The organism is Enterococcus sp. DIV2449a (genome assembly GCF_051711225.1).
Lineage (GTDB): Bacteria > Bacillota > Bacilli > Lactobacillales > Enterococcaceae > Enterococcus_D > Enterococcus_D casseliflavus.
In genome coordinates this window covers 115,344-173,014 of record NZ_JBIOME010000001.1, presented here as the reverse complement: position 1 = coordinate 173,014, position 57,671 = coordinate 115,344, and the positions used below count along the sequence as shown (strand labels likewise).

General features: G+C 45.9%; 59 protein-coding genes and 1 pseudogene (2 of these 60 cut by a window edge). 5 read left to right on the top strand and 55 right to left on the bottom strand.

Annotated features, from left to right (window positions below):
• The 7 genes in view from araD to ulaG are tightly spaced (at most 56 nt apart) and all read right to left on the bottom strand, a layout consistent with a single transcriptional unit that may run on beyond the window.
• Positions 1–469 carry the 5' portion of an L-ribulose-5-phosphate 4-epimerase AraD gene (gene araD, locus IGI76_RS00820; RefSeq protein ID WP_016609058.1) on the bottom strand. It extends 218 nt beyond the left edge of the window, so 469 of the gene's 687 nt are visible here — the first part of the coding sequence; it begins with the start codon at positions 467–469; the stop codon falls past the left edge of the window.
• Entirely contained in the window at positions 441–1,340 is a 900-nt protein-coding gene (locus tag IGI76_RS00815) for an L-ribulose-5-phosphate 3-epimerase (protein WP_010748565.1), read from the bottom strand. The genes araD and IGI76_RS00815 overlap by 29 nt, the downstream gene beginning before the upstream one ends.
• Before the next feature lie 6 nt (positions 1,341–1,346).
• Positions 1,347–1,985: a 3-keto-L-gulonate-6-phosphate decarboxylase UlaD gene (locus IGI76_RS00810; protein WP_010748564.1), complete on the bottom strand. Its 639-nt coding sequence runs from the start codon at positions 1,983–1,985 to the stop codon at positions 1,347–1,349.
• 56 nt (positions 1,986–2,041) lie between these two features.
• On the bottom strand, positions 2,042–2,335 hold the full coding sequence (locus IGI76_RS00805; RefSeq protein WP_008376531.1) for a PTS sugar transporter subunit IIB: 294 nt from the start codon (positions 2,333–2,335) through the stop codon (positions 2,042–2,044).
• 23 nt (positions 2,336–2,358) lie between these two features.
• Entirely contained in the window at positions 2,359–3,825 is a 1,467-nt protein-coding gene (locus IGI76_RS00800) for a PTS ascorbate transporter subunit IIC (RefSeq protein WP_081116140.1), read from the bottom strand.
• Positions 3,826–4,299, bottom strand: coding sequence for a PTS sugar transporter subunit IIA (locus tag IGI76_RS00795; protein WP_010748562.1), 474 nt, complete (start codon positions 4,297–4,299; stop codon positions 3,826–3,828).
• Positions 4,300–4,346: 47 nt separating this feature from the next.
• Complete coding sequence (ulaG, locus tag IGI76_RS00790; RefSeq protein ID WP_010748561.1) at positions 4,347–5,411, bottom strand: L-ascorbate 6-phosphate lactonase; 1,065 nt, start codon at positions 5,409–5,411, stop codon at positions 4,347–4,349.
• Between the two features lie 329 nt (positions 5,412–5,740).
• On the opposite strand from ulaG, the gene IGI76_RS00785 reads away from it, so the two are divergent.
• On the top strand, positions 5,741–6,508 hold the full coding sequence (locus IGI76_RS00785) for a DeoR/GlpR family DNA-binding transcription regulator (RefSeq protein ID WP_010748560.1): 768 nt from the start codon (positions 5,741–5,743) through the stop codon (positions 6,506–6,508).
• Positions 6,509–6,673: 165 nt separating this feature from the next.
• Here IGI76_RS00785 and IGI76_RS00780 read toward each other — a convergent pair whose 3' ends face one another.
• Positions 6,674–7,696 carry a YeiH family protein gene (locus IGI76_RS00780; protein ID WP_438780910.1) on the bottom strand — a complete coding sequence of 341 codons (1,023 nt, stop codon included), beginning with the start codon at positions 7,694–7,696 and terminating at the stop codon, positions 6,674–6,676.
• Between the two features lie 65 nt (positions 7,697–7,761).
• Between IGI76_RS00780 and IGI76_RS00775 the strand changes: the two genes are divergently transcribed.
• Both IGI76_RS00775 and uvrC read left to right on the top strand, forming a co-directional pair.
• Positions 7,762–8,613, top strand: a complete 852-nt coding sequence (locus IGI76_RS00775) for a LysR family transcriptional regulator (RefSeq protein WP_081116142.1) — start codon at positions 7,762–7,764, stop codon at positions 8,611–8,613.
• Positions 8,614–8,844: 231 nt separating this feature from the next.
• On the top strand, positions 8,845–10,635 hold the full coding sequence (gene uvrC, locus IGI76_RS00770) for an excinuclease ABC subunit UvrC (protein WP_010748557.1): 1,791 nt from the start codon (positions 8,845–8,847) through the stop codon (positions 10,633–10,635).
• 74 nt (positions 10,636–10,709) lie between these two features.
• On the opposite strand, the gene IGI76_RS00765 is transcribed toward uvrC, so the two are convergent.
• The 3 genes from IGI76_RS00765 to IGI76_RS00755 all read right to left on the bottom strand — a co-directional run bounded on the left by IGI76_RS00765 (position 10,710) and on the right by IGI76_RS00755 (position 14,558).
• Positions 10,710–11,450, bottom strand: coding sequence for a GntR family transcriptional regulator (locus IGI76_RS00765; RefSeq protein WP_008376546.1), 741 nt, complete (start codon positions 11,448–11,450; stop codon positions 10,710–10,712).
• A gap of 191 nt (positions 11,451–11,641) precedes the next feature.
• Positions 11,642–12,922, bottom strand: coding sequence for a PTS sugar transporter subunit IIC (locus IGI76_RS00760; protein WP_005232725.1), 1,281 nt, complete (start codon positions 12,920–12,922; stop codon positions 11,642–11,644).
• Positions 12,923–13,169: 247 nt separating this feature from the next.
• Positions 13,170–14,558 (bottom strand): glycoside hydrolase family 1 protein, encoded by a 1,389-nt coding sequence (locus IGI76_RS00755; RefSeq protein WP_010748556.1) that lies wholly within the window; start codon positions 14,556–14,558, stop codon positions 13,170–13,172.
• Between the two features lie 159 nt (positions 14,559–14,717).
• Between IGI76_RS00755 and celB the strand changes: the two genes are divergently transcribed.
• Together celB and IGI76_RS00745 are read left to right on the top strand one after the other, a co-directional pair.
• On the top strand, positions 14,718–15,989 hold the full coding sequence (gene celB, locus IGI76_RS00750; RefSeq protein WP_005226670.1) for a PTS cellobiose transporter subunit IIC: 1,272 nt from the start codon (positions 14,718–14,720) through the stop codon (positions 15,987–15,989).
• Between the two features lie 108 nt (positions 15,990–16,097).
• Positions 16,098–16,814 (top strand): GntR family transcriptional regulator, encoded by a 717-nt coding sequence (locus IGI76_RS00745; protein WP_005226669.1) that lies wholly within the window; start codon positions 16,098–16,100, stop codon positions 16,812–16,814.
• A gap of 73 nt (positions 16,815–16,887) precedes the next feature.
• Here the strand turns inward: IGI76_RS00745 and IGI76_RS00740 are convergent, their stop codons facing one another.
• From IGI76_RS00740 to fliI, 44 genes and pseudogenes are all read right to left on the bottom strand, one after another.
• Positions 16,888–19,350, bottom strand: coding sequence for a heavy metal translocating P-type ATPase (locus IGI76_RS00740; RefSeq protein WP_438780909.1), 2,463 nt, complete (start codon positions 19,348–19,350; stop codon positions 16,888–16,890).
• Between the two features lie 261 nt (positions 19,351–19,611).
• Positions 19,612–21,048, bottom strand: a complete 1,437-nt coding sequence (locus tag IGI76_RS00735) for a glycoside hydrolase family 1 protein (RefSeq protein WP_333718877.1) — start codon at positions 21,046–21,048, stop codon at positions 19,612–19,614.
• Between the two features lie 167 nt (positions 21,049–21,215).
• A complete protein-coding gene (locus tag IGI76_RS00730; protein ID WP_010748553.1) occupies positions 21,216–22,982 on the bottom strand; it encodes an ABC transporter ATP-binding protein in 1,767 nt (588 codons plus the stop codon).
• A pseudogene (locus IGI76_RS00725) lies at positions 22,948–24,689 on the bottom strand (ABC transporter ATP-binding protein). Before IGI76_RS00725 ends, IGI76_RS00730 begins: the two are co-directional and overlap by 35 nt.
• A complete protein-coding gene (locus IGI76_RS00720) occupies positions 24,686–25,126 on the bottom strand; it encodes a MarR family winged helix-turn-helix transcriptional regulator (protein ID WP_010748552.1) in 441 nt (146 codons plus the stop codon). Before IGI76_RS00720 ends, IGI76_RS00725 begins: the two are co-directional and overlap by 4 nt.
• Before the next feature lie 166 nt (positions 25,127–25,292).
• Positions 25,293–27,044 (bottom strand): hypothetical protein, encoded by a 1,752-nt coding sequence (locus IGI76_RS00715; protein ID WP_010748551.1) that lies wholly within the window; start codon positions 27,042–27,044, stop codon positions 25,293–25,295.
• Between the two features lie 165 nt (positions 27,045–27,209).
• The gene (gene fliS, locus IGI76_RS00710; protein WP_010748550.1) at positions 27,210–27,578 is read right to left on the bottom strand and encodes a flagellar export chaperone FliS; all 369 of its coding nucleotides are present in this window, start codon (positions 27,576–27,578) and stop codon (positions 27,210–27,212) included.
• Positions 27,579–27,591: 13 nt separating this feature from the next.
• Complete coding sequence (locus tag IGI76_RS00705; protein ID WP_005232745.1) at positions 27,592–27,921, bottom strand: hypothetical protein; 330 nt, start codon at positions 27,919–27,921, stop codon at positions 27,592–27,594.
• Between the two features lie 74 nt (positions 27,922–27,995).
• Complete coding sequence (fliD, locus tag IGI76_RS00700; protein WP_010748549.1) at positions 27,996–29,417, bottom strand: flagellar filament capping protein FliD; 1,422 nt, start codon at positions 29,415–29,417, stop codon at positions 27,996–27,998.
• 4 nt (positions 29,418–29,421) lie between these two features.
• The gene (locus tag IGI76_RS00695; protein WP_010748548.1) at positions 29,422–29,835 is read right to left on the bottom strand and encodes a flagellar protein FlaG; all 414 of its coding nucleotides are present in this window, start codon (positions 29,833–29,835) and stop codon (positions 29,422–29,424) included.
• Between the two features lie 102 nt (positions 29,836–29,937).
• A complete protein-coding gene (locus tag IGI76_RS00690) occupies positions 29,938–31,020 on the bottom strand; it encodes a flagellin (protein WP_005226642.1) in 1,083 nt (360 codons plus the stop codon).
• A 136-nt stretch (positions 31,021–31,156) separates the two neighbouring features.
• Entirely contained in the window at positions 31,157–32,077 is a 921-nt protein-coding gene (gene flgL / locus IGI76_RS00685) for a flagellar hook-associated protein FlgL (RefSeq protein ID WP_010748547.1), read from the bottom strand.
• 3 nt (positions 32,078–32,080) lie between these two features.
• On the bottom strand, positions 32,081–33,604 hold the full coding sequence (gene flgK / locus IGI76_RS00680; RefSeq protein WP_005232751.1) for a flagellar hook-associated protein FlgK: 1,524 nt from the start codon (positions 33,602–33,604) through the stop codon (positions 32,081–32,083).
• 11 nt (positions 33,605–33,615) lie between these two features.
• Positions 33,616–33,972, bottom strand: coding sequence for a hypothetical protein (locus tag IGI76_RS00675; protein WP_005232752.1), 357 nt, complete (start codon positions 33,970–33,972; stop codon positions 33,616–33,618).
• On the bottom strand, positions 33,973–34,248 hold the full coding sequence (flgM, locus tag IGI76_RS00670) for a flagellar biosynthesis anti-sigma factor FlgM (protein WP_005232754.1): 276 nt from the start codon (positions 34,246–34,248) through the stop codon (positions 33,973–33,975).
• 95 nt (positions 34,249–34,343) lie between these two features.
• Entirely contained in the window at positions 34,344–35,402 is a 1,059-nt protein-coding gene (fliY, locus tag IGI76_RS00665) for a flagellar motor switch phosphatase FliY (RefSeq protein WP_005226637.1), read from the bottom strand.
• Complete coding sequence (gene fliM / locus IGI76_RS00660) at positions 35,399–36,409, bottom strand: flagellar motor switch protein FliM (protein ID WP_005232756.1); 1,011 nt, start codon at positions 36,407–36,409, stop codon at positions 35,399–35,401. The genes fliY and fliM overlap by 4 nt, the downstream gene beginning before the upstream one ends.
• Positions 36,410–36,426: 17 nt before the next feature.
• Positions 36,427–36,816 (bottom strand): chemotaxis protein CheW, encoded by a 390-nt coding sequence (locus IGI76_RS00655; protein WP_005232757.1) that lies wholly within the window; start codon positions 36,814–36,816, stop codon positions 36,427–36,429.
• Between the two features lie 19 nt (positions 36,817–36,835).
• Positions 36,836–37,198, bottom strand: coding sequence for a response regulator (locus IGI76_RS00650; protein ID WP_003129084.1), 363 nt, complete (start codon positions 37,196–37,198; stop codon positions 36,836–36,838).
• A 14-nt stretch (positions 37,199–37,212) separates the two neighbouring features.
• Positions 37,213–37,800, bottom strand: a complete 588-nt coding sequence (locus IGI76_RS00645) for a chemotaxis protein CheC (RefSeq protein ID WP_005226634.1) — start codon at positions 37,798–37,800, stop codon at positions 37,213–37,215.
• Entirely contained in the window at positions 37,797–39,848 is a 2,052-nt protein-coding gene (locus tag IGI76_RS00640; protein WP_333718875.1) for a chemotaxis protein CheA, read from the bottom strand. The genes IGI76_RS00645 and IGI76_RS00640 overlap by 4 nt, the downstream gene beginning before the upstream one ends.
• Before the next feature lie 21 nt (positions 39,849–39,869).
• A complete protein-coding gene (locus IGI76_RS00635; protein WP_010748545.1) occupies positions 39,870–40,643 on the bottom strand; it encodes a CheR family methyltransferase in 774 nt (257 codons plus the stop codon).
• 5 nt (positions 40,644–40,648) lie between these two features.
• Positions 40,649–41,659: a protein-glutamate methylesterase/protein-glutamine glutaminase gene (locus tag IGI76_RS00630; RefSeq protein WP_016609024.1), complete on the bottom strand. Its 1,011-nt coding sequence runs from the start codon at positions 41,657–41,659 to the stop codon at positions 40,649–40,651.
• Positions 41,660–41,674: 15 nt separating this feature from the next.
• Entirely contained in the window at positions 41,675–42,184 is a 510-nt protein-coding gene (locus IGI76_RS00625; protein WP_005226629.1) for a chemotaxis protein CheD, read from the bottom strand.
• Complete coding sequence (locus IGI76_RS00620) at positions 42,156–42,659, bottom strand: chemotaxis protein CheW (protein ID WP_081117656.1); 504 nt, start codon at positions 42,657–42,659, stop codon at positions 42,156–42,158. Before IGI76_RS00620 ends, IGI76_RS00625 begins: the two co-directional genes overlap by 29 nt.
• A gap of 18 nt (positions 42,660–42,677) precedes the next feature.
• Positions 42,678–43,973 (bottom strand): methyl-accepting chemotaxis protein, encoded by a 1,296-nt coding sequence (locus IGI76_RS00615; protein ID WP_005226627.1) that lies wholly within the window; start codon positions 43,971–43,973, stop codon positions 42,678–42,680.
• Between the two features lie 154 nt (positions 43,974–44,127).
• Entirely contained in the window at positions 44,128–44,838 is a 711-nt protein-coding gene (locus tag IGI76_RS00610) for a cell division ATP-binding protein FtsE (protein WP_005226626.1), read from the bottom strand.
• Between the two features lie 12 nt (positions 44,839–44,850).
• Positions 44,851–45,633, bottom strand: coding sequence for a flagellar hook-basal body protein (locus tag IGI76_RS00605; RefSeq protein WP_015508738.1), 783 nt, complete (start codon positions 45,631–45,633; stop codon positions 44,851–44,853).
• A 10-nt stretch (positions 45,634–45,643) separates the two neighbouring features.
• A complete protein-coding gene (locus tag IGI76_RS00600; protein WP_061053556.1) occupies positions 45,644–46,345 on the bottom strand; it encodes a flagellar hook-basal body protein in 702 nt (233 codons plus the stop codon).
• A complete protein-coding gene (locus tag IGI76_RS00595; RefSeq protein ID WP_015508736.1) occupies positions 46,342–47,049 on the bottom strand; it encodes a sigma-70 family RNA polymerase sigma factor in 708 nt (235 codons plus the stop codon). Before IGI76_RS00595 ends, IGI76_RS00600 begins: the two co-directional genes overlap by 4 nt.
• A 30-nt stretch (positions 47,050–47,079) precedes the next feature.
• Complete coding sequence (flhA, locus tag IGI76_RS00590) at positions 47,080–49,155, bottom strand: flagellar biosynthesis protein FlhA (protein ID WP_333718874.1); 2,076 nt, start codon at positions 49,153–49,155, stop codon at positions 47,080–47,082.
• Positions 49,156–49,174: 19 nt separating this feature from the next.
• Positions 49,175–50,242: an EscU/YscU/HrcU family type III secretion system export apparatus switch protein gene (locus tag IGI76_RS00585; protein ID WP_016609019.1), complete on the bottom strand. Its 1,068-nt coding sequence runs from the start codon at positions 50,240–50,242 to the stop codon at positions 49,175–49,177.
• Between the two features lie 30 nt (positions 50,243–50,272).
• A complete protein-coding gene (fliR, locus tag IGI76_RS00580; RefSeq protein WP_005232781.1) occupies positions 50,273–51,022 on the bottom strand; it encodes a flagellar biosynthetic protein FliR in 750 nt (249 codons plus the stop codon).
• Positions 51,023–51,034: 12 nt separating this feature from the next.
• The gene (fliQ, locus tag IGI76_RS00575) at positions 51,035–51,298 is read right to left on the bottom strand and encodes a flagellar biosynthesis protein FliQ (protein WP_005226613.1); all 264 of its coding nucleotides are present in this window, start codon (positions 51,296–51,298) and stop codon (positions 51,035–51,037) included.
• Positions 51,299–51,323: 25 nt separating this feature from the next.
• A complete protein-coding gene (gene fliP, locus IGI76_RS00570; RefSeq protein WP_333718873.1) occupies positions 51,324–52,088 on the bottom strand; it encodes a flagellar type III secretion system pore protein FliP in 765 nt (254 codons plus the stop codon).
• Positions 52,085–52,450 (bottom strand): flagellar biosynthetic protein FliO, encoded by a 366-nt coding sequence (locus tag IGI76_RS00565; RefSeq protein ID WP_008376622.1) that lies wholly within the window; start codon positions 52,448–52,450, stop codon positions 52,085–52,087. Before IGI76_RS00565 ends, fliP begins: the two co-directional genes overlap by 4 nt.
• A 14-nt stretch (positions 52,451–52,464) precedes the next feature.
• Entirely contained in the window at positions 52,465–52,968 is a 504-nt protein-coding gene (locus IGI76_RS00560; RefSeq protein WP_008376623.1) for a flagellar basal body-associated FliL family protein, read from the bottom strand.
• Between the two features lie 11 nt (positions 52,969–52,979).
• Entirely contained in the window at positions 52,980–53,177 is a 198-nt protein-coding gene (locus IGI76_RS00555; protein ID WP_005226609.1) for a flagellar FlbD family protein, read from the bottom strand.
• A 35-nt stretch (positions 53,178–53,212) separates the two neighbouring features.
• Entirely contained in the window at positions 53,213–54,109 is an 897-nt protein-coding gene (locus IGI76_RS00550) for a flagellar hook-basal body complex protein (RefSeq protein ID WP_005232786.1), read from the bottom strand.
• Between the two features lie 78 nt (positions 54,110–54,187).
• On the bottom strand, positions 54,188–54,550 hold the full coding sequence (locus IGI76_RS00545; RefSeq protein WP_015508733.1) for a flagellar protein: 363 nt from the start codon (positions 54,548–54,550) through the stop codon (positions 54,188–54,190).
• Positions 54,547–54,975, bottom strand: a complete 429-nt coding sequence (locus tag IGI76_RS00540) for a flagellar hook capping FlgD N-terminal domain-containing protein (protein ID WP_333718872.1) — start codon at positions 54,973–54,975, stop codon at positions 54,547–54,549. The genes IGI76_RS00545 and IGI76_RS00540 overlap by 4 nt, the downstream gene beginning before the upstream one ends.
• A gap of 12 nt (positions 54,976–54,987) precedes the next feature.
• Positions 54,988–56,361, bottom strand: a complete 1,374-nt coding sequence (locus IGI76_RS00535; protein ID WP_333718871.1) for a flagellar hook-length control protein FliK — start codon at positions 56,359–56,361, stop codon at positions 54,988–54,990.
• A gap of 65 nt (positions 56,362–56,426) precedes the next feature.
• Positions 56,427–56,846, bottom strand: coding sequence for a flagellar export protein FliJ (gene fliJ, locus IGI76_RS00530; protein ID WP_333718870.1), 420 nt, complete (start codon positions 56,844–56,846; stop codon positions 56,427–56,429).
• A gap of 22 nt (positions 56,847–56,868) precedes the next feature.
• Positions 56,869–57,671 carry the 3' portion of a flagellar protein export ATPase FliI gene (gene fliI / locus IGI76_RS00525; RefSeq protein ID WP_005226590.1) on the bottom strand. The gene runs 550 nt beyond the window's last position, so 803 of the gene's 1,353 nt are visible here — the last part of the coding sequence; the start codon falls outside the window, past its right edge — the gene reads right to left on this strand; it ends in the stop codon at positions 56,869–56,871.

Genomic DNA, 57,671 nt, shown 5'->3' with positions numbered 1-57,671 from the left:
GTGGATCTAATCCCCGCTTTTCAAACGTCTCGACAATGACTTTGCCAGTTTCTTTTTCATAGTCTGCCGTTACCTCAGAGGCCCGTAAAGGTCGTGTGCAAGGGACACTACCATAAAAAGTATCCGCATGCGTCGTTCCATATGCAGGAATGTCTCGCTGTGCTTGCGCCCATTTTACCGCATTTGTCGAATGCGTATGGACGATCGCCTTGACGCCTTCGAAGTGCTTATACAATAGCGCATGGGTTTTGATATCCGAGGAAGGCTTCAACGCCTTCGCCTCTTTCGGCGTTCCCGCTAAGTCGCAAACTACCATTGAATCAACCGTCATCGTCTGATAATCAACACCACTGGGTTTAATGACGATGATCCCTAAATCTCGATCGATCTCACTGACATTTCCCCAAGTTAGCTTTACTAGTCCTTCCTCAGGCAGTCTCTTATTGGCTTGATAGACTCGCTCTTTCATCAATTGAAGCTGATTGATCAAGGTAACCGACCTCCTTTAGTTTTGGTAATAAAAATGCTTTGGCTTGTTCGATTTCCGCAATCGGGTCAGCGCTCGTCTCACTCCACATCTCGATGACAAAAGAACCGTTATAATTCAACCGCTTCAGCGTGCGTAAGCAGCCATCAAAATCAACACACCCAGTGCCAAACGGTACTTCTTTAAACTTTCCTCGAAACTTATCTGAAACCGCCAATGTATCTTTCAAATGAATCTGGGTTATCTCGCAAATGCCTTTTTCTAATTCATAACCGACATCATTTTCTGGCCAGGCCGATAGGTTCCCGACATCTGGATAGACTTGTAGATAGGGCGAAGGGATCTGCTCCTTGATCCGTAAATACTTTGAGATAGAATTTAGAAACGGATCATCCATGATCTCTAGTGACAAAACGACACCCTTTTCAGACGCCCTAGCGACCGCTTCTTTTAGATTGGCAATGAACCATTCTCGGCTACAAAGACTTTTTTCCTCATAGTACACATCGTATCCGGCTAATTGGATGCAGCGAATACCCAAATCTGAAGCCAGGTCAATGGCTTTTTCCATCAGATGCATCGCGTGCTTGCGCTTTTTTTCATCGATCGAACCAAAGGGAAACCGCCGATGTCCACTGAGACATAAAGACAAGATTTTGATCCCCGAGGCATAGATTGCCTCGACGATCTCTTTGCGTTGCTCTTGGTCCCACTCTAAGCGTGCCAAGCGTTCATCGGTTTCATCAATGGACATTTCAATGAAATCGAAGCCTCGGTCTTTGACAAACTGCAATCGTTCCGACCAAGAGAGGGTTTTGGGTGTTGCTTTTTCATATAGACCGATCAAACTCATGGAAAACTACCCCCAAATCCGTAAAATCTCTTGCTTGAAATCAACTGCTGCTTGTTGCGGATCGTCAGCTGCAGTGATGCCTCGTCCTGTGATAAAGGTATACACATCAATGCCAGCAAACAGAGCCAACGTCTCGACGCTCAATCCTCCCGTGACTGACACTCGAAACCCCATATCGATCAATTTACGGACTTTCGTTAAATCTTTTTCTCCCCATGTTTCACCAGCTAACAGTGCGTCACGACTTTGATGATAGATAGCTTGTGAGATGCCGGCATCTAGCCACTGCTGTGCTTGCTGGTAGGTCCAGTCACCATATAATTCTACTTGGATCTCAGCAATTTCTTTTGCCGCTGCCTTCATTGTTGGGATCGTTGCTGCACAAATCACGGTCATATAATCCGCGCCAGCTTGCTGGCAGTTTTTGGCGACCGTCCCACCGGCATCGGCACATTTTGTGTCTGCTACGATCAACTTTTCCGGATACATCGCTCGGAAGCAGCGTAGGACCTGTGCTCCTTCTTGCAACAGTAAAATAGTTCCTGCTTCAATGATATCCACCACATCGCCAACTTTTTTGATATCAGCCAGTGCACCAGCTAAATCGGAGTGATCGCAAGCGATCTGCAGTTTTGGTATACTCATGAAATTCCCCTCTCTTTTGTTCGATCATCTTTTTGTTCTTGTCACGTCCTGATGCACTACTCCTTCGAAAGACCCGCTTCTCTGACCCGCTCAATAATTTCTTTAGGGGACATCACATTTCTTACCCCGATCACTGTTACGCCCTTTTCTTTGGCTTTATCGAACATATTGACAAAGTTCATTGGCGTAAAGACCACATCGTAATTCTTGGCGGTGCTTTTGCCTTCAGAAATCGCGCAATGATGAATAGAGGTGATCGTGATCCCTTCTGACTTCAAAGCTTTTTCGACACTCCGCATCATCATCAAACTTGTTCCTGATCCATTTGCACAAGATACCAATACTCTCATCTTCTTTTCCTCCTAAGAATTCATTATTTTTGTTTTTCTACATACGCATCATAATCATCTACGATCAAGAAATACCCTTCTGGATCTCTGCGGTACTGCAACTGTGGAATCACTAATAAGATCACCACTACAAGAACCACACCAATGATGCCTAAGAATTTCATCAATACTGTAAAGAATGGCCAGACGGTCGCCCAGTCGAACATTCCAAGATAGCCGCCATATTGAGACAATCCTACCCAAGTAGCGATCAATGCCGAACCACCGATCTGAATAATGCCGGATAAGAATGGGAAGAGACAAGCCGCTTTGATGCCTCCGCGGTTGTTGGCAAAAACGGCGATCGCTGCGTTATCAAAGAACAGTGGGATAAACCCAGCAATGACGATCGTTGGTGAACGGAACAAAATCAGTAAAGCAATCATTAAGAATTGTCCTAATGCACCGAATAAAAAGCCCACCGTCACGGCATTTGGCGACCCAAAGGCAAAGGTTGCGGCGATATCGATCCCTGGAACAGCACCTGGTAAAATCGTATTCGAGATTCCTTGGAATGACTCGGTCAATTCAGAAACGAAGGTGCGGACACCTAATTGAAGAATTGCTAAATAGACGGCAAACATTAGTGATGTTTGTAAAATATAAAATAAGAAACTTTGTCCTTCTGCCATAAATCCTGCTGTTATTAAATAATCTTGTCCAAGCGTTACCAAAATGATACCGAAGAAAAAGAGCATCAAAATCGAAGTCGATACCATATTTTCATTGAAGACTGATAAAAAACCGGGTAGTTCGACATCTTCTAATTTGCGGTTGGATTTGTTCTTTTTGAAGCGTTCCGCAAGTCGTGCAAAGAAGTAAACACCAAACATCTGTTGATGGGCAATCGCAAAACCAGCACCTTCCGTCAAATCTTGACAGATGCCAACGGTCAAATTGGACCCCACCGCCCAATAGCAGCCTAAGATCAAGCCCATGACAAGTAAGACTTCGATTCGACCCAGGTCTGGGAAACAGAATAGCAGCAGCCAAAAGGCCGTTGCGGCTTGCTGTACTTGCACATTTCCAGTAGTGAAGACGGCCCGCAGCTTCGTATATTTTTTGAAGCGAACGAGTAAGATATTAAAAACAAAGGCAATCAATAATAAGAGCATCGTGTCACCAAAGGTGCGTCCAAATCGTTCTTCAATGCCGGCGGTGATCGCATTTTGACCAAAATACGGGTCAGTGACCATCGCATCTAATTCAAAACGCTCCTTAAGCCCCACCAGGATCGGACGGAAATTATTGACCAATCCACCAGAGCCAATCGTCAAAATCAAGTAACCAACGGTGGCCTTGAAGAAACCTGCAACACATTCAACAAACGGCCGTTTCAATAGTAAGTAACCAATCAGTACAATAAAACCGATCAAAAAAGCTGGCTGCATCAAAATATTCTGAGCAAAGTAATCCCAGCATCTCAATAAGAAATCTCCTACCATTTCCATCTAATCCCTGCTTTCTTTTTGGTCATATTTCTCCATCACCGCTTCAAAATCTGCCATTGTTTTTACACCTAGTAAATCTTCCACCAGCCCTTCTTCCATCAGCATTTCGGATAAACTAGCGATATTGTTCATATGTGCTTCAGCGTTTTTGGCAGCGAGCATAAAGAACAACTGCGCCTCTTTGTCGGGGTCATCATCTTGAAATGAAACGGGGGCTGGAAAAATCGTCAATCCGATCCCCGTTCCTAAGACACCTTTGCTTTCTGCTGAAGAATGGGGCATGGCTACTTTGGGAATGATCACAATATAAGGACCGTATTGATGAACATCCCGAATGACATCTTCAATATACTGATCCGTGATCAACGCCTTTTGCTTTAATCCTTCGCCACTCGCCCAGATAGCGGCTTCCCAATCTTCGGGCTGTTCATGATTGATCGCAACCAACTCATTTTCATAAAAATAACGCAGCATTACCTTTGCTCCTTTCAAATTTGGCTTTTGCAGCATCCCCCCTTCTTTTATAAAAAAGAAGGGAATGGCGTATCATTATCGACCGAAAACACATCTTTGAAGCCGCGATAGAAATTAAATTCAAGATCGTCTTTATTCGTTGGGTAGGTAAATTTGCCGCCAACTTGCCAAATATACGGTTTAAACTCATAGTGCAAACGATCTTTTTTAAACTTCCAAATCTCAGTGATCTCCTTTGGATCAGCCATAAAATTGGACCAGATATCATAGTGTACAGGTATCACTACTTTGGCATTGAGGGATTCTGCCATCCGCAACATATCGACTGAAGTAACCTTGTCGGTGATGCCCCGCGGGTTTTCGCCATATGCACCTAAGCAAACATCGATCTTGTACTGATTCCCATGTTTAGCAAATACATTCGAATAATGAGAATCTCCAGCGTGATAAATCGCCCCACCGGAAGTCTCAAACAAGTAATTGACTGCGATACGATCCATGTCCTGTGGCATTTTTCCTTTCAAGCTGGTATCCGGATCTTCACAAGTAATTAGAGCGGTTCGATCGAATGCTTCTAAAGCGACGATTTTCACCTGCCCAATGGTCACTTCATCCCCTGGTTTGACCACGATGGTTTTTTCTTCTGGTATTCCCCATTTCAACCAAGTTGCAACGACTTCATGGGGACCGACGAATTTTGCTTCTGGACAATTTTGATGGACTGCAGCTGCGGTATTGATGTCTAAATGATCGGAATGAATATGGGTCACCACTAACGCATCCACTCCTTTGATTTCAAATGGATCGATCACAAAGGGCTGCGTCCGTAAGTTAGGCTGCATTTCCTGTACACCACTCATCCGCATCATTTGATGGCCTTTTTTCATTTGCCCATTCCCATGACTGCGTTTGCCAGTGCCGCACCAAAGGTCGCATAAAATGTTGGTTCCTTCCGCACTCTTTAACCAAATACCCGTACAGCCTAGCCACCACATGGAAACTGTGCCTTCTTTCACAAGTTCACTTTCGATCTCCTCGTTTAAATAGGTTCCCCATTCTGGAAACGTATTTAACAGCCAACTCTCTTTCGAAACATCATTTACGTGTACCATCTTTGTTCCTCCCTTGCTTATTTACACCTTGATTCTAACATATAGAAAAACGCTTTCAATCAAATTTTATGTTAATTTATCTTATTTTATGTTAATTTACCGAGAAATAAATGTGATTATTTAATATATATGGTAATGTTTCTGTGATATGTTAAAATGAGTTCGAAAGAAGAAACGATAAAAAAATGGCAGTTTCTAAACGACGGCTGTGCGATTATCCCGCGAATTCGTGAGAAAGAGACACGTGATTTTGCTGCACAGGATAATTGCAAGCTGGACAAATGATAGAAGACAATAATAGAAAAAAGTGCATGTGAGGAGGAAGTATCGTGAAACGTTCCAATGAAGAAGTGAGGCAAAGAAGAAAACAATTGATCGATTTGATAAAAGCATCTGGTCTTTCTGATGTGAGGACCCTCAGTCATCAGTTGGGAGTATCAGAGATGACGATCCGCAGAGACTGTACTGTCCTCAGTGAGATGGGTCAGATCAAACAAACCCACGGAAAAATCGAATACTGTGAAGCTTATGAAGATGAAGCACATCCCACCGACTCGATCGAGTACATCAAAGATCGACTGGCCAAAGAAGCGGCTCGCCAAGTAAAAGATGGCGATACCCTTTTCGTCAATACGAGTACCAGTGCAGCTCAAACGTTGCGCCATCTCACAGACAAACGAATCAGTTTGCTGACGAACAACACGAGTGTGATCCAAATGGAACACCATCCAAAATCAACGATTGTTTTAAGTGGTGGCGAAATACGTTACCCTAAAGCGGCATTGTCAGGAGACATCGCCGTGGAGTCATTTTCTCACGTTCGTTCTGATGTTACGATCATTGGCTGTAGTGGGTTAGATTTACAGACCGGCATTTCCACTTCAGTAATCCACGAAGCCAAAGTCAATGCGAAAATCATCGAAAATTCTGGCAAGTTGATCGTTATCGCGGATTATCGCAAAATCGGTAAGCAATCCAATTTTACGATTGGCGCAATTGCGGATATCGATCTGCTGATCACCGATCATTACTCTGATCCCAAAGTCATCGATTTGATTGAGCAACAAGGTGTTCAAGTCATCCAAGTACCCGTCTAACCTTCTTTACCGCTAAAAAAAGCCCGACAGTTGATCTGAAAAGCCACGCCTTGCTGCCTCTTCCAACAGAAACAGCAAAGCGTGCCCTTCGATCAACCATCGTGGCTTTTTTCGTTAAACAATCGTGCGCTTCAAACGTGCTTTATGGGTCGTGCCTCTTGTGAATTAGAGCCGCAGCAACCAAATCAATGCAACAGCACCCATGGTTTGGACGGCGCCAACGGAAAGACCATAGAATAAAAAGCGCGGGCCTTCTTTTAAAAACTTGCGGAAATCCAAGCGCAAACCGATGGCTGCCAACGCCGTCGTTTCAAACCACGTACTGATAAAATGAGCGCCCTCATTCAACCAGCTAGGCAGCGGCAAGAAGCTGTTCAAGATACAGATGGTCAAGAAGCCCAACACATACCAAGGGATCGGCAGCCGCAGCTTGCCTTTGGCTTTGGTTTTGGTGGGGGTCTTTGTCGTCATTCGTTCAAAAACAATGACGACGACTGCCAACATGATGATGCGCGCGATTTTAAAGAGCATCGCGTATTTGACGGTGTCGGCATCAATCAAACTAGCCCCCGCCACGACTTGTCCGACGGATTGCAGCGTGCCACCAAGTAAGGCGCTTTTTTGCAACAGATCATCGCCGTATAAGCCCAATGCTAAAAACGGCAGCGTCAGCATCATCACTGTTCCTAAAAGATTGACCAAGGTGATGATCTGCCCTTTTTCTTCATCATCGGCATCAATGGCTGGTGCGATCGCCGCAATCGCAGAGGATCCGCAGACAGCATTGCCGCCTGCCATCATCAGGCTCATCTTTTGATTAAAGGCCATTTTTTTCCCTATCAAATAAGCAGCGGTAATGACCAAACTCATCATCAGCAATATAAAGAGAAAGCCCCGAAGGCCCATTTCACTGATGGTCTGGAAAGTGACGGTAAAGCCCAGCAAAACCACCGAATATTCCAAGAGCCGACTTTCCGCAACCTTCGTTCCGACTTGATAGCGTTCTTGCTTGAACAGTGTATTTCCTAAAATGATTCCTAATAAAATAGCAAGGGTTGCTCCCCCTAATTTTGGTACAGCCAAAGCCATGATTCGGGCGATGACGGCTACCGAAAAGGATAGGAACAAACCGGGAAGTATCAAAGCTGTTTGTCGTTGCTTCATTGCTTTCATCCTTTCATATAACATCCATTATACACAGATTGACCGATCAGTAGGATTTATTGGTATAATAGTTATGATTGAATTTTCTAATGGAAGGGATTGCAATGTTAAAATTACTGGAGACCTTCAAGATGGTCTATGAAACGAAAAATTTTTCGAAAGCTGCCGAATTGCTGTTTATTTCGCAGCCCACGGTTTCTGCTCAGATCAAGCAGTTGGAACAAGACCTGGATACACCGCTTTTTTTACGCAATGGTCGCAAAAACGTGATCGCCACGCCCCAAGCAGAGTACCTTTACGAAAAGGCACTGAATTTATTGGATGAGTGGTCGACGATCACCAGCGAGATCCATACCAACACGCAGCATCAAAGCCACTGTGCCCTAGGCATCTCTCATACCTATGCGATGGCCTTGATGCCTGACTTGATGATTGCTTTATACAACGCCTTTCCCACGGTGCGTTTTCGGGTATCGATGATGAACTCCGCTGAAGTCTTAACAGCCCTTGAACAACATCAATTAGATTTAGGGATCATTGAAAAACCCTTATCTGCACCAAGTATTTTGCGTTTCCCGATTTTGAAAGATCAGCTCGTCTTAGCTGGTGATCCCCAAGTCGGTCCTTGGCTCGTTCGAGAAGCGAGTTCTGGTGTCTACTATTACACTAAGCGCTATCTAGAGGAACAAAATATTCAAGGACCGATCATTGAGATCGCCAGCAATGAATTGATCGTCGCTTTACTGAAACAAGGCTTCGGCTGTTCGATCCTTTCCAAGCGAGCCGCCTACGGCATTGGCTATCAACTGCTGGATAAAAATTTTGAGCGGCAATTTTACCTCATCCAGCGCAAAGCCGTCACAGAACCAGCCATCGAGGGTTTGCGGACCTTCATTCAGGAGTGGTCGCAAGAGGATTCCTTGCAAGCAGAAAGCAAATAAATTCACTTGTTTTTAAGGGAGGAAACCACCGCCTCGTGGGATTTCTTAACCTTTTCTTACGATTACGCTTCCTCGCTGCCGATCTGGCCCGTTTGATTGTTTCTTAAGAAATTTGTGCTAAAATGAAGAGTACTGGCTATGGGCTCTAATGTTCCCCTTTTCGGTGGATCTTAGACCGCCCTTTGACTACTTTTGCAGTTCGTGAGCAAACCAGTAAGAAAGGATCTTGAAATGAACGAACAAATCAAGAACAAATTAGCGCTGCTTCCTGACCAACCCGGTTGTTATTTAATGAAAGATAAAAATAACAAAATCATCTATGTTGGGAAAGCCAAAATTTTAAAAAATCGTGTCCGTTCGTACTTTACCGGCAGTCACGATACGAAAACCGAACGGCTCGTTCAAGAAATCAATGATTTTGAGTACGTCGTTACCGAATCAAATACGGAAGCCTTATTGCTGGAAATCAATTTGATTCAAAAAAACAAACCGAAATACAATATCATGCTAAAGGACGACAAGTCGTATCCTTTTATTAAAGTGACCAAAGAGCGCTATCCGCGTCTGATCATCACTCGTAAAGTTTTAAAAGACGGGGCTTTATATTTTGGCCCTTATCCTGATGCACGAGCAGCCAACGAAACCAAACGGGTGCTGGATCGCCTCTTTCCATTGCGAAAATGCGGTCCTTCTCAAAAGCGGCCTTGTCTTTATTATCATTTGGGTCAATGCGTCTGTCCTTATGTCAACAATGTAGATCCCAAGGATTATCAGAAGATCGTTGATCAAGTCAAACACTTTTTCCACGGCGGTCACGTCGATATTTTAAAAGACCTGAAAGAGAAGATGGGCGAAGCCATTGAAACGTTAGAGTTTGAACGAGCGGCTGAGCTGCGGGATCAGATCCAAGCAATCGATACCGTCATGACGCGACAAAAAATGACTCTGACAGATCTGATGGACCGTGATGTCTTTGGCTACAGTGTCGACAAAGGCTGGATGTGTGCCCAAGTCTTCTTTATCCGTCAAGGAAAGCTGATCGAACGAGAAGTCTCTTTGTTTCCTTTCTACAATGAAGCGGATGAGGATTTCTTGACCTTCGTCGGCCAGTTTTACCAAAAGAATGAGCACTTCATTCCCAAAGAAGTCTTTGTTCCGCAAAATGTCGATGCTGCCCCATTAGAAGCGCTGCTGGAAACCAAAGTCCTGCAGCCCCAACGAGGCGACAAAAAGAAATTGGTCGATTTGGCCAATAAAAATGCCCGCATTGCCTTGGCACAAAAATTTGCGTTGATCGAGCGTACTGAAGAACGGACGATCGGTGCAGTGGATCGTCTAGGCGAAGCCATGGGGATCGCAACACCTTATCGGATCGAAGCCTTCGATAACTCCCACATCATGGGGACCGACCCAGTGTCTGCAATGGTGGTTTTTGTCGACGGGAAGCCGTTTAAAGATGATTATCGGAAATATAAGATTCGTACCGCACAAGGCGGCGACGATTATGGCTCTATGCAAGAAGTCATCTACCGCCGATACTCTCGTGTCCTAAAAGAAAACCTGCCTTTTCCTGATCTGATCATCATCGATGGTGGGAAAGCCCAAGTCGGTGCCGCCCAAGAAGTGCTGTATAACCAGCTAGGTTTAGATATTCCCGTTGCGGGTTTAGTGAAGAACAACAAACACAAAACCAGCGAGTTGATTTTCGGGGAATTTTTAGATCCGATCCAGCTGGAACGCAATTCTGTGGAATTCTTTTTGCTGCAACGGATCCAAGATGAGGTCCATCGTTTTGCGATCACCTTCCATCGCCAACTGCGCAGTAAAAACAGCTTTTCTTCCAAACTGGATGAAATTCCTGGCTTAGGACCAAAACGCAAGCAACAGCTGATGAAAACCTTCAAGTCGTTAAAAAACATCCAAGCAGCTTCCGTGGAAGAGATCCAGCAAGCTGGCATCCCCAAAGCCGTTGCGGAAACTATCTTAGCCAAACTAGGTGATCAAAACCAACCCACTTCTTAAGTCAAAACAAAAACGCTCCATAGCCAACAGTAGCTATGAAGCGTTTTTTCGTTGAAGAAGCATTTTGTAAGCCGTTACTTTTTGCGGTGCTGTAACAGATCAGGCTTCATGTCTAACATGGAATATCCCCGAACATCATACCGATTGCGGCTGCAGGAATAGTCCACTGGACGTCCCGATTCTAAATAGATGATCTGTTCTAATTCCAATACTGGGTCATCTGCTTGGCACGCTAAATAGGTTTGATCGTATTCATCGCTTTTGGCAGCCTGAAAGGTCCGATAAGCGCCAGCAAATTTGTAGCCTAAATCTTGCAGTAGATAGTCATAGACGGATTCTTCCAAGATCTCTTTCGTCAAACCGCTGACCAGATCCAACGGCATATAGGAATGCTCGAGTATGTATGGATTGCCTTCTAAGATCCGCAAACGGATCACATGATAGATTGGTTGTTCGGCAGTGATCTGAAGCATCTCTTGAATTCTTGTTGTAGGAAAACAGACTTCAAAGGTGATGACTTGGCTAGTCAATGTCCGTTTTTCTTGTTTCATCTGATAGCTCAGGCCTTTGTATTCTGTCACCGATGAGGTATCTTTGCCCCAAAAGGAATGATTCAAAACTTTGGTCCCTAAGCCGCGCTTTGTCAGCAGCAAGCCTTCCATAATCAGGATATTCACCGCATTTTTAATCGTCATTCGGCTGACGCCAAACTCTTCCACTAACTCTGTTTGATAAGGTAAAAGACTGTCTTTCGGATAAGTTCCGTCCTTGATTCTTTTACGCAGAACATCTGCGATCTCCATATATTTGGGCATTTTGCCACCTCCAAAACGTGTGTTGTATTGTATTGATTGAAAAACGATAAAAGAACCGGCCAAACGAAAAGAGTGTCATCACACCACTGCACCTTCCAATGAAGCAGTGTGATAAGGGGTATTGCACTCTGATCGCGGCCGGATAAGGTCTATTACGTTTGGCGCTTGTTTCTAATCGACTCGATCAGACATTACGCATTTTTTAAACGGCGTGTTTCTTGAATTTGCGCCATTTTCACGAATGGCAAGTAGATAACGATTGACAAGATCAAGTTAACAGCTGCCAAGATTCCGCCAGCAATACTTTGTGTCGACAAAATACCGCCGATGATTGGTGGCGTCGTCCATGGTGCGATGACGGTACTTGCAGGAACTAAGCCAGTTGCGGTTGCAAAATAAGCAGTCGTTACTAAAACAAGTGGGGTCAACACATATGGGATGAACAAGATTGGGTTCAAGACAACTGGTAACCCAAACATCACTGGTTCATTGATCATAAACACACCTGGTGCAACAGATAGTTTTGCGACAGTCATATACGCTTTATGATGACGAGCAACTAAAAAGATCGCAATCAAAAGACCTAGTGTCGCACCTGTTCCGCCGATGTTCACGAAAGAATCAAAGAATGGTTTGTTCACGATATAAGGCAAATCTGTTCCTGCTTCTAATGCTCGTGCGTTTGCTTCGATCGCTGGCACATTGATCGTTTGCATGAACGGGTCGATGATGTTGGCACCATGTAAACCAAAGAACCATAAGAATGCAGAGATAAAACCTAATAGCAAAGCAGCTGGGTAAGAGTTTGCCAAGCCCATGAATGGTTGTTGCACCAATTCATAGAAGGACAATACGATACTTGTCACACCAAATGCTTGGAAAATTGCTGTAAACAAAGCAAAGATCGATACGGTGATCATTGCTGGGAATAATGCAGCAAATGAACGTGAAACTGCTGGTGGTACTCCATCAGGCATGTTGATGACTAAGCGTGGGTTGCCAGCTAGACGACGGAAGATCTCAGTAGAAATGATCGATACGATTAATGCTAAAAATAATCCTTGAGAACCAAGTCCGGCAGCTGTTAACAAACCATCTGGGCCTGTCGCCATTGCACCTAATGCGAAGAAACTTGCAACTGAGATCGCCCCAGCACCTAATGCGTCTTGATTGTAGCTTTTAGCTAAATTATACGCTACTGTGAAAGCGATTAACAGACCAAGTATTGAAAAAGTACCTGCTGACAAGTTGTTCCCAAAGGCTTGCCATGTGCCTTCACCAAAAATGCCATTCATAAAATCAATATAGGCAGGGATTGGTAAGTTGTTGATCAATACCCCAAAAGAGCCTAAGATCATCAACGGCATCGTTACGATAAATCCGTCACGAATGGCCACTAGATGTCTTTGAGAGCCTATTTTAGAAGCGATCGGAATAAAGTGCTTCTCCATAAATCCAATAAATTTATCCATTGTTTTTTCTCCTTTCAAACCCTAAACAAAATAATGAAACCGATTTCTACTAAAGAATACCACGAGAACGTTTCCATGTCTAGTCTTTTCTTTATCAGAACTGTGCTTTTATTTAACCCAGCTTATCATTTGCAAAAACAGGTGGTTTTTTAATAGAATCCCCCCTTTGAAATTAGCCAAAAAAAATCCGCGATTTTACACAAAAAAAGCAATGCTGATTCCTACAGCATTGCTTTTTTCATTGTTATTAAAAGCCGTTATTATCTGAAACTTCTTTAAACCAACGACCTGATTTTTTCACCGTTCGTTTAGCATCATTTGCTAAGTCAACGGAGATAAATCCGTAACGGTTCTTGTAAGCATTGGTCCATGACCAGTTGTCCATGCAAGTCCACATATGGTAGCCGACACAATTGGTTCCTTCTTGGATCGCTTGGTGGACGTACTTCAAGTGGTCAGAGACAAATTCGATGCGGTAATCATCTTCGATCACGCCATCAGCATTGACGAAACGTTCTTCTCCTTCGACACCCATGCCATTTTCAGAAATGTAGCACTTGATATTGCCATAATTTTCTCGCGTGTTCGTCAAAATATCATAGATCCCTTTTTCATAGATTTCCCATCCACGATACGGGTTCATTTTCTTGTTCGGCATATCATAGTTATCAAAGTAATCATCAGGCATTGGACTTTTCGCTTCATCGATTGGTGATTCTTTCTTCATGATACGACGAGGTTGGTAATAATTGATCCCCAACAAGTCGATCGTATTTTCGCGAATTGTTTGTAAATCATCAGCTTCCATCGCTGGTACCATATCCAATTCCTTGACGATGGTCACTAATTCTTCTGGGAACGTGCCTTTGACCGCAGGGTCTAAGAAAGAGCGATTAAAGAAGGCATCTGCGATTTGCGCTGCTTTGACATCCTCTGGATCGTTCTCATCTCTTGGATAGCTTGGCGTCAAGTTCAAGATGATGCCGATCTCCCCATCAAGGTTCATCTCATGATAGACTTTGATGGCTTTAGCACTCGCCAACGTTTCGTGGAACCCAACTTGGACTGCATGTTTCATGTTGATCTCATTCGGATAATGGAATTGGTAAAGATAGCCGCCTTCAACAGGGACGATCGGTTCATTATGAGTGAACCATTTCTTGACACGATCACCAAATAATGTAAAGCAGGTTTGCGCAAACGCGACATAGGCATCCACGGTCTCTCGGTTCAACCAGCCGCCTTTTTCTTGCAGCGCCATCGGCATATCGAAGTGGTATAAATTCATGAAAGGTTCGATCCCGTTGGCGATCAACTCATCAATGTAGGCATTGTAAAAATCAACGGCTTTTTGATTGACTTCTCCTTTGCCTTGCGGGAAGAGACGACTCCATTGGATCGACGTCCGAAACGTCGTATGGCCGGTTTCTTTCATTAGTTGAATATCTTCTTGATAGCGTGTATAGACTTGCGAGGTTTTTTCAGGACCTACCCCATTGAAAAATTTCTCTGGTTCTTGCTGATACCAGTAATCCCAGATGCTTGCCCCTTTGCCATCGCCTTCAAATACACCTTCTGTTTGTGGGCCACTAGCGGCTGACCCCCACCAAAAGCCTGCTGGAAATTGATAATCCATCTTCATTCACTCCTCATTTTTTCTTTGCTGCCCTAATCATAAAGGAAGCAGTTACAAAAATCAATCTTTTTTAAAATAAATGTATAGACATTTAAAATAAAACATGATACATTATCAATGTAATCGATTGCAAAAAGAAATTTAAGGAGTGAACTAATAATGAATGGTTTTATGGACAAGTTATCTGAAAAGATTTTGCCCTTGGCGAATGCCTTAGGACAAAATCGCTACCTGACCGTCTTGCGGGACGCGTTTATGCTTTCGTTCCCAATCACTATGTTTGGATCGATCGTGGTCGTTTTAAACAACCTGCCCTTCTTCAGTGATGCCACTAAAGGAACATTAGGAACACTGTTTGGCAATGGGCAAAATGCAACAATGAGTATCATGACTGTTTTCGTTACTTTCGGTATTGGCTATTATTTATCAAAATCATATGATGTGGAAGGGATTTTTGGTGGTGCCGTTTCGTTTGCCAGCTTTTTGATCTTGACTCCTTTCTTTATGACCACTGAATCTGGCGAAACGATCTCCGGTGTGCTGTCTCTTGATCGTCTTGGCGCAAAAGGGATGTTTATCGGGATGATCGCAGCATTTTTGGCAGCTGAAATCTATTGCCGCATCACAAAACGCGGCTGGCAGATCAAAATGCCTGATGGGGTACCACCAGCAGTTTCTAAATCTTTTGCCGCTTTGATTCCAGCAATTATCACCTTAACGGTATTCTTAGTGATCAATGCCATCATGACGGGTGTCTTCAATGCCAACTTGCATGACCTGGTTTATGAATTGATCCAAAAACCATTGACTGGACTAGGCAGCAGCTTGCCAGCAACTCTATTGGCTTTGTTCTTTGTTCAATTCCTTTGGTTCTTCGGTCTACATGGTCAAATCATCGTCAACTCTGTGATGGACCCGATTTGGAATACATTGATGTTAGACAACTTAGAAGCGTATCAAAATGGGGATGCACTGCCGCATATCGTCACAAAACCATTTATGGAAACCTTTACTGTTGGATTAGGCGGTTCTGGTATGACGTTAGCCGTTGTTATCTTGATGGCTTTCGTATTGAAGAAAAAACAATACCGCGATGTGGGTCGTTTGGCTTTAGCACCAGGGATCTTTAACGTTAACGAACCAGCCATCTTCGGTATGCCGATCGTCTTGAATGCGACGATCCTGATTCCTTGGGTCGTGGCACCTCTTGTGGTAACGACCTTCAACTACTTAGTGATGGCGGCTGGACTTGTTCCTGCACCAACTGGTGTTTCTGTTCCTTGGACCGTTCCAGTGGTCTTCAGTGGTGTCTTAGCAACCAACTCTTGGTTAGGTGGTTTGCTGCAAGTCATTGACGTGGTGATCGTCGGCTTGATCTGGTATCCATTCTTACGTGTTTTAGATCGTCAAGCAGAACCATCGATCGATTAAGCGCAACGGCTGGCTGAATTTTTTCAGTCAGCCGTTCTTTTTATAAAAAAACCAAGGTTTGATTGTCGAAACCGCTTTTTTCAGCTATACTTCTTGCGAGGTGATCAGATGCCAAAATACCAAGAAATTGCCAATATTTTACGCACACGTATCAAAAACAAAACGTATCCGCCTGACAGCTTACTGCCGAACCAAACTGATTTAGTCGAGGAATTCGGAGTCAGCCGGATGACCGTCAAAAAAGCCATCGGTATTTTAGCCATGGAAGGACTGGTTTATTCTCAGCGGGGCGCTGGAACAAAAATATTGAACCACCCATTCTTAAAAAAAGACACCACTGCTTTAACGGTCTATGAAGGCTTGTCAACGGAAATGGGCAAAGCTGGCCGCAAGCTAGTCAGTCAAGTCATCGATTTTCAAGTCGAATTTCCTGACCAAACGATCCAAGAAAAGTTGATGTTAACGGAAGAACAGCCGATCTATAGTATTGTCCGCTTGCGGATTCTTGAAGACCAGCCGTTTATTTTAGAATATACCTATATGCCCGTCCATTTGGTGCCCAATTTAACTCGTGGCCATTTAGAAAGTTCTATCTACCGTTATGTCAAAGAGGAACTAGGGGTCCAGTTTGCTGGCGCCTACCGCACCATCGCCGCTGATAAAAGTACCGCGTACGATCAACAGTATTTGGACTGTAAAGCCGATGATCCGGTCTTAGAGATCGAACAGATCGTCTATCAGAAAAATGGCTCACCCATCGAATTTTCCCGTAGTCGCAACCGTTATGACGTGCGGGCCTACTCTTATTTAGATGTCCAGCACTAAAAAGACCTACCCACGATTTTCTTCCATCAGAAACCGTGGGCAGGTCTTTTTGTTGGTGCATTCGTTGCTTCGTTTACTTTTTCGCTGAGGGTTGGAATCGTTTCAGCCGCAAGGCATTTAATAAAACGGATACCGAGCTGAAGCTCATAGCCGCCCCAGCGATCATTGGATTGAGCAAGGGACCACCGAAAAGATGCAGCACACCCATTGCGACAGGGATGCCTAAGACGTTATAAGCAAAGGCCCAGAAAAGATTTTCTTTGATGTTTTTGATGGTTGCCCGACTTAACTCGATCGCTGATGGGACGTCCATCAGATCGCTGCGCATCAGTACGATGTCTGCCGATTCGATGGCGACATCGGTACCGGAGCCGATCGCGATCCCTACATCGGCTTGGGCTAACGCGGGCGCATCATTGATCCCGTCACCTACCATCGCAACCTTTTGGCCTTTGGCTTGCAGGCCAGCTACTTTGGCGGCTTTATCTTCTGGCAAGACGTCACTGATCACTTCATCGATACCGACTTGTTTGGCGATGGCTTGGGCCGTTCGGGCATTGTCGCCCGTGATCATTGCTACGTACAAGCCCATTTGATGCAATCGGTCAATGGCTTTTCGACTGCTTTCTTTGATAGTATCTGCCACAGCGATGATCCCGATCGCTTCGCCGTCTTTGGCAACATACATCGGTGTTTTCCCTTCTTGAGCCAATTGTTGGGCTTGCTCGATCAGGCCATCGATGGCAACGTTTTGTTTTTCCAACCATTTCTGGTTGCCTAATAGGACTGGACTGCCAGCGATCATTCCTTGAATCCCATGCCCTGAGATCGCTTCAAACCCGTCAACTTCTTGTAGGGCGAGGGCTTGCGTGCGGGCTTCGATCACAATGGCTTCGCCTAATGGATGTTCTGAGCCTTTTTCAACAGAAGCCGCCAGCTGCAACAATTCCGTCGGCGTGTGATTGCCAGTAGGCAGGAGATCTGTTACGACTGGTTTGCCTTCTGTGATCGTGCCGGTTTTATCAAAGACGATCGTCGTCACGTTTCTAGCTGTTTCTAACGCATCGCCGCTTTTGATCAAGACGCCATTTTCTGCCCCTTTGCCCGCACCCACCATGATGGCGGTCGGTGTCGCTAATCCTAAAGCACACGGACAGGCAATCACTAATACAGAGATCGTAATGGTCAATGAGAAGATCCAGGTTTCTTGTCCTAAGAAAAACCAGGCAAGTCCTGCAAAAACCGCCAAGACCATGACGATCGGGACAAACACACCCGAAACTTTATCTGCCATGCGGGCAATCGGCGCTTTGGAGCCTTGGGCATTTTCTACTAACTGAATGATTTGCGCTAACGTTGAATCTTCTCCCACATTGGTGGCTTCGTATTGAAACGAGCCATTTTTGTTGATACTAGCGCCGATCACCCGATCACCGACTTGTTTTTCGATAGGTAAGCTTTCTCCGGTGATCATTGATTCATCGATGGCAGAGCGTCCTTGGGTAACGATCCCATCCACAGGAATCTTTTCACCAGGTCGTACGACTAAGATATCGCCGGCTGCGACTTCTTCAATACCCACTTCGACTTCTTCGGCTTGATGCCCGCTGCCGCGAAGCACGCGGGCTTTTTTCGGTGCGAGATCCAACAACTTCTTGATTGCTTCGGAGGTTTTGCCCTTCGAGACCGACTCAAGGTATTTTCCTAAGGTAACTAATGCCAAAATAACGGCGGCCGTTTCATAGTACAAGTGCATCGCATAGTGGGTCGTGCCCAGGTAGACCATCACGGTCCCATAAATACTATAAAAGAAGGCAGCACTGGTTCCCAATGCGACGAGGGAATCCATGTTGGGATGGCCTTTCCAAAGCGCTTTGAAACCAGCAATGTAAAAGGCGCGACCGAGGACCATCACCGGTAAGACCAAAAGCAATTGAGTGGTAACGAAATTGACTGGATAGGCCATCGGATCTAAAAAGCCAGGGATCGGCAAACCGATCATTTCCCCCATCGTCAAATAGAACAAGGGGATCGTAAAGAGCGCTGAAAGCCAAAACCGTTGCCATAAAGCACGAATCTCTGCCTGTTTTGAATCCGCCTTGTCGGCAGAAGCGGTCGGCAGCTGTGCATCATAGCCCGCCTCTTTCACGGCAGCTGCGATCTTCGCGGCGGTCACTTGATCTTGTTGATAGCTGACCGTCAGTTTTTCTGTTGCCAGATTGACGGAGGCTTGCTCCACACCCGCTAATTTTTGAACGGCTTTTTCTACTGTTTGGGCACAAGACGCACAGGTCATGCCCGAGATGGCAAAGGTCTCTTGTCTTTGGGAGCCTATCAGTTGATAGCCCGCTGCTTTGATGGCCGCAGCGAGTGTTTCTTCGGTGAGCTGCTGCTCATCATAACGAATATGTAATTTTTCAGAAGCCAAATTGACAGCTGCTTGGTCGACCCCCGTCAGCTTGCTGACTGTTTTTTCGACGGTCTGGGAACAAGACGCACAGGTCATCCCTTTTACCCCATAATTCTTTTCGATCATTGTTTCCTTCCTCCTTGCTTGCTATGCAAACCCATTAACCTTTTATGTTTACAGTTGTAATCTTCTTCTACTTTACAATTATCGTTTACACTTGTCAACGATAATACTCAAAAAAAGGACGTTCTCCTTTGAAGCGGCCCAAAACGCGAGACTTTTGGTCTACCTTTGGGCAGTCGCTACAGGTGGAACGTACTTTTTCTAAGAAACGATTACTGCCGTTGCAGGGGTCGTTTCGCTTATTCAGGTATTGGTTTTAGGAGGCTAGCACTCTTGCCCGTTGGTTTTGATCAGCTCTTGGTACCAGTAGAAGCTGTCTTTCTTGTAGCGTGCCAAAGATCCTTCTTGCGTTTCATCTTGGTCAACATAGACAAAACCATAGCGTTTTTGGTAGCCGTTCAACCAGCTTAGCAAATCAGTGAAGGACCAGGTGCAATAGCCAAGAACTTCCGCGCCGTCGCTGATCGCTTCTTTGATGGCATGGACATGCCCTGCTAAATAATCGATGCGGTATTGGTCATGGATTTGATGATCGTCGGTTAGTTTGTCGTATTCACCAAGTCCGTTTTCGGTAATGATCACAGGCACCCGATAACGGCTAGTGATTCGTCGTAAAGCGATCCGCAGCCCTTGAGGATCGATCTCCCAATCCCAATTCGTCCGTTCCACAAATGGATTTTCGGCTTTTTTGAACATTCCTGGTGTCCCGGTTTCTTCGGAGCTGCCTTTTTTCCCAGTGGTGTTCATTTTCCCCGCTCCGACACCATCTAATGGATTGTAGGCATTTGTTGCTGTTTGGTAATAGTTGATCCCTAAGAAATCTGGTTTTGCTGAACGCAGCAAGTCCATATCTCCTGGTTCGATCGTTGGTGCGATCCCTTGCTCTTTCAAGTAATTCATTGCAGCAATCGGGTATTCGCCCCATAGATAGACGTCTAACCAATAATGCGCCATCAAGTCTTCCGCGTTTTCAGCTGCCAAAATATTTTTCGGGTCGCTGTTGATTGGGTAGTTTGGTGAGTAGGCGAAACTTGGTCCGATTTTCCCTGGGATTTTCATCTCATGGAACTTGTTGATCACCGAAGCATTCGACAAGTTAGCGATATGATTGACTTCATACATCCGTTTAGGATCGGTCACTCCTGGTGGATGGGCAGCTAAAAGATAACCTAAAGAAGTAAAGATATTTTGTTCATTCAAGCTGACCCAATAGTGGACTTTGCCGCGAAAGGCTTCAAACAATACGGCCGCATAGTTGGTGAAATCTTCAATGATTTTGCGAGATTCCCAGCCACCGTATTCTTCTTGCAAGGCTCGTGGCAGATCCCAATGGTACAAGGTCACCATCGGTTCGATCCCTGCTTTTATCAGTTCATCGATCAATGCTAAATAAAAGTCTAACCCTGCTTGATTGACTTCTCCTCGTCCTTCTGGAAAAATCCGTGTCCAAGCAATGGAAAAACGGTAGGTTTTCAATCCTTGTTCTTTCATCAAGGCAACATCTTCTTTGAAGCGGTGGTAATGGTCGACTGCGACATCTCCGTTAGTTGCTTTAAAGGTTTTTCCTGGAATGCGGACAAAATCGTCCCAAACCGAAGCGCCTTTGCCGTCTTCTTGCCATGCGCCTTCTACTTGATAGGCTGCTGATGCTGAACCCCATAAGAAATCGTTGGGGAATTCTTTTAGTTGTTTATGATCCAATTGTTTCCCTTCTTTCTGTTTGATGATACCCCTTTCTTAAGTATACCGATAATTGCCTGATTTGTCATAAGAAGATTTTGTACCTATGCCAAGAAAGCCGATGGCACGCAAAAAATATCCTTGCAAGCAGTGGCGTTCTCCTTGCAAGGATGTGGACTAGCTATGGATCATGCATCAAATTGTGCCTGATAGAGTGCGGCGTAACGCCTCTCTTTGGCTAATAACTCTTCGTGGGTCCCTTGCTCTACGATATTCCCCTGTTCCACCACGAGGATCGTATCGGCATGTCGAATCGTGGACAAGCGATGAGCGATCACAAAGGAAGTTTTGCCTTTCATCAATTTGGTCATCGCTGCTTGGATCAGCAGCTCTGTTTGCGTGTCGACATTCGATGTGGCTTCATCAAGAATCAACAGATCGGCATCCAACAGCATTGCTCGTGCAATCGTCAACAGCTGTTTTTGCCCTTGTGAGATACCGGTTCCGTCTTCAGAGATCAAAGTATCATAGCCTTTTGGCAGGCTCATAATAAAGTCATGGATATGGGCGGCTTGTGCAGCAGCTTGGACTTCTGCCAACGTCGCATTCGCCTTGCCGTAGGCCAAATTGTCGAAAACCGTTCCCGTGAACAACCAGGTATCTTGCAGCACCATCGCATAGCTTTGCCGTAAGCTGCGGCGTGTCGCTTGGCGGATATTTTTACCGTCTAACCGAATCGCTCCTTGGTCAGGGTCATAAAACCGCATCAAGAGGTTCACGATGGTGGTTTTCCCCGCTCCGGTCGGTCCGACGATCGCGACCAAGCTGCCAGCTGGTACTTGTAGCGAAAGGTCTTTGATGATGGGCTGCTGTGCTTGATAGCCGAAGGTCACATGGTCAAAGGCGACATCACCAGACACCTCGTGGTATTCGTAGGCTCCAGGAACATCAGAAACTTCAGGTTCTTCATCCAGCAAACGGAAGATCCGTTCTGCCGCCGCCAATGCCGATTGCAAATCACTGAAGATGTTGGCTAACTCATTGATTGGTCCTGAAAATTTTCTGGAGTAAAGAACAAAGGAAGAAACATTCCCTAATGTCAGATGACCGAACAAAAACAGCAAGGCGCCAAACATACTGATCAAGGACAACGACAGATTGTTGATAAAGTTGATGGAAGGACCAGTCATACTGCCGTAGTACTCGGCATTGTAATAGGCATCCACCGCTTCTTGGTTTTTTTCGTCAAAACGGCTGATGATCGCTTCTTCTTGGTTATACAGCTTGATCGTTTGCTGACCAGAAATAATCTCTTCCACAAAGCCGTTCAATTCGCCTAATTTGCGGGAACGACGGCGAAACAATGGTTGAAATTTGCTCATCAAAAAGCGGGTCAAAAAGATCGAAGCGGGAACCGTTACGACAAAAATCAGCACCAGCAGCGGCGAAATCAAAACCATCATCACAAACGAACCAATGATCGTCACAAGACTGCTGAGGACTTGAATGGCATCGCTGGCCAATGACGTATTGATGGTATCGACATCATAACTGATGCGACTGATGATATCCCCAGTGGCGACTCGGTCAAAATACCCCACTGGCAGTTCGGTGATTTTATCAAAAATCGCCTTGCGCATCGCTGCTACCACCCGCTGACTCAAGCGGATCATCATGAGCGAAATCAGATAACTAAGAAGGGAAGACGCAAGATAAAACAGCAGCATCAGCCCACAATAAAAGAAGACTCGGTCAAAAATGACCTTGCCGGGACCCGGTTGAATGGCATCAATGGCGTATCCTGAAAGCAACGGGCCCACCAAGGCGAAGATGTTGCTGGCCATCATCAATACAGCGGCTGCCAGCAGGAGACCTTTGTACTCGTAGAGATAGCCCCACAAACGCCGTAGTGTTTTCTTACTATCCTGCGGTTTTTCCGTTTTTTTCTTCGGCATCGTCGGCACCTCCTGTCTGACCTTGATAAATGGCTTGGTAGATCGCATTTTCTGCTAGTAATTCTTGGTGACTGCCAAAGCCGTTCATTTGCCCGTTTTCCAGCACCAAAATTTTGTCGGCATGCTGGATCGAGCTGATCCGCTGCGCGATCAAGACCGTCGTCGTCTGTTGAAACTGCTGTCTCAGGACCTTGCGCAACTGAGCGTCGGTCCGATAATCCAGCGCACTGGCAGAATCATCCAAAATCAAAATCTCTGGATCCCCCGCCAAGGCCCGCGATAACAAGACCCGCTGCTTTTGACCCCCGCTTAAATTGCTGCCTTTGGCATGCAATGGATGAGCTAAGCGCTTGGGTAGTTGATTGATAAACTCCTTGGCTTGGGCGCGAGCCGCCGCTTCTTCGATCTGTTCTTTGGAAAACCGCCGACCAAAAGCGATATTTTCTTCGATCGTTTCCGCAAAAAGCACGTCTTTTTGTAAGACGACACCGAATAACTGATGCAGCTCCGTCGGATCGATGGAGCGAATGTCGCGACCAGCGATGCGAATCATGCCCTTCGTTGGGTCATAGAGACGCAGCAGTAGTTTGACGATCGTTGATTTTCCACTACCAGTCGCACCGATGATCCCTAAGGTTTCTCCCGGCTGCAAGGAAAAATCGATGTCTTTCAGCACCTGGGTACCGTTAGGATAGGTGAAGGAAACTTTTTCAAAAACGATATGCGCAGACTCTTCTTTGACAGGCGCCTCAATGACTTGCATATTTTGCGGCAGGCGCAAGACGGATTGGATTCGATCGGCAGAAGCCAGCCCCTTCGACACGATCACAAAGATGCGCGTGATACTGAGCATGGCATTCAAAATGATCGTAAAATAAGTCAAAAAGGCGATGATGACGCCTGGTTGGGTCAATCCTTGATTGACGCGAAAGGCACTGACGACGATCACTAGCGTCAGTCCGATATTCAAAAATAGGTCCATCAGGGGTGGTGTCGCAGCCATCGTTCGATTAGCGGTAGTTTCCGCAGCTACTACGTCTTGGTTGACGTGGTCAAAGCGCTTTTTCTCGTAATCTGCTTTGGACAAGGCCTTGATCACCCGAGCCCCAGTCACATTTTCACGGACAGTTCGCACCAACACATCCACTTGCTTTTGTAATGAAGCAAACAAGGGGATCCCCCGTTTCGAGATCGTGACTGCCGCCACTAAAGTGAAGGGCAAGACGCCTACTAAGACCAGCGTCAACACGGGATCTAATGTGCAGTGATCATGATCCCCCCTAATAACAGAATCGGGGCACGAATCCCCATCCGTTGGATCATGCCTACCGTTTGATGGATGTTGTAAGTGTCTGTCGTCAAGCGAGACACCAAGGAAGGGATCCCGACTTCTTCGACTTGCGGAATCGACAGATAGGAAACTTTTTCAAATAAATCATGGCGTATACTGCCGGTGGTATCGCGAGCAACACTGGAGGCCATCCGATTGGCGATGATATTGGTGACGACTGCGATGATGGAGCAGACCACCATCGCCCCACCCCAAGCAAAAATCGCAGATACCTGCTTCGTGGGAATCACAGAATCGATGATATACGCCAAAATCCAAGGCAATAGCAAGTCCATCAGGGAGCCGAAGAATTTGATACTGACGCCAAGGGAGATGCGGCCGATATAGGGTTTTAAATATTGAGTCAAAAGATTCATTCCATCGCCTCATCTTTCGCTAAAAGCCGCTGGGAATTTTCTTTGACGATTTCCAGATCGGCGATCAACTGCTGCTGTTGGGCAGCAGAAAAACCTGCTACGACTTGTTCATTCCAGCTTTGAAGCAGCTGTTGGATTGCTGGTTGGACGGCGAGTGCTTTTTCGGTTGGATAAACCAGTAATTGTCGTTTGTCGGTGGGACTGCTGGTTCTAGTGACAAATCCTCGTTCTTCTAGGATTGCTAGTTGACGGGCAACATTGCTTTTATTCACAAAAATCTTCTTGGCTAAGGCTTCTTGACTGATCCCCGGTTGGCGGCAAATGTTTAAGATATAGGTATGATGCATCCCGCCTAAACCAAATTTTTTCAGTTCTTTTTCCCGATAAAGGGTGGCGAGACGGGCAATATGATTGATTGAGCGGATAATGGCTTCCATGAGCACTCCTGCCTTTCTTAGTTCTTCAAAGTGTCTAATCTATTATAAGGAATAATCGTTGCGTGCGCAACGATTATTGTTTCTGACGAAAAGCAACAGGTACACTGTTGTTGATCAGCAAAAAAAGAACTTCAGCCCTCTCGCTGAAGTTCTTTTCTGATTCATTTTATTCAGATTCTTTCAATAAAGCTTGTACGACCTTACGACGACGGTACAGCTGTCTGGTTTTCCAGCTGATAAAGCCGATGAGTAAAGCGAGCCAAGAAATGATCGTCAGCCATAAAGCTCCGTCGAAAAACCAAGGCGCGTCGTAATCAACGACTAAGACATTCTCCCCTGCTTGCTGTTGGACAGAAACGGCACCAATGGCACTCAAAGAGACATCTTTTTCAGTTAGCGGCTGCTGATTGAGGGTCAATTCAGTATATCGGTAATTGATGATCGGTAACGCCTTCCACGTCTCTTTATCACCTTGCCAACGTAAAGTAAGCTTCCCGTTTTCTACGGTTTTTGCCACGGTATCATTCTTTTCAATGATTTCTTCCCCGTACAAATTGTATTTGTTCTTCTTGGTCTCTTGATAGAGGGGCAGATAATCTGGCGTAGAACGTTGATACAGCGCTAAGGCTAAGGACTTGTCGTTACTAAAATAGGCTTCCTTCAATTGCGCTTCAGATTCCGCCGACAGATAGGTGTGGTTTCGCAGTGAAACCGCCGCTTCATCAGAGTGCCAATCCTGCATTTTGACCGTGTTTTGGATCAGGATTTGACCAACACTCAAGACTAAAACGAGGACGAACCAACGCGGATTTGCCAATGGCTTGCCCCGATAATAAGGAACTAGCAGGCACAAACCGACTAAGATCAAAATCGTGGCAGGAACAAAGAACCGAAAAGGAAATTGCAGTAAATTGATCACACCATTGTCCAGACTGCCTAGCCATTGCCAAGGAACAGCGTTCGATGATAAAACGAAAAAGACTGCTGCAGCTGCCGTCATTAATTTGAAGCCGCCAGATAGACGCGGCCATACACGGATCGCACCGCAAAAGAACAAAGCACATAAGATGGGCAGCAGGTACGGAGTCGTCCACCAATAGCTGCTGGTTCCAGTAATGGTATTGTTCTGCATGTTGCGATTCACAAAAGGCGCGATCAACGTGTTACTCGTATAGAGATCCAACATCCCTAACCAAATATTGGCGGTTAACAGTAAGAAGATCCCGATCGCTCCTGCTAAGCGCAGCACCAATTGTCGTTTTTCTTCGCCGGAAGTTCCAACAAAAAAGGCGCGTAAGAAAAAGGGCACATATAAGAGCACTAACAAGATGCTTGAAAACACATGGATTTGAAATAAGACCGCCACGGAAACCCCTACCGCAAAAGGCCGCAACCGTTTATGTTCCCCTAGTGCGATCAGTGGAATCAGACACAGCGGTAACACGGCCGCTCCCCAAGCAGAAAAGCCCTGCCGCTCAATCCAATACTGGACAGAATAGGTCGCCATAAACAGGATGCTCATCCCCACTGACAGCCAGCCATTGACTCGTAGTTTCTTTAATAAGCCAAACATCGAAAACCCTGCTAGCAGATAGAGCAGCCCATTGGCGAGCAGTTGGTAAGAAAACCACGAAGGACTCAGCAAGACCAGCAATCCTTGGAAATAGGCAAAAAAGGGCCCGTATAATGCATTGACGATACGAGCAGATTGCTGAAACCCGTAGATAGAAAGAAAATATTGAAAATTGCCCTCTTTGATCTGCTGGCTGGTCTCATAAAAACGATTGAAGTGAAAGACCACATCAGAGCCCAAAATCATGCCTTGGCCTAGGATCTGCGGTAATAAAAAAACACCACTCATTGCAATCAGAATCACCACTTGCCAGAAAAGCGGCTTTTGTACTATTTTTTGTTTCAAAAAAAAACCTCCTTGCACCTTTTCGGTACGCTCATAAAAAGAGTACCAGATAGGGACGAGGAGGGGAAAAAGAAAGCTTAGTGAAAAGGGATACATGGTAAAAATTTAACCAATTACTAAACTTTTCTAGGTTTTAGGTGGTCGTTTCTTTGCTTTTTCTCAAATTTATTGGGTGATCGTTTGCCAGCTTTCCAGTAGTTCGCTTAAAAGCGGGACGACCGTTTCTGCAGGGGCTGCCTCTTTTTGGACATTGGCACTGACTAGCTGATCGTACATATAGCCATACAGCTGATCGAGATCTTCAGCGATAGCGCCGCCTTGCTCACGGTCTAAAGAGACCCGTAATTCCAATAAAATATTCTGCGCCTTGACAAATTGCTGATGAGCTTGGCTCAAATCTTCTTTTTCCAATGCGATCACTGCTAATTTGATATTTTTGATCGCTGCTTGCAACAGCATTTCAATCAGTTTGTTGGGGGAGGCACTCATTACTTGGTTCTGCAAATAGTTGTTTTGCATTTTTTGATAATTCATCTTTTTTTCCTCACTATAAATCAAATTCGACGAAGGCGGCACTGTCTTCTTGCTGCAAATACGTTTTGACAAGATTGTTTTTGCGGTTCAAACGCCCCAATTCTTGTTTGATCTCTTGCTGCTGGGCTTTGACCTGGTCTAAGAACGCTTGATACGCTTGGATCACTTGTTGCGCCAATGCACTGGTTTGTGGACTATGGCTCTGTGCTTCTGCTTGCATGGCTGCTATGACCGCTGCATTGGCTGCCATCAAACGACTGGCTTCTTCGCTGTCGCCGCGCCATTGGGCAAAACCAGTTAAAATCTGATTCAAACGTTCATCTAATGATACGTGTGGCTCCATAGGTTGTTTCCTTTCATGTTGACGAGGGTTTCTTATGCGAATGAAAAAATGACTGCTTTAATCGGCTATCTAGCCTAGTTTGACGTATTGGCAAACTGATTGCTTAGGTAGCTCAGCTGATTTTCAGCCTCCATCATCACGGAGTCTAACTTGGTAAACATTGTGATGTAACGCTCTTTTTTCATTGCCAAAATATCATCAAACCGTGTGATCTGCTTGTTTAAATCCTTGATGGTACTGTCATAGGTCGCAGATTTGGTGGCAATGATCCCTTTATTGGCTGAAGTATTGACGACATAGCTGTTGGCTAATTCTTTTAGGGCTAGTGTATAGCCAGTCTCTTTCGTGCTTGCAGTGCCATCGGCTTCTTTGGTTTTCGTACTTGCATAAAAGAAAGACTTCACAGCAGCGGGATCTTCCGCTAAGGCTTCTTTTAACTTTGTCGTATCCAGTCCCAATGTACCATCATTATCAACGGTGGAGATGCCTAGCTTATTGGCGGTCAGCTTTGAGCCGCTGACGGCTGGAATGGTGATCAAATTTCGCAATTGGGTCTGTAGACGGGTCAACGCACTGTCTCCCACCAAGGTCCCCGTCTTGTTGTTTTCACTACTAGGATCTCCCACGGTCAAATTGTCGCCGATAAAACTCATCAAGCTATTGTATTGATCCACTAATCCTTGCACTGCATCAACGACTTTCGAGGTATCATTGGCTAAAGAAAGCGTCACATGCTCCTCGCTTTTTTTCGCTAACGTCAGCGTGACACCATCGATAACATCCGTCACACTGTTGCTGTCGCGAGTGATCTTCATGCCGTCTAGCTCAAAAATAGCCGGTTGGCCTTGCGTCGTTGTCGCAGTTGAACCGATCCCTAACCCTTCGGCAGCATTGCCGTCGATCAAGAAATTTTTGTCGCCCATTTTGGTGTTCGTTAAAATCAAACGGTTATCCACGATGCTCGCCGCGACGAAGGTCGTCTTGCTTTGGCTATTGATCTTGGCTGCCACATCTTTTAAGCTGTCTTCGGCCGTGATCTCGATCGAAGCGGTGATCGGTTTGCCATCTTCATCGACTTCCGAACTGGTCAATGACAGCTGACCACTGACATTTAGGGCCGCTTTGCTGCTTTGAGCTACTTGACTCCCGGTCACCTTCGTGGCTGTTGCTAGTTGGTTGACTTTTAGATCATAGGTGCCTTCTGGAGCTTCCGTTGTTCCTGCAATTGAAGCGATGCTGCTATTGGTGGTCGTCGCTTTTTTCGTTTGATAAGCATCATCTTTTTGTAATGCATCGACTTTTGACAAAAAGTTAGTCAAGCGAGTGCTGATATCACTCCACGCCGTTTTTTGTGCTTTTAGCGACGTGATTTTATTCTCAGCGCGGGTCTTGTTGATCGCATCTGCCGCCAATAATTTTTCAATATCCTCTGAAGTCACGCCAGAGTAACTCCCTAGCGTTGTACTGATTCCTGAACTGCTGGTTACACTTGCCATGTTTTCATCCCTTTCGATCGACCGCGATGCCCATGTCATCCCATATTTTCCCAATCACGTCTAGCATGTTGGCGGGCGGGATCTCTTTGATCACTTCGTTGGTCTGCATATCCACTAAACGCACCATGGTACGCCCTGTGCGCTCATGTACTTCATAAGCCAATTTCATATCTTTGCCAAGTAGTCGCTGATTCACTTCCTCCACGGAGGCTGCGATCTTGTGCTGATCGGCTACTGAAAAATAGTGGATCGGCGGTTCAGTTGCCGCTGTCTGTTCCTTTTTCTCCGCCAGTTTCCCCTCTTGGTGTTGCGGCTGAAGGTTGGCGGTCTCTTGATCTAGGGATTCGATCGGACGTGCTTTAGCGACCGACGCAACGGCTTCGATCGGGTGTATTCCTGACATTGGCTGAATATCCATCAGAGCTTCCTCATTTCTAAGCGTTTTTGTGCTGCTATGTAAAACACAAGAACTGCGCTTCCCCTAGGCAGTCCTTGTGTCAGTGGTTCACTTGATCAAAAATTATCCTTGTAACAAGCTCAATACGCTGTTAGGCATTGAGTTTGCTTGTGCCAACATTGAAGTTGCTGCTTGAGAAAGGATGTTGCTCTTCGTAAAGCTCATCATTTCTTGGGCCATATCAACGTCACGGATACGTGAGTTTGCTTCAGATAGGTTTTCTTGCGTTGTACCTAAGTTGTTGATTGTGTGTTCTAGACGGTTTTGCGCCGCACCAAGATCCGCACGTTGTGCAGAAACTGCTTTGATCGCTTCATCGATTTTCGTGATTGGGTTGTTTTCAACGCTGACAGTTGCCGCTGCTGCTTTGCCTTCATCAGAAGCGGTAAATGTTGCTAAAGCATCATCGTATGTTTTTTGAGCTGTTGCTTTTGCTGTATCATCCGCTGCTGTATCGATGGCTGTTTGTAATTCAGCAACTGTTTTACCAGCTGCCGCATCAACTGTGCCGTCCGCTGCATATTTTGTTGTAGCATCTGCTTTGAAGGCAGTCGCTACTGCTTTATCTTTTGCTGCAGCAACAGCTTTGGCATCGCTTGTATCAATGGCTTGTGTTAAATCTAAGCCTTTTACTTTCAATGCAGATGAGCTCATGTTGTTGATTGAAACGCTCATTGTTTGGTTTGCATTGGCACCGATTTGGAAAGTGAATGATTTCGCATCATCGCCTTCACCAGTTAACAAGCTTTTTGTATTGAATTCAGTGGTATTGCTGATACGGTCGATTTCATCAGACAATGCAGTGTATTCTTTGTTGATCGCACTGCGGTCGTCATCACTTAACGTACCATTTGAACTTTGTACCGCAAGATCACGCATACGGCCTAAGATGCTGTGGGTTTCATTTAATGCACCTTCTGCTGTTTGGATCAATGAAATACCATCTTGTGCGTTGCTTTTTGCTTGTGACAAACCGCCGATTTGGCCTTTCATTTTTTCAGAAATTGCTAAGCCAGCTGCGTCGTCCCCAGCTTTGTTGATGCGTAAGCCTGAAGATAATTTAGACAAAGAATTGCTTTTAGAAGCATTTGCTGCCGTTAGGCGTGAGTAAGTATTCAATGCTGAAACGTTTGTATTGATTCTCATGTGTAGTTCCTCCTAATTTTTATTCGCTAAGGTTTCCCTCTGCTACTATTTATCGGAAGAAACCGTTCAGGGTTAAGCCTTTTTTCTAAAAAAAATAAAAAACTTTTGCTCTCAGCAAAGAACAAAAGTTTTTGGGTTAATTTAAATAATCTAGAATGGACATCTGCATGATCTTTGTTCCCATCGCTAGTGTTGAACGGTAGGCAGTCATTTGATTTTGATATTCCATATACTTTTCCGCAATATCGACGTCTTGTTTGTTGGACAGTGTTTCGGTCAAGTTCAGCTTTTCCGTCTCATTTCGATCAGCTGCCGCTTCCAAGCGATTGTAGAGGGTGCCGATCTGCGCCCGTACATTCACCACATTAGTGGCATGCTGGTCATGAGCGGTTAAAAGCTCGCCCCCTAAGGCATCTTTATCATCACTGCGCAACGCAGACAACAAATCATTGAAATAGGTGCTTAAATTTTGGGGATCCTCAGCTGTGCCCGTCTCGTTCATCAGACGATCACCGCTGGCTAACAGATCCACCGAGACCCCATTTGCGATTTCTCGCGGCAAGTCTTCGCTGGTGCCATTGTATTTGATACCGACGATGGCGTCATTTTCTTTGACGATCTCAAAAGGCGCCGTCGTCGTATTCGTTCCGCTAAATAGATAGCGGCCATCAAAGTTGGTGTTTAATGATTCAACGATGCCTTCGATCTCTTGCTCGATCTCTGAACGATTTGCCCCTAATTCCTCACTGCCAGCTGTCGCATTGGCAGAAGATTGAACCAACGAGCGAATCCGCAGCATCGAAGTACTGACGCTTTCTAAAGCAGAATCTTGGGCTTTTGTCCAAGAAATACTGTCTTTGATCGTATTGTTGTAAGTTTTGTTTTGATTTAACGACACATTGAGATCCATGATTTTTGAAACCAGCAGCGGATTATCCGAGGACTTGCTGACTTCTTTTAAGCTCGATAGCTGATTCAACGTGGATTGGACTTTGGAGGCGTTGGTTCCTAGATTTCGTAAAAAATCATTGTAGGTGATTGAATTGGAAATACGCATGGTCTACACTCCTGTTCGATTGATCAATGTGTCTAACATTTCAGAAACGACCGATAATATGCGGGCATTGGCCTGAAATCCTTGTTGGAAACGAATCACATCTGACATTTCTTCATTTAATGAAACCCCAGACACCGATTGATTTTTGTATTCTAGTTGATTCAGCAGCGACAATTGGGCACTGACTGTATTGTCGGCTTGCTGTTTTGAGATCCCGTTTTTGGTGACGATGCTGTTAAAGTAGCTGCTGACACTCATGCCAGATGCTGCATTGGCAAACGTCAATGTCTCAGAATCAAAAGAAGCGATCGTCTTTTCTGACAACGGGAAGTCCAATTTGGCACTGCTGAGTTTCGCCATTGCAGCAGCTCTTGAACCATCTCCTGCTGCATTGCTCGTTCCGCCGGTCACCAGACTTGGGTTATCTAACAGTGCTTGGCTGACCCGAATCGTCGTCGCTGTACCAGTATCATCTTGGCCGATCTCAAATAGTCCGCTAGTAGGAGAAGCGCCGCCAGTAAAGACCATGTTCATGGCTTGCGCGATCGTCGACGTAAAGTTGTTCAATTCCGTCAAGCGGCTGCCGATCTCCCCAGATGATGCTTGCAGGCCACCGATCGCGCCTTCTTTGATTGGCAATTCTGTATAGGCGGTTTCGCCATTGTCGGTGGTTTTCGTCAACAAGACGGTTCCAGCTGGATAAGACCCTGTAATGGTTTCGGCAGGATTCAAGGCGTTGCCGTCTTTGGAAACCAAGGCGCCTGTGTCGCTTTGTCCCACCACCACACTAAGGGTATTGCGTTCCTCCGCACTTAAGATCGTCTGTCCGCTCATGGATACAAACCCACGGCCATACTGATCGGTCTTGGTTTCGATCCCTGCTAGACCCGAGAGATCTTTCAACAGACTGTCTCGACGATCCAAAAGATCATTCGGTGTCTCACCACTCGTCGTCAACCCATAGATCTGTTCATTCAAGGATTGCAGCTGTTTGACCTTCTCATTGAAGTCCAGCGCGGATTTTTCGATGGTATCCAGCGTGTCGCTTTGCAGCTGCGTCATTTGTTTGCCCATTTGGTTGATGGTATCGGCAAACGTACTGCTGTTTTCCAGCACAAGGGTCTTAGACGTATCCAGTTCAGGATTGTTGGCTAATGCGGTCCAAGAATCAAACATCGTTGCCAGCTGTTTGGACAGTCCATTGTCAGAAGGCTCATTCATTAAACTTTCCAGCTGTCCTAATATGTCTGCTTTTTGTTCATAATATGTATAGGTAGAATTGGCATTGCGTACTTGTCCAATGACAAAATCATCGACGATCCGTTCGACACTGCCGACTTTCACACCCATACCGATGCTGCCAACACCCGCTAGATGGTAAGACGCTTCGGCTTGCAAGTTGACTCGTTGTCTTGAGTAGCCATCTGTATTGGTATTTGCAATGTTGTGGCTGCTGGTTTGCAACGCTGCTTGATTGGCGGTCATGCCCCGGGTTGCGGTGCCTAATGAACCAAATAGTCCTGTCATAGAAGTACTCCTTACATTTTTTGATCGATGATCGCTGTTGAGACAGCTTGTTTTTCTTGGTATTTCGAATACGTATTTGCCGGTGTCTTGATATTTTCTTTGACTGCATCCATCAAAACAGTTTGGAAACTAATGGCTTGCTCCGTCAGCAGGAGATTTTCGGCTTGCTGCACTTGGATCTGGCGGATGAGTTCTTTGATCGTCACTGAAAGAGTTCCTTCATACGTGGAAAAAACGGGTACGAAGGCGGTTTTTTTCTCGACGAGTTCTGGTAATTTTTCTGCTTGATTTTTGATCAAGCAGGTCTTTTCTTTTTGCAGCAACCGCAAGAACTGCTGAAGCTGACGCTCAAATTCCCGTTCTGTCATCTAGTCGACCTGCTTTTCATCTTGTTGCAGCATTTTATCTGCGATCGTTTCGGCAGATACTTGGTAGGTGCCTTCTTTGATCGCTCGTTTCAATTCTGCCACTCGCTCACTACGACTGGCTGTTTGATTGGCACTCTTTTGAATGGCTTGAGCTGTTTCGGATAATTGAACATCGACGGTTTTTTCTGTCTGAGCAGCAGTTGGCTTTTCTTGTTTGACCGCTTCACGTTTGATGGCCTTGTCGCTGTATTCTGCGTAACCTCTTTCGATTTTCATAGGTTCTCCTCCGTTCTCATTCTTCTACCCTCTACTATCGGTCAAATCACAAAAAAGTTAAACCCATATGTTTAACTTTTTGCGATTTCTTCAAATTAATGCAAATTGTGGATGCGTTGTTTTTGCGAAAGAATGTTGGTGATCCGCACACCAAAGTTTTCATTGATGACCACGACTTCCCCAGTGGCGATCAGTTTGCCGTTCAACAAAATCTCTAGCGGTTCATCCGTCAGTTTTTCCAGCTCGATGACGGACCCCGTATTGAAAGATAAAATGTCTTTAATGGTTTTTTTGCTGCGGCCTAACACGACACTTAGATCCAATGGCACATCAAGAATCAAGTCCAAATTATCCCCATCGCTCACTCCGCTGGAGGCCAATGTTTGAAACGCAGGTTTGCTGACTTCCACGGGCTTTGATGCAGCCGCTGGTTCTGGCGTAGGTGCAGCAACGGGTGCCGTTGGCTGCGGTGTTGGTGTTTCCCGAGTAACGACAGTCGCTTCGTCTGAGAGCATCGCACTGGCGATATCGTTGACCACAGGATCCGTAAAGATTTGCATGATTTTGCTTTCGATCAGACCTTCGACGCGCAAAGAAAATGAGATACAGTAAATCTCTTCCTCTGCCTCGATCCCGCTATACTCAATGTTTTCTGGTGTCTCCCATAGTTTGACGATCGGCGGCAAGATATCCACTTTGCGGCTGATCATCGTCGCCATCGAAGTCGAGGCAGTCCCAATCATTTGGTTCATAGCTTCTGCCACAGCACTTAGCTCTAATTCCGTAAATTGAGTGTTGCTGGTTTCACCAGTTCCACCCATCATCAAATCGGCGATCACGATGGCATCTTTGACTTCTAATAGCATCAAATTACTGCCTAAAAGGCCTTCTTTAAATTCAACTGTCGTCGCTACTTTTGGTGCAACGAGGTCGTTTAAGATCTCACCAAATTTGATTTTAGACACCCGGGGAGTCGTGATGCTGACCCGACGATCAAGAATGGAAGACAACGTCGTCGCCGCTTGCGACATGGAGATATTGCCAACTTCGCCGATAATGTCGACTTTGACTTGCTCTTCTAATCCTTGCGGCTGGGCTGGGGCACTTTGATTCAACAATGCATCGATTTCTGCTTGGGATAAACGTTCACTCATAGTTCTTGCTCCTCTTCTAACTTGTCTAATAATTCAATGGCTAAACGGTCCTCTTGCTTCCCAGGTTTTGCTCGGAAGTAAGGTTTTCCATCGATGAAAGTCTCCAATGGTTCAGTAATTTTTTTGTCTAGTTTGATGACATCGCCTTCTTCTAAGTGGAGAAACTCAGAAAGACTCATTTGAGCATGGCCCAGCAGAACTTCTAAATTCAAACCGACGCCATTCAAACTTTTTTGCAACTCGCGGCTATCGTCTTGGTTGACTGGCTGATTGCTATCAAACCAATTGCGGAAACTTAATTTATCAATGATCCCTTCAAAGAAGACATAGGGGATACATAGATTGATAAAATGTTTCACTTCAAAAATTTTGATAGTAAAGGTCACTAACACGACGGGTTCGTTGGGCGACATGTTTTGCATCAATTGCGGATTCGTATCGATTCCATCCAAAACCGAATCCAAGGCAACGATGTCCTTCCAAACATTTTGGTAGACCCGGACAAATTGTGCCACCACTTCTTCCAAGATTGCTGTTTCAATATCAGTAAAACTTTTTTTCTCGCTAAAATCCATTTCGATCGGCTTGTTTTGATAGACATCCAAGCCGCCGCACAACAACTCCACCAACATCATACACAGTTGTGGGTTCATCTCGATCATTTGAATCCCGCTCAAAGGCTGCGAATGAAAGAGCCCCAACAAAGTAAATTTTGGTATCGAATGGATAAATTCGTCATAACTGACTTGTTCGATAGCTGCCAACTGCAAAGAAACATTGGTCCGCAGTTGGGTAGAAAGCATGCTACTGCTCATCTTCGAGAAATCCTCGAAGATCATGTGCAGGGTATTGACGTATTCTTTCGACAGCTTTGTTGGTCGGCGAAAATCGTAGGCTTTCACTTTGGCTTGTTTGTCTTCTATCTCAATAATTTCTTGATCGATCTCTCCGCTGCTCATCGCATTCAACAATAAATCAATCTCTTGCTGCGTCAATACCTGATCCACACTAATCCCCCATTTTTTTAAAAAATCATGTGATCGATTTGAATCACACTGGCTACTTTTTCACCGATCGTCACGACCCCAACGGCATGTTCTGTCTCTTGATTGCCCAGTTGGATATCGTCTTCGGTGATATCAAGAACTTCAATTACTTCTTCTACGAGGACCCCTTTAGTCTCCTCTTGCTTCTTCATGATCAATATGTTTTTTTCGTAGGCTGGTTCCATGATGGGAATCAATTTTGCCAAACGAATCACCGTTACGACAGACCCCCGCAGATTGATCAACCCTTCCACCCACTCTGGTGCTAAGGGCACCTTCGTAAAAGAAGGGGCATCAATGACCTCGTCCACCGAGTCCGCCGAGATCAAATAGTACTGCTGAGCCATTTTGAAAAGAATCATCTGCATGTCGCTATCCTCCTAGGCATTAGGCAAAGGCTTTGTCGATGGCAGTGATTACGCGGTCCGTGTCAAAGGGCTTCACGATAAAGTCCACCGCACCGGCGCGAATCGCATCCATCACCATTCCTTGTTGTCCCATGGCACTGCACATTACGACTTTGGCCTGCGCATCAAACGTGCGGATCATTTTTAATGCCTCTAAGCCATCCACTTCTGGCATCGTGATATCCATGGTCACTAAGTCTGGTGTCGTTGCTTGGTATTTTTCAAAAGCCTCTTGGCCATTTTGGGCTTCCCCCACGACTTCATAGCCGTTTTTTTCTAAAATATCCTTTAATTTCATGCGCATAAATACCGCATCATCCACGATCAATACTTTTTTTGACATTGTATTTGCCCCTTTCAAATTCCTAATGAATCAAATATGTTTTCTAGTACACCGATTTCTGGAATCAAAAATAACGATGCCTCTAATGTTTCTTTGGCGTAGACGAACTCATTACGGATCACCATCACCTGCTCATCATACTGGGCCATCGCCAAATAGATGGAGCTGATCGCTGCGCCAAAGAAATCATAGCTGGCGCTTGGTAAAGATGCACTCAGCTGGGTTTCCAACAGTTGCCCGATCGCGATCAAAAAAGAATTGGTAAGGATGTTGGTCAACTCGTTGATGACCGATTGCTTCAATTCTTCAGACGGATCGCTTTCTTGGATCATCAACTGACGCAATTTTGCGGCGGATTCATCCGTTAAGACAAACAAGAAGATCCCTCGAAATGCCCCTTCGATCTGGCTCATCACCACATGAACTTCTTTGTCTTCCGCCATGATCTGCTGATACAGGTCCTCATAAGCTAGAATCTCGACTTCCGGTACCCGCATATCGATCGGTTGTTGGACGAGCTTTGATAAACTAGTCGCAGCGTGACCACCGCCGATATTGATCAGTTCTTTTAGGCCATCGATCTGCAGCGCTGTATAGCTCATAAGCGGTCATCCTTTTTTTCCTGACAGATGGCATGAATGTCTAGGATCAGTGCGATCGAGCCGTTGCCCATAATCGTTGCTCCTTGATAGCGATTCAGCTTTTGCAGCAGCGGATCGATTTTCTTGATGACGATTTCTTGCTGGCCGATCAGCTCATCTGCCAAAATGCCGTGAAATTGCTGGTCATTGTTGACGATGATGGCGAATTTTTTCTCAGATGGATCGCCTTCGATCGCTAAGAGTTGATCGGTCCGAACCAAGGGAATCAACTCCTCTTGAAAACGATAGACCTCATCTGAGACCGTCTGGATGATCTCTTCTTCTTTGACCATCACCACGCGTTCGACGAGATTTAATGGGATCGCAAAGGTTTCTGCTCCGACGCGAACCATCAACGCTTGAATGATCGATAGAGTCAATGGCAATTTGATCACAAACTGCGTGCCTTTATTCGGCTGGCTCTTCATTTCGATCGTGCCCCCTAGTTGGGTGATCTTGGATTGCACGGCATCCATCCCGACACCGCGCCCAGAAATGTTAGTCACTTCTTGCGCCGTTGAAAAACCAGGATGGAAAATCAACTGCTGCAACGCTTCATCGGAAAGACCTTCCGTTGCTAAGCCTTTCTTTTCAGCACTTGCTTTGATTACTTGCGGATCAAGGCCTTTGCCATCATCCTCTAAAGTAATGATCACGCGATTGCCTTCTTGATAGGCCGCCAAGCGAATCGTGCCCTTGCGCGGTTTGCCCAGTTTTTCCCGAACATCGGGTGCTTCGATGCCGTGATCGACAGAATTACGCAATAGATGGACCAGAGGTTCACTCAACTCAGAAACCACTGTTTTATCCAATTCCGTTTCTTCCCCAAAAATGACAAGTTCCATTTCCTTTTGCAGTTCATTGGATAAGTCCCGAACCATTCGCGGAAAGCGACTAAAGACGACATTGACTTGCTGCATGCGGATCCGCAAGACCAAATCTTGCAGCTCAGAGGTCAATCGTGAAACTTGCTCTAAGGGGTCTTTGACTGCTTCGATGTTTTCCCGCTCACTGACATCTTCCAATTGATTGCGATAGACCACCAATTCGGACACGAGATCCAAGAATGAATCTAAGCGATTCAAGTCGACTCGAATCGATTGATTTTGGGCGGACGCATGATGCGCGGGCGCCGGCGATTTTTCTTTCGTTTCTGTTGTCGCTTGTTGAAGAGCAGAAGTCCCTGACTCTGGGGTCGGCACTGGTTGAAGCAGCTCTTCTGCCTCCTCCAACACAGCGGCTGATGGATCAAACGGTGCCACCACGAAGGCCTCGATCTCACTATTGCTGGCGATGTTTTGCTCGACATCAGCCAGTGTTTGCTGCGTCAAATACAGCAGTGAAAAATCTGATTCAAAGGTGCCTTCTTCGAGTGTTTGGGCATCTGGTTCTGTATAAAGAACATCCCCTGCTTGGCCAAGCTTTTCCATGATCAAGAAGGCACGAGCACCTTTTAACATGGATTGGGCATCTAAGCGAACAGCAATTTGGACCGCTTGATAGCCATCTCCAGCCGCTTGCTCGATCACATACAGATCAGAAGGATCGATCTGCTGAAGCTGTGGGGTTAACGCGCCCACTGCGGTGGATTTTTGGCTTGCTTCTGTCTCGGTTGATATACCGCCAGAATGTTCCGTTTGGTCAAGTTCGGCCAATAAATCGGCAATTTGAGCTGGCTGCAGGTCGCGTTCTTCCCGCAAGTCCTCCACAAGTTCTGACAGGCGATCCAGACATTTGAAAATCAATGAGATCGATTGCTGGGTCACTTGCAAGGTCCCAGTTTTAAATAGCTCAAAAATATTTTCCATTTTATGGGTCAGCTGCGTCATGACGTCATAGCCCATCGTTGCCGCCATCCCTTTAAGGGTATGGGCAGAACGGAAAATATCATTCAGCAAGGCGCTATCTTTTGGATCGTTTTCCAATTGCAAGACATGATCATTCAACTGCGCTAAATGATCGTCTGTTTCTTCAAAGAAAAGGGTACGATAGACACTATTGTCATCCAAATGGGTCCCTCCTTTACAAAATTATACTTTTTGATAGATAAACGAATCGATTTTCTTGAGACCGAATTGTTCCGCAAAATTGATCGTTTCTGTCGCTCCCGTAAACAAAATGCCCCCTGGGACCAATGCATCGCTGAATTTTTGATAGACGGCATCCCGAGCATCGCTTTTGAAATAAATCGTCACATTGCGGCAAACGATCACATCAAAAGGCCCATTGTACGGGTCTTTCAAAAGATCGTGTTGCTTAAAATGAACCCGCCGTTTGATTTCTGGTTTGATCTGAAACTGGTTCTTTTCTTTTGCATCAAAAAAACGGGTACGTTCTGCCGCTGAGACATTCCGCAATTCGTGGTCTCGATAGAGTCCTTGCTTGGCTTTTGCCAAAATTTGCGTATCGATATCGGTAGCCAAAACATTGGCTGTGGCAATTTGGTTTTTTTCTAGCAGCATCGCGATCGTATAGGGTTCTGCCCCAATCGAACATGCGGCACTCCAAATTTTGGGCAGCGTGGTTTTCGGGAGAACAATGGTTTTCAAGACGCGTTCAAAGGCGTCAAACAGTTCTTTGTTGCGATAAAATTCCGTTACGTTAATGGTGATATGGGCTAAAAAAGCCGCCCGCACCCCGTCATCGCCTTCGATCAATTGCTGGTATTCCCTCAACGTTTTTGCCCCGCTGTTTTCCATGATCGTAAGGATGCGGCGCTGCATTTGATTTTCTTTGTATGCGGCTAAGGGAATCCCTAATCGGCGATCCACCCACGCATTAAATAAGGCAAATTCTTCTTCCATCTTCTTCACCTGACCATCTGTGCAATTTTTGCTTCAATGCCCTGCAATGGCAGGACTTCATCCACGACTCCTTGTTCAATGGCATACCGCGGCATCCCAAAGACTGTACACGTTTCTTTGTCTTGAACGATCGTATAGCCCCCAGCCGCTTGGATCTGTCGTAAGCCAGCGGTGCCGTCTTTTCCCATCCCCGTCAAAACCACTGCCGCTAGTTGCGGGCCATAGTAGTCAGCTGCTGAGGAAAAAAGATAATCGACGGTTGGCCGCGTCCCATGCCGTTTTTCTCGCTGGTCCAGCTGCAGGTGCCCTTGTTGGACCGTCATGTGGTAATCCCCTGGACAAAGATACACTTGATTTTCGATCCGCATGCCGTCGACTGCTTCTTGTACTCGGACGGTTGTCTCTGTGTCTAAGCGTTTTGCAAAGGAAGCCGTGAAGCCCGCTGGCATATGCTGAACGATCAAAATCGGGCAACGCAAACGTGCAGGCAGACGGCGAATAATTCCCAGCAAAGCACGGGGGCCGCCTGTTGAAGCACCAATGACTAGCGCATCAAGTGATACCGGCAAGCTGTTTTGTGTCAGCTTAGTGGGCTGGGCAATCGTTGGTACTGGCGGGTGAACCGTACCGACTTCATGATCCATCGCCAAAATCTTTTGATGAAATTCAGCGATCCATTCTTTTTCGATCATCGATAGACTGACGGGTTTTTCCACAAAATCTCGGGCGCCAAGCGCCAAAGCCTCAATCGTGGTTTCTTGATTGGTTAATGAACTAAGCATGATGACGGGAATGGCTGATTGCTGTTTCATCCTCCGCAAGGTCTCTAATCCGTTCATCACTGGCATCTCCACATCCATTACTACCAAATCGATCGCTTCTTTGGTCAGATAGTCCAATGCTTGTTTGCCATTGCGGGCAGCGACGGTCACCTCGATATCAGGAAGCTGATTCAATAAATCTGTCACTACTTTCCGCATGAATGCCGAATCATCGACGATCATTACTTTTTTCATGTCCCTGTACTCCTTTTACAAATAAACGATTTCTTGTTTGACTTGCCGAACCATGGTCTTGAAATCCTGAAGATCTACGATCATCGTTCGACCAGCGCTGCCGCCAACATGTTTGGCTACGATCGGAATGTTTAGCCGAGCCAAGACTTCCTCGACGGCTTCAATATTGCGCTGGCCAATATTGCTGGCAGCGTTAAGCGTCTGGAACTGAAACATATTGGCGCCGCCAACGATTTTCGCTTGAAAGCGAGGCCGACGGATCTTTTGTTCCAGCTCAGCCACCATCGCCGGCAATGCCAAATCCGCAAACTTCTCGGGCTTGATTTCCCGCTTGTGCAAAAAAGGCTGACTATCTGGCAGCATAATATGACTCAAGCCGCCGATATGACTGGCTTCATCGTAAATGATCGTGCCGATGCAAGAACCTAAACCCACCGTGATCAAACGCGTTGGCGCTTGGGCGATCTTATACTCCGAGATCCCCACATGCAGTTCCTCATTCACGGTCATCATTGTCATGGTCATTGGCGGCTGCCAATTCCTCTGTCTGATAGGCGTCTAACTCCGCCGTCATCTCAGCGGCTTGTTCATAGCTGAAGAGAAACGGCAGCTCCAATGCCAGCACAAGTTCATCGTCTTTTTTCAGAAAGGCTTCGATATAGTTTTGCTTGAGTCCTGATGTATTTAGTTCCGCATTGCTAGGACTTTCAACTAGCGGTAAAATGCCGACGATCTCTTCCACGTAAAGGCCGATCGCCTGCTCTTGCCAGTGACACAACAAGACCACATTTTGCCCGGTTTCCGGTGTAAATTCATCAAACAGCTTTTTGCGGATGTCAATGATCGGCACCATCGCCTCTTCAAAAGGCTGGATCCCCAGCACGAAATCCGCCACTTCTGGCAGCTGGGTAAAAGGAGCAGCCTCAATGACCCGTACCACATAGTCGATACGCAAGGCAAAGAGTTGTTGATGACTTTTAAATACAACGTATTGTTCCATTGGCGTCACTGCTCCTTTTTAGAATTTGAAACTATCCACTTGGAATTTAAGGATAGTGGCGATCGTTTCGATCTCTTGCACATTCCGTTCAAAGTCTTCGATGACTAAGTAGAAGTCTTCTAAGTTTGCCGTTACTTCTTGGGTGCCGGCAGAGGTTTCCGAAACAGCAGCCGAAATGTTGCTGACGGAAACTTGAACCATGTCTTTTTTCTCAACGATCCCCGTAATATGGGCTTCCACGGCTTGAATACTTGAAACCAATTTTTCGACAATATCAGAGATCTCATTGGCTGATTCGATCGCTTTGTTGATATTGTTGGTTTGTTTTTCGCCGCTTTCAAAGGAATCCGTCACTGCAGAGACCACTTTTTCCGATTTTTTGCGGATCGTTTCAATGATCGAACGAATGCTTTTCGTTGATTGACTGCTTTGTTCCGCCAAGCTGCGGACTTCTTCCGCAACGATGGCAAACCCTCGGCCTGCTTCTCCAGCTCGAGCTGCTTCGATGGATGCATTCAATGCCAGTAAGTTGGTCTGATCAGAAATGTCATTGATCAGCTGAACGATCTTACCGATGCTTTGGACATCTTCGTTCATGTCGTTCATGCTTTCTACTAATTCTGCTTGGTTTTGCCGTTCGATCTCCCAGCTTTCAAATACATGGAACATCATTTCCGAATTGTGGACATTGCTGCTTTGGGATTGACCGACATAGCCGTTCATCAATTCGATCTCTTTGTGGATCTCTTCGATACTTAAGGCTAGCTCGTCCATATCAAAGGAGGTTTGTTCCGCTTCGGAGGCTTGTGAACTAGTGGCATCTGCGATGGCATTCATCGTCTGACGCACATTTTCAATTGAATTTTTGGCATTTTTTGAGGTTGTCGTTAGGCCGCCTACCATTTTTTCCATTCGGCTGCTTTCTTCGTGCATGCCAACGATCACCGCTTTGAAGGTGTTTAAAACCCCTTGAAAACGATTTTGAACTTGCCCAAAAAGAGAAGTCTGGTCGCTGCTGCCGATCTCATCAATATGCGACAGATCGCCAGAACCGACTGCTTCTAGTTCTGTCAACAACGTATCCATGCCCGAGTGGGTCTCTTTTTTTACCAAATAGGTCATTCCTACTAACACTGCGATTTCTAGCAGCAGTACGATTACTGAAAAAATAAAGAAACTTTTTGCTGCTTGTCCGTCTCCGTGGGTGCGGATCACGAAGAAATAGCATCCTAATAATACGATCAGGGTAAATCCTAGCGGAATCAACGCCGCCAAGCGGATTTTTTTGATGATAGCTTGTACCTTCTTCTTCATAACAGTATCCTTTCCTATGCAAAATGATCAGTCGTGCTGTTTATCAAGATTCGCTCTTCACTTGATAATCGTTGAGTCACTCCTTCTTTATCCGATTATGAAAACAATCTTCTAGTTCTTTAATCGGATCTTTTGCTAGAAAAGTTAAGCATCTTCACCAGACATATGTATCTTTTGGATCAGCAAAGCGCGTATAGCCGCCTTGATATTCATCACGAACCAAACGACCGTTTTGCAGCTCGACTACTCGATTACGGACCGTATTGACCATCGTACTGTCGTGGGTCGCCAAGAGGATCGTGGCACCGACTTGATTGATCCGCAAGAGTAGTTTCATGACTTCAACGGCTGATTTGGCATCCAGATTGGCGGTGGGCTCATCGGCGATCAAGACTGCTGGCTCTGTGACGATCGCCCGCGCGATCGCTACTTTTTTGCGCTGTCCCACGGAAAGCTCTTCAGGATAGTGATCCTTTTGAGGAAACATGCCTACCAGTTGCAGCGCTTTGGCGGTTTTTTCCTGACGCAGCTTGCGGGGAGTGCCTAGTACTTGCAGCGCATAATCGACGTTTTTGGCAACCGTCAGATAAGGAAGCAAAAGGTCTTCTTGTCCGACGATACCGACTTGTCGTCGAACCATATAGAGATGACGGTCTTTGAGTTGTTCCAACAAGACATTGCCGACTTGGATAGAACCAGCCGAAAGCTCTTCTTCTTTCAAGAGCAATTTGAATAAGGTCGATTTGCCCGCACCGCTGGGACCCACCACATAGATAAATTCTCCTTGAGGAATCGCAACAGAAATATCGGCCAATGCCAACGTGCCATTGCTGAATTTTTTACTGACCTTGGTTAAGCGAATCATGTTCTTTCTCCTCTAATCTGTAAAACGATTGATCACGGACCACATCTCATCGGCTGTCTGCATGGCTTTCGTATTCAATCCATACGCACGCTGGGTCGTTAACAAGTCTGTCATGGACGTCGCTAGATCCACCGTCGACTGTTCTAACTGACCTTGCAAGACGCTGCCAAAGGCTGCTGGATTGGTTTGCGAAGTAAGCAACGCTTGATCACCAGCACGGTACAGTTGGTTGCCCACTGGCGTGATGTTTTCTGTATTCGTCGGCTGATAAAGGGTCAGCTGCCCCAACACGCGAGTCTGACCATTTTCTTCCGTCGTCAGCTGACCGCTGGCATCTATTGCGATTTGCTGCGCATCTGGCCACTGAGGGGTCGGTACGTTTGTGGTCATTGCCACAGGGTACCCTTCACTATTGACTAATTGCTTGTTCTCACTTAAATGAAAATTGCCTGCTCGACTCAGCAGCAATTGACCAGTTTGGTCCCGGACCCCGAAAAAGCCATTGCCTTGGATCGCGAGATCTAATGGCTGAGTGGTGCCCGCCAGATTGCCTTGGGCAAAACTGGTAGTCGTAGTCGCTTTTGCCCCCATTGACGCACCATATTGGGCGGCGTTGCCATTAAATAGCGTTTCTTCTGCACCGATGGCATTTTCCATCAATGCTTGAAAATGGGTCGTTTGTGCTTGATAGCCATTGGTATTGACGTTGGCGATGTTGTTGGCTGTCGTGTCTAAGTTTGTCTGCAAATGATTCAACCCAGAACGGCTGATTCCTAATAATCCACTGATATTCATTGACTCATCCTCAAATCTTTCCTAATTCGTTGACCGCTTTTTGCAATGTCTGATTCGTTGAACTCAAGGCTTTCTGATTGGCTTCAAATTCGCGAGAAGTCTGGATCATCGCCACCATTTCATCGGCAACCGCTACATTGGCTTGTTCTAAGGCACCTTGCTGGATCACGGGTGCATTCACCGTGGTGCCTGCTGCGTTGCTAGTCACGTAGTTTTGACCAGCTGTAGTCAATGCTTCTGGGGGGAATGTTTGGATCTGAAAGTTCGCTGGTCCTAAGGCGCTGACTGCTTGTCCATTGGCACCCAAGACAAGATAGCCTTCTTGTGTCACGTATTGATTCTGCTGATTGACGGTAAAGTCGCCATTTCTCGTATACAACCGCTGACCCGCATTGTTTTGAACGACAAAGTAGCCTTCGGAAAGCAGTGCAAAATCGCTGGCTTGTCCCGTCTGTTTGACAGCACCTTGGTCTTGACTGATGGTACTGCCCGCCAATTGGGTCCCTAAAGACAATCCACCGATGTCACGGCGGGTATCCGCATTGGGCCCGCTTTGGTAATTATGCAATGCCACTTCGTCTAGCGCCGACTGGAATAAGGTTTTTGCTTGATACCCTGTTGTATTGACATTGGCAATATTGCCGCTCGTCGTCTCTTGTCGCTTTTGTAATAATGAAATGTTCCGTGATAAGACATCCAGTCCTCGAATCATGCCAGTTCCTCCTCAATCAATGTGCGCAATTTGGCAATCGTTTTGCCATGAATTTGTGAAACTCGCGGAATCGAGACTTCTAAGATTTCAGCGATTTCTTTTAACGTCAGTTCTTCGGTATAGTACAAACTTAAAATCAATTGTTCCCGTTCCCCTAATTTTTTGATGCACGCAACCAAAGCGGTGCGTTTTTCTTCGGCGACCAAGGTATCTTCGACATTCTCGGCAGGATCTCGAACCATATCTTTTAACGTCATGCCTTCTTCTTGGTAAGCAAACAAGGTATCTTCCAAAGAGACGCTGGCTAAGTAGTGCAGACTCTCATAAATATCCGCTAGTTGACTTTGGTTGATTCCCAGCTGTTTGCAGATCTCGGTGTCGGTCGCTTCTCTTTTGAGGCTTTGCTCCAACTCTTGCCGTGCTTGATAAAACTGATTGACTGCCGCCATTTTGTAACGGGAGATTTTGGCGTGCTTGCGTACTTCATCAATGATTGCCCCTTTGATACGAATCGCTGCATAGCTTTCAAAAGGAACTTTTTTTGAGGGATCGAATTTCCGCAAGGCATCCATCAGCCCAATCACCCCAATATTGTAGAGATCGCCTGATTCATAATCGGCGGTTTTGATAGACAGGCGCTGAACCACCCGTTCCACTAGCGGCAGATACTTGATGATCTCCGCTTCTCGATCGACTTCATACATCGGCGATGCCCCTTCCTAAGAAAATTCTGCTTAAATGTCAATACTGCCCACCGTTTCGATCGCAATTTCATTGGGAATCTCATTTAGAGAAAGAACGGCGATATCTGGAAAATTAAAAACGATCATTTTTTTGAATGCTAACCGGATCTTAGGCGATGCTAAAATGACGAAATTGATATCTTGAGCAATCGCTGCATGTTGGATCCCACTGATGGAATCCAACAGCTTGGTCACGGTATCTGGTTTTAAGACCGGGTACGAGCCAGTTGCGGTTTTTTGGATACTTTGAGCGATGATTTCTTCTAGTTTCGGCTGGATCACCGCCACTTGCAGCTCGTGGTTCTCATTGGCATACTTGGCAGCGATCGTCCGTTTCAATGCTTGGCGGACATATTCTGTCAAAACTTCTACGTCTTTCGTGACAACGCCGTAATCGGCTAAAGTTTCTAAGATCGTTGCTAAGTCATTGATGGGAATTTGCTCATCCAATAAATTTTGTAAAACTTTTTGGACCTCGCCGAGCCGTAAAATATCGGGGATCAATTCATCGATCACGACATTGTACTGCTCTTTGATGCCCTCCAATAATTTCTTGACTTCTTGGCGACCTAACAGCTCTGGTGCATGGGCATAGATGATTTCTTTTAAGTGTGTTGCGATCACGGTCAACGGCTCGATAATCGTAAACCCTTGCAGATCCGCCATCTCCTTATCGGATTCATCAATCCACATAGCATCCAGATGAAAGGCTGGTTCTTTTGTTGCGATTCCTTGAAAAGGAAACGGCTCTTCATTCGGACTGATCACCATGACTTTATTCGGGTAAATATCGCCGCGGCCGACTTCGTTGCCGCGGATCTTGATCACGTAATCGTTGGCATCCAAATAGAGATTGTCGCGAATACGAACGGGACTGACTAAGATCCCTAATTCTCTAGCACTCTGTTTACGGATCGCCACGATGCGGTTCATCAAGCTGTTGTCGATCGAACTATCCACGATAGGGATCAGACCATAACCGATTTCCACTGAGATTGGTTCCACTTGGAAGGAAGCCACGGAATCGTCTTCTTCCTGTGCTTCTTTTTTGCGTTCCAGTGCCAATTTTTGTTCCCATTGTTTTTGTTCCACTCGCTGCTTTTCTTCTTTTTGCGTAACCAGAAAGCTGGCTGCGAAAAGGCCTAAGCCAATCAACACAAAAGGCACAAAAGGAAACCCAGGAACTAAGGCTAAGACGAAGAGAATCGCCCCCACGATCCGAAACAGTTGGGGATTACGCATCACATCTGCCGCAATATCTAAACCAAAGGAACTATCGTTATCAGAACGAGTCACGATCACCCCAGAAGCAATCGAAATCAATAAAGAGGGAATCGAGCTGACCAAGCCATCCCCGATCGCCAGTTTCCCGAATTGGGCGAAGGCTTCCATGACGGTCATTTGTCCCCCCATGGAGAAAATGATCGCCCCGCCGACTAAATTGATGACAGTGATCAAGATCCCTGCGATCGCATCCCCTTTGACAAACTTGCTGGCACCATCCATCGAACCAAAGAAATCAGCTTCTCGCTGCAGATCTTTTCGTCGTTTGCGGGCATCCGCTTCCGTGATCAAACCGGCATTTAGGTCGGAATCGATCGCCATTTGCTTGCCGGGCATCGCATCTAATGTGAAGCGAGCAGTCACTTCTGAGACACGCCCTGCACCATTGGTCACGACGACTAGCTGAACCACCATGATGATCACGAACAAAATGATCCCCACGATGTAATTGCTGCCGGCAACGACATTGGCGAAGGCATCGATCACGTGTCCGCCATTTCCTTGGGTCAAGATCAACCGCGTGGAAGATAGGTTCAAACCTAAACGAAACATCGTTGTGATCAGCAGCAAGGTTGGAAACGTAGTGAATTCCAACACTGATTTGGTAAACAGGGTGATCAGTAAAATGTTGATCGCGATCGTCAAATTGATAATGATCAGAATATCTAATAGTGCACTCGGTAATGGAATAATAATCAAACCAATAATAGCTAGGACGATCACCGAGATTAAGATATCCGCCAGACCAATGCCTTTTTTCGGTTTTGAGGCAGCCTCATTCATTTTTGTTCCTCCTGTTTCCTTAAATCTTGCCGCGTTGGCTTTCTTCTAACTGATAGACCAAAGCGATGATTTCGGCAATGGCTTCATACATCTCAACCGGGATCAGATCCCCGGGTTCTACTTGGCGATAAAGGGCTCGTGCCACTTCACGGTTTTCGATCTGTGGAATATTTTCTTTCAGTGCTTCTGCTTTCATCCGCTGCGCCAGCTGATCTGCCCCTTTGGCCAGGACCCGCGGCACCCCTTCACTACTGGCATCGTAACGAATCGCAATGGCGAAATGGGTCGGATTGGTGATCAAAACCGTCGCTTCTTTGACGTTGGCGATGGCATTTTGGGTCATCGCACGGTACTTCGCTTTGCGCTGTGCTTTGACTTGCGGATCACCTTCCATTTGCTTGAACTCTTCTTTGACTTCCTGCTTGCTCATCATCAAGTTCTTACGATGGCTATAGCGTTGGTAGCCGTAGTCGACTACGGCCAAAACGATCAAGAAAATCGAGATCTGTAAAAACAATTCTTTGGCCCGCAGCAGCATGAACAGGATCGTTTTTTCCAACCCGACTTCACTCAAACCCAGTAAAACAGGGACGGCGGCTAAAAATTGTTGGTAGCACAAGTAGACGATCACGCCGAATTTCGCCAATGTTTTGCCTAAATTCATCAACGAGCGCAAACTGAATTGCTGCTTGATCCCGCTGATGGGGTTCAGCTTTTTAAAGTCTGGCTTGACGGCCTTGCCAGAAAACAACAGACCAACTTGGGCATAATTCGTGATAAGCCCGACTCCGAGCGCGACCAGAAAGACGGGCGCACACAACAAAAGCAGCAGCAAGATACTCTGCACCCCCAGTTTCGGCAGATCCGCCAAACTGGTTTGATAATCAGCCAGCTGCGCCAAACTTCGGGAAAAATAAGGCAAAAAAGAAGCTGCGAAAAACTGCCATAAAGACAGGATCAAAAACGAGAAGACCAATAGCGAAACAGCTGCTGCTAATTCCTGGGTCTTAGGAACCTCCCCGCGTTTGCGGGCATCCCGCAGCCGCTTAGCACTAGGTAGTTCGGTTTTGCCATCTTTTTCTGCCATCTTCTCACCTCCTGCTGGCTACCTGTTACTTTATTGAAAGGACTCGATAAACTCCTGCAAATAGCGGACCGTATCTGGCAAGTGTTTGCCTAAGTACGAAAGAACATTGGGTAGTAGCAAGAGAAACACCACAAAACTGATGGCGGTTTTCATCGAAAGACTCATCATCAAAATATTGATCTGGGGAATCGACCGAGAAATCACACCTAGCACCAGGTCCACCAACAGCAGCGCAATGATCATTGGTGCCGCAAGATTGACTGCCATCACCATCATTTGGCTGAAAAGTTTGACGATGCCTTCAACCGTCGTGCCTTGGATCACCACAGAGCCTAAGGGCACGATCCGAAAAGACAACAGCAGTGCTGTGATCAGTCGATGATGCAGATCAAGTCCAAAAAACACAGCGATCGTCAGCCAATAGTACGTTTTGCCATACTGGGAAGAGGCGATTTGCAACGTCGGATCATAGGCTTGCGCCATCGAAAAGCCTACTTGAAAGTCGATCAGTTGACCCGCAATTTCCACACCAGTAAAGACCAGCTGACTCAAATAGCCCATCGCCATCCCAAACAGTACTTCCTTGATGACGAAAACCGTCAGCATAAAAAGGGAAAGCTCGGGAATCGCAGGTGCCGTCGGCAGACATAGGACCGTCAACGCCATGCCGATCACGATTTTTGCCAGTGACGGAAAATTTTGCTGTGAGAAGATCGGACAAAGGACGACAAACGCCAATATTCGACAAAAAATCAACACCGTCGCTTGAATCGGCGCCATCAGGTTTCCTCCTTACATTGCCGCAATCATCTTGAAGATCATTTTGGTAAAATTCAACAAGAGATTCAGCATAAAATTCCCCGCCAAGATCAAGGTCAAAAAAATCGCTAATAGTTTCGGCACAAAGCTCAACGTTTGTTCTTGGATTTGGGTAGTGGCTTGAAAAATACTGATCACCAATCCAACGAGCATGCCGACCAATAAGGCAGGGCCAGATATCGCTAAAATTCGAAGAAAGGCTTCCCTTAGCACATCAAGTACCATTTCTACTGTCATTTCCTCTTGGCTCCTTTCTTAGCGGCTATTGAAAGCTCTTGATCAGCGACTCCACGATCAGATACCAGCCATCCACTAAAACAAATAGTAAGATCTTGAAGGGCAGTGAGATCATGATCGGCGACAGCATCATCATCCCCATCGACATCAAGATACTGGAGACGACCAGATCAATGATCAAAAAGGGGATAAAAATCAAAAAGCCGATACTGAAAGCCGTTCGTAACTCACTGATAATAAACGCCGGTACCATAACGGTCAGAGGAACATCGTCAGAAGAATGATACTTTTCGGTCTCCCCATCAGCTTCCGCAAACAAGGCAATGTCTTTTTCCCGTGTCTGTACCATCATAAAGGCCTTGATCCGTTTTTCTGAGCGGTCAAAGGCTTCGGCTTGGCTGATCTCTTGTCGATCAAACGGTTCAATCGCTTGCTCGTAGACGTCGGTATACACAGGTTTCATAATAAAAAATGTCAAGAATAAGGCCAACCCGATCAACACTTGATTGGGCGGGTTTTGCTGTGTGCCTAACGAACTGCGCACAAAGGACAAAACCATGATGATACGAGTAAAAGAAGTCATCATGATCAGCAAGACTGGTAAAAGGGAAAGCAGCGTCAGCAACAAGAAGGTATTGATCGTATCACTTGAGCCATTCCCATTCGACAATAAATTGTTGATGGTGGAACTGACGTCTTCCGTGTCTAGCGCAAATGCCGTCTGCGGAAGCATCAGACTGCTGAAAAGGACCGCAGCCATGATCTTGATATCTCTGCCTTTGATCTTCATTTTTGCTTGCCTCGTTTTCCAGCAATTTCCGCCTTGGCTTTGTTTAGCCATTCAGAAAAATCTTTGCCAGCTTGCACTTGGGTGCTTTCTAGGCTTTGCTGTAAAAAAGCGGCCGTTTCTTCTTGCGTCAACTCTTTGATGATCTGATTTTGCTGTTCAGAAAAGCTCATGACGTAACATTTGTCCATGATTTGGACGATCCCGATCGAAGACGACTTGCTGACGGCGATTTTTTGCAAAATACGCAACTGGTGATTGTGCTGGTTCGTGTAACGATTCAAATATTTCAAACTAATGTTGATCAAATAAAGAATAAGCAGCAAAAACCCAATCATTTTGACCAGCGATAAAAATGTTTCCATCAACATGCCTCTTTCTATTGGATCACTAAATCCGTCACATAAACATCCTTGGCGATTTCTGATCCGTATTCCTGATTAATTGTTTCTTTCAATGCTTTTTTTAAATTCGGTACACTTTCGGCGGAGCTCAAAATACCGCTGGCCTTTTGTTGGCGCAATAAGTTTACGACGCTGTCACGAATGACAGCCACATTTTTCGTGGCTTCCGCACTTTTTTCCTCATCCGCCACTAAAATCGATAAATTGACCTTCATGTATTGCTGCTCTTGGTTGTCTTCTTTTGCCAGATTGACTAAAAATTCATCCAACGCCACGATCGCTTCGTCTGAGGAGATTTTGCTGCTGTCTTTTGCTGTTTCAGCAGCTGCTGTTTTTTCCCCCGTCAAAAAGTGATTCGTCACTAAGGTTCCGCCGATACTGCCGCCGACTACCACGATCAAGAGGATCGGCAGTAAAACAACCATGTTCAAGCCTTTTTTCTCTTTTTCTGCTTTTGGTACTTTTTCTTCTTTTGCCATCTTTCCCACCCTTACGTTTTCACTTGGTTCGAATGGATCACCGTATGATACTCGATCACCCGCTGCGCAACTTCTTGCGCAGCTTCCGTCACCACTAAGGTTTTGCCGTCTGTCAGTGTGATCAATGTATCCGGCATTTCTTCGATCCGATAAATCAATGTTGGATTTAAATAGAATGGCTTGCCATTCAATGCGGTCACTAGAATCATGGTCAAACTCCTCTCAATGATGAAGCGTCACGTTCTTAACGTTTTAGATTCAATAATTCTTGCAGCATTTCATCAGAAGTCGTAATACTTCTTGAATTTGCTTGATAGGCACGGCTCGCAATGATCATTTCGGTAAATTCTGTCGAAAGATCGACATTCGACATTTCCAAGGCACCTGCTTGCAGCGTTCCCGCGCCATTGTTGCCAGGTCCTGCAACGATCGCATTTCCTGAGTTGCTGGTTTGGATATAGTTGTTGCCGCCGACTTTTTCTAAGCCTTCTGGGTTATTGAAGGTTGCGACACCGACTTTTCCCATCACAAAGGTTTGATTGCCGTATTTTGCCAACACTAAGCCATTGGCATCGATTGCCATGGAGTTATAGGTCAAGGTTTCCCCATTGACGGTCAGTGTGCTTGGGATCGACAAGGGAGATACCGCACCTTGTCCGCTCAATGCCGTGTTTTCATCAAAGTTGTCATCATAGACAACTGGTTGACCGCCATTGACTGAACGACCTAAGACTTGCATCCCATCACTATTGGTCAAGGTTCCGTTGCTGTCGCGAACAAATGCGCCATCTCGTGTGTAATAGGTTTCGCCATTTGCTCCTGGTCCTTGTACCATAAAGTAGCCTTGTCCGCTGATATAAAAATCCATGCTGCGACCTGTCGATTGCGGGGCACCGACTGTATTGATAGTATCGATGGAGCCCGTCTGAACCCCTAAACCGATCTGCGTTGCGTTGATCCCGCCTAAGCCGTTGCCTGGCGCAGTTGCATTAGACATCGTTTGGCTCATCATGTCTTGGAAAAGTACTCGACTTGATTTGAATCCAACCGTATTGACGTTGGCGATATTATTGGAAACCACGTCCATTTTCGTTTGAAGATTTTTCATTCCACTGACACCTGAATATAATGATCGTAACATGCTTGTTTTCCTCCTTATGGTTGGCGTATTTTCCTCTGTCATTCAGAAAATACTTGCAGCCCCTTTTCAGTCCAGCTGCTATTTGATAAATGTGGCGCTGTCAATATTGGTGACGGTGTGAAGCTCATTCATCCCCATCGCCGTAATGATGGTTCGTGAATGGACATCGGCGATCAAGCCCATATCTTTGTACACGAGCAGTGATTCTTTGCTGCCTTTTTCCGCGAGCTCACTAAGCGCCGTTGAAAGGGATTGATAATCATCGTCTTGTAAGGTCAATTCTCTTGCGGTCAAACGCTTTTGCGCATGATGCGAGACTTTGATGTCGCTTTGTTTTTGTTCAAGCATTGCAGAAAAGGCTTGTTTGTCCACGCCTTTACGGGGATGTTGATAAGGCTCCCCGGCAACTTTTTGCAGCCCCTGTTGAATCGTCAAACTCATTTTGCTTCGCCGCCAATCTCTTGGATCGCACTCATACTGTATTCTTTGCCATTTACGACGATCGTGGCGTAGCCATTGGCAAAGCGGACTTTTTCGATGGTTCCTGACAATGTTTCTGTGCCGTCCATCAGAGTGACTTGTTTATTGATCAAGCTAAAGGCTTGCTGCTGTTGCTGTAAAATCACCGAGGTCGTCAACGTTTCGCTCAATTCATTCAAGCTCTCTAAGGTCGTAAATTGAACCAGTTGCGAGATATAGTCGGTGCTACCACCAGAAGAATCGCTGCCTCCCAGCGATGGGTTGCTCATAGATGCGGCTAAGATCTTCAAAAAATCATCCATGGAGATATCTGAAGATTTTTTTGTTTGCGTTAATGCCGATGTATTGGCAATACCGGCCGCAGCTGCTGTAATTTCATCTGCCATAGGTCTCCTCCTTTACACTAAAATACTGATCGCATGATCGATCGGTGCTAATTGCGGCTCTTCTTCAGCCGTATTGCTTTGATGAAACGGCTTTTTGCTTTGTCCTTTTTGAGCCTGTAAAAACCGCTGTTGGCTTAACTGACTGTCACTTGCCATCATACTGCCGGCAAAGGATTGATTTGCCAGCGGACTAGCCTGCTGGACAGAAGCTAACGTAGGTTCCTTGATCGCTAGGATCGGCTGCTCTTGCTTTTGCAAAACTTGCTCTAGCTCATGCTTGATGGACAGCAATAATTCTTTGGCTTGCGGCTGCTGAACGGTCAGTTCTAAGCGGCTGCCTTGGGCATTCGTTTCTAGGGAAAGCTGGATCGTGCCTAATTTTTCGGGAACGAATTGCAGCGTGATTTTTTTCTCGCTTGCCGTGCTGCTCGTTTGGACGAGTTGGGCAGTCGCTTTTGCTAAGGGCAGGACCGCTTGTTCCATACTCGCTTTTGTTGGCGTTAGTCCTTGCTTGGTCAAAAGGGGAGAAACATCAAGCAGCTGCAGTGCTGGTACCGCCATTTCATTGTCAGTTACTGCTGAAGAAGCAATGGCTTGTGCAGAAACAGCTTCCGCTTTTTTGGCGACTGTTTCATTCGTGCGTTGCAAGGTGCTAGTCGTATCCGTCGCTTGGTTGGTCACTGGCGACACTTGATCCAATGGTCCCGTTTGGCCCAATTGCGCGGTCCCTTCGGTGGGCTGTTTCAGCTGTGCTTCTGTCGTTTGCGCAATCGCGGCTTGTGTTACTGAATCGACTTCCTTGATTTCCTTGAAAGGAGCGATTCCTTTTGCCGTGGTCTGCTCCTCGCCTACTAAGTCTTCTGGCAAAGGTGTTTCAAGCGTTGTTGCTGCGGCTTCACTTCTGTCATTTGTCATCAAAGCTAGACCTTCAAGCGCAGGCTCGGAGGGGGTGATGACTGTGGTGGCTACGTCTATTGGTGCTGGAAAAGCTGCTGAAACACTGTCGAGAGAAGCTGCTGTGGCGCTCGTTTGGTTCTGCTCCGTCGTTGCCATTGATGCCTGGGGCGTTTCTTGAACCAAGCCTGCAAAAGGTGCCTGGCTGATCTGGCTCATTTCTGGCGCTTGTGTCGTTGCAGGTTGTTCGACTGCTGGAGTGATTTCTGGCTCCTGTGGCAGATGTTCCATACTGCTGGCAATCCCCATTTCTGGTGCGGTGGCGGTTTGCTCCGTCATACCTGACGGTTCGAAGGATGCTGGCAGATTGCTTGCTGTCTGTTCCGTCAGCTGTTGCATCAGCAAACTGAAGACTTCTGGTGACGCCTCCGTCTTTTTTGATTTGCTACCGACAGGTACAGCGGTTGCGGCACTTGTTGTGATCTCTTTCATTGTTCACCTCCTCTCAGCTGATGCTTTGAAACCAAAGTCGTCTCATCACTAAAACCATTAGTGCTTTAAGAAAATAAGGCGCGATTGCCGAACTCATCCAATTGTTTTTGCTCTTCCAGTTGCTGTTCATAGGTGTATTCAGCGAATTGCTTTTCTCGCAGCTTTTCCACGATCTTGCGTTCCTGCTGCGCTTCTACCACCACCGATAAAGACTCTGCCAATTCTTGCTTCACGTGAAACATTTTGTTCTGAACCTCATCGATGGTGGCATTCAACGAAAGCAAATAGCGTTGTTGCACTTGCATCCGCCCAATGGTCATCTCATTGACATCAAAAAGCTGGGCTTTTTCCTGTGTCAGCGTATTCAGGTGCTGTTCTTGCTGAATCAACAATTGTTGTTTTTGGGCGTAAGCGCGTTTGGCTTCTTGCTCAATAGTTTTTCGGTGATCCAATACTTTTTCTAAGGAAAAATGAAATGCTTGCATAGCTGCTCCTTTATGATCTATTTTACATGGTCGAACGCTGGCGCTCGATCAGCGCTTCTTCACTGAACAAATGCGCCAGTTCAAAAATCGTTTGTTCAAATGGGATCCGCTCATCCACTTTTTGCTGTAAAAACCGCAGGATGGGGTGATGCAGCGCGATCGCTTGGTCGGTCAACGCATTGCTGCCGCTTTTGTAAGCACCGATATCGATCAAATCCTTGGCCTCTGCATAAACGGCCATGTTTTCTTTTAGTTCCCCCGCATGTTTATGCTGTTCCTCAGAAACAAGGGTCTTCATCAAGCGGCTGAGGCTGTTTTGAATATCGATGGCAGGATAATGATTTTGAGCGGCGATTTTTCGGGACAACAGAATATGTCCATCAAGAATTCCCCGCACCGCATCAGCGATCGGTTCATTCATGTCATCCCCTTCTACCAAGACAGTATAAAAGGCCGTGATTGAGCCTTTGTCCGACATCCCACTACGTTCTAACAACTTCGGTAAAGCTGTAAACACAGAAGGGGTATAACCTTTGGTCGTCGGCGGCTCGCCTGTCGATAGACCGATCTCCCGCTGCGCCATCGCAAAACGGGTCACCGAATCCATCATCAATACGACTTTCTTCCCTTGATCACGGTAATACTCAGCGATCGCTGTTGCCACATGAGCCCCTTTTAATCGTACGAGGGGCGGCATATCGGAGGTAGCACAGACAACGACCGACTTGCGGTAACCTTCTGGGCCTAGATCATTTTCAATAAATTCTTTGACTTCTCGTCCCCGCTCGCCGATCAAGCCGATCACGATGACATCTGCTTCGCAAT

Excerpts from the sequence above, each read along its gene's own strand:
- IGI76_RS00720 (WP_010748552.1), bottom strand. The coding sequence starts at position 25,126 with ATGGAAGCCATTATCCGCTCAATCAATCATATTGCCCGTCTCGCCACC.
- IGI76_RS00775 (WP_081116142.1), top strand. The coding sequence starts at position 7,762 with ATGGAAGGGATTGCAATGTTAAAATTACTGGAGACCTTCAAGATGGTC.
- flgL (WP_010748547.1), bottom strand. The coding sequence starts at position 32,077 with ATGCGTATTTCCAATTCAATCACCTACAATGATTTTTTACGAAATCTA.
- flhA (WP_333718874.1), bottom strand. The coding sequence starts at position 49,155 with ATGAATGAGGCTGCCTCAAAACCGAAAAAAGGCATTGGTCTGGCGGAT.
- IGI76_RS00585 (WP_016609019.1), bottom strand. The coding sequence starts at position 50,242 with ATGGCAGAAAAAGATGGCAAAACCGAACTACCTAGTGCTAAGCGGCTG.
- IGI76_RS00705 (WP_005232745.1), bottom strand. The coding sequence starts at position 27,921 with ATGGAGCCACACGTATCATTAGATGAACGTTTGAATCAGATTTTAACT.
- IGI76_RS00730 (WP_010748553.1), bottom strand. The coding sequence starts at position 22,982 with ATGCCGAAGAAAAAAACGGAAAAACCGCAGGATAGTAAGAAAACACTA.
- IGI76_RS00610 (WP_005226626.1), bottom strand. The coding sequence starts at position 44,838 with ATGATTCGCTTAACCAAGGTCAGTAAAAAATTCAGCAATGGCACGTTG.
- fliS (WP_010748550.1), bottom strand. The coding sequence starts at position 27,578 with ATGAATTATCAAAAAATGCAAAACAACTATTTGCAGAACCAAGTAATG.
- IGI76_RS00800 (WP_081116140.1), bottom strand. The coding sequence starts at position 3,825 with ATGGAAATGGTAGGAGATTTCTTATTGAGATGCTGGGATTACTTTGCT.
- IGI76_RS00805 (WP_008376531.1), bottom strand. The coding sequence starts at position 2,335 with ATGAGAGTATTGGTATCTTGTGCAAATGGATCAGGAACAAGTTTGATG.
- IGI76_RS00560 (WP_008376623.1), bottom strand. The coding sequence starts at position 52,968 with ATGGCAAAAGAAGAAAAAGTACCAAAAGCAGAAAAAGAGAAAAAAGGC.
- fliJ (WP_333718870.1), bottom strand. The coding sequence starts at position 56,846 with ATGCAAGCATTTCATTTTTCCTTAGAAAAAGTATTGGATCACCGAAAA.
- IGI76_RS00540 (WP_333718872.1), bottom strand. The coding sequence starts at position 54,975 with ATGGCAGATGAAATTACAGCAGCTGCGGCCGGTATTGCCAATACATCG.
- IGI76_RS00595 (WP_015508736.1), bottom strand. The coding sequence starts at position 47,049 with ATGTATGAAGTCGATCGAGAAGCGGAGATCATCAAGTATCTGCCGCTA.
- flgM (WP_005232754.1), bottom strand. The coding sequence starts at position 34,248 with ATGAAAATCGAAAGAGGTTACGCAGAATACAGCGACAAGGCCATCAAA.
- fliR (WP_005232781.1), bottom strand. The coding sequence starts at position 51,022 with ATGGCGCCGATTCAAGCGACGGTGTTGATTTTTTGTCGAATATTGGCG.
- IGI76_RS00565 (WP_008376622.1), bottom strand. The coding sequence starts at position 52,450 with ATGGAAACATTTTTATCGCTGGTCAAAATGATTGGGTTTTTGCTGCTT.
- IGI76_RS00550 (WP_005232786.1), bottom strand. The coding sequence starts at position 54,109 with ATGTTACGATCATTATATTCAGGTGTCAGTGGAATGAAAAATCTTCAA.
- IGI76_RS00815 (WP_010748565.1), bottom strand. The coding sequence starts at position 1,340 with ATGAGTTTGATCGGTCTATATGAAAAAGCAACACCCAAAACCCTCTCT.
- IGI76_RS00535 (WP_333718871.1), bottom strand. The coding sequence starts at position 56,361 with ATGAAAGAGATCACAACAAGTGCCGCAACCGCTGTACCTGTCGGTAGC.
- fliQ (WP_005226613.1), bottom strand. The coding sequence starts at position 51,298 with ATGACAGTAGAAATGGTACTTGATGTGCTAAGGGAAGCCTTTCTTCGA.
- IGI76_RS00635 (WP_010748545.1), bottom strand. The coding sequence starts at position 40,643 with ATGGAAGAAGAATTTGCCTTATTTAATGCGTGGGTGGATCGCCGATTA.
- IGI76_RS00745 (WP_005226669.1), top strand. The coding sequence starts at position 16,098 with ATGCCAAAATACCAAGAAATTGCCAATATTTTACGCACACGTATCAAA.
- fliP (WP_333718873.1), bottom strand. The coding sequence starts at position 52,088 with ATGAAGATCAAAGGCAGAGATATCAAGATCATGGCTGCGGTCCTTTTC.
- IGI76_RS00755 (WP_010748556.1), bottom strand. The coding sequence starts at position 14,558 with ATGGATTATCAATTTCCAGCAGGCTTTTGGTGGGGGTCAGCCGCTAGT.
- IGI76_RS00600 (WP_061053556.1), bottom strand. The coding sequence starts at position 46,345 with ATGATTCGAGGACTGGATGTCTTATCACGGAACATTTCATTATTACAA.
- celB (WP_005226670.1), top strand. The coding sequence starts at position 14,718 with ATGAATGGTTTTATGGACAAGTTATCTGAAAAGATTTTGCCCTTGGCG.
- IGI76_RS00645 (WP_005226634.1), bottom strand. The coding sequence starts at position 37,800 with ATGAGCTATACAGCGCTGCAGATCGATGGCCTAAAAGAACTGATCAAT.
- IGI76_RS00760 (WP_005232725.1), bottom strand. The coding sequence starts at position 12,922 with ATGGATAAATTTATTGGATTTATGGAGAAGCACTTTATTCCGATCGCT.
- IGI76_RS00795 (WP_010748562.1), bottom strand. The coding sequence starts at position 4,299 with ATGCTGCGTTATTTTTATGAAAATGAGTTGGTTGCGATCAATCATGAA.
- IGI76_RS00765 (WP_008376546.1), bottom strand. The coding sequence starts at position 11,450 with ATGCCCAAATATATGGAGATCGCAGATGTTCTGCGTAAAAGAATCAAG.
- IGI76_RS00545 (WP_015508733.1), bottom strand. The coding sequence starts at position 54,550 with ATGAGTTTGACGATTCAACAGGGGCTGCAAAAAGTTGCCGGGGAGCCT.
- IGI76_RS00780 (WP_438780910.1), bottom strand. The coding sequence starts at position 7,696 with ATGTTATATGAAAGGATGAAAGCAATGAAGCAACGACAAACAGCTTTG.
- ulaG (WP_010748561.1), bottom strand. The coding sequence starts at position 5,411 with ATGGTACACGTAAATGATGTTTCGAAAGAGAGTTGGCTGTTAAATACG.
- flgK (WP_005232751.1), bottom strand. The coding sequence starts at position 33,604 with ATGACAGGACTATTTGGTTCATTAGGCACCGCAACCCGGGGCATGACC.
- IGI76_RS00630 (WP_016609024.1), bottom strand. The coding sequence starts at position 41,659 with ATGAAAAAAGTAATGATCGTCGATGATTCGGCATTCATGCGGAAAGTA.
- IGI76_RS00620 (WP_081117656.1), bottom strand. The coding sequence starts at position 42,659 with ATGGAACAATACGTTGTATTTAAAAGTCATCAACAACTCTTTGCCTTG.
- IGI76_RS00810 (WP_010748564.1), bottom strand. The coding sequence starts at position 1,985 with ATGAGTATACCAAAACTGCAGATCGCTTGCGATCACTCCGATTTAGCT.
- IGI76_RS00675 (WP_005232752.1), bottom strand. The coding sequence starts at position 33,972 with ATGACAGAACGGGAATTTGAGCGTCAGCTTCAGCAGTTCTTGCGGTTG.
- uvrC (WP_010748557.1), top strand. The coding sequence starts at position 8,845 with ATGAACGAACAAATCAAGAACAAATTAGCGCTGCTTCCTGACCAACCC.
- IGI76_RS00695 (WP_010748548.1), bottom strand. The coding sequence starts at position 29,835 with ATGGATATTCAGCCAATGTCAGGAATACACCCGATCGAAGCCGTTGCG.
- IGI76_RS00650 (WP_003129084.1), bottom strand. The coding sequence starts at position 37,198 with ATGTCAAAAAAAGTATTGATCGTGGATGATGCGGTATTTATGCGCATG.
- fliD (WP_010748549.1), bottom strand. The coding sequence starts at position 29,417 with ATGGCAAGTGTAACCAGCAGTTCAGGAATCAGTACAACGCTAGGGAGT.
- IGI76_RS00625 (WP_005226629.1), bottom strand. The coding sequence starts at position 42,184 with ATGACCATGACAATGATGACCGTGAATGAGGAACTGCATGTGGGGATC.
- IGI76_RS00615 (WP_005226627.1), bottom strand. The coding sequence starts at position 43,973 with ATGAAGAAGAAGGTACAAGCTATCATCAAAAAAATCCGCTTGGCGGCG.
- IGI76_RS00655 (WP_005232757.1), bottom strand. The coding sequence starts at position 36,816 with ATGCAGATGATTCTTTTCAAAATGGCTCAGCAGTACTATTTGATCTCG.
- IGI76_RS00740 (WP_438780909.1), bottom strand. The coding sequence starts at position 19,350 with ATGATCGAAAAGAATTATGGGGTAAAAGGGATGACCTGTGCGTCTTGT.
- IGI76_RS00690 (WP_005226642.1), bottom strand. The coding sequence starts at position 31,020 with ATGAGAATCAATACAAACGTTTCAGCATTGAATACTTACTCACGCCTA.
- IGI76_RS00605 (WP_015508738.1), bottom strand. The coding sequence starts at position 45,633 with ATGAATATCAGTGGATTATTAGGAATCAGCCGTTCTGGGTTGAATCAT.
- fliY (WP_005226637.1), bottom strand. The coding sequence starts at position 35,402 with ATGAGTGAACGTTTATCCCAAGCAGAAATCGATGCATTGTTGAATCAA.
- IGI76_RS00555 (WP_005226609.1), bottom strand. The coding sequence starts at position 53,177 with ATGATTCTAGTGACCGCATTGAATGGCAAGCCATTCTATTTAAATCCA.